This window comes from Streptomyces sp. NPDC060000, assembly GCF_042737375.1.
Taxonomy (GTDB): domain Bacteria; phylum Actinomycetota; class Actinomycetes; order Streptomycetales; family Streptomycetaceae; genus Streptomyces.
Genome location: NZ_JBHWUU010000067.1, coordinates 1 through 56369 on the forward strand (window position 1 = coordinate 1; position 56369 = coordinate 56369).

53 protein-coding genes and 8 pseudogenes (1 of these 61 running past the window's edge) are annotated in these 56369 nt (G+C 69.3%); 28 read left to right on the forward strand and 33 right to left on the reverse strand.

Annotated elements, in window-relative coordinates; translation table 11 throughout:
• Positions 1–93: 93 nt before the first annotated feature.
• From ACFWBB_RS30160 to ACFWBB_RS30190, 7 genes and pseudogenes are all read left to right on the forward strand, one after another.
• Positions 94–267: pseudogene (locus tag ACFWBB_RS30160) on the forward strand (PP2C family protein-serine/threonine phosphatase); the annotation flags it as partial.
• A 39-nt stretch (positions 268–306) separates the two neighbouring features.
• Entirely contained in the window at positions 307–1194 is an 888-nt protein-coding gene (locus ACFWBB_RS30165; RefSeq protein WP_385278698.1) for a helix-turn-helix transcriptional regulator, read from the forward strand.
• A 237-nt stretch (positions 1195–1431) separates the two neighbouring features.
• A pseudogene (locus tag ACFWBB_RS30170) lies at positions 1432–1677 on the forward strand (ISAzo13 family transposase); the annotation flags it as partial.
• 76 nt (positions 1678–1753) lie between these two features.
• Entirely contained in the window at positions 1754–2659 is a 906-nt protein-coding gene (locus tag ACFWBB_RS30175) for a helix-turn-helix transcriptional regulator (protein ID WP_385278607.1), read from the forward strand.
• A 362-nt stretch (positions 2660–3021) separates the two neighbouring features.
• Positions 3022–3774 (forward strand): enoyl-CoA hydratase/isomerase family protein, encoded by a 753-nt coding sequence (locus tag ACFWBB_RS30180; RefSeq protein ID WP_385278609.1) that lies wholly within the window; start codon positions 3022–3024, stop codon positions 3772–3774.
• 760 nt (positions 3775–4534) lie between these two features.
• Positions 4535–4738, forward strand: coding sequence for a hypothetical protein (locus tag ACFWBB_RS30185; protein ID WP_385278611.1), 204 nt, complete (start codon positions 4535–4537; stop codon positions 4736–4738).
• Complete coding sequence (locus tag ACFWBB_RS30190) at positions 4735–5217, forward strand: hypothetical protein (RefSeq protein WP_385278613.1); 483 nt, start codon at positions 4735–4737, stop codon at positions 5215–5217. The genes ACFWBB_RS30185 and ACFWBB_RS30190 overlap by 4 nt, the downstream gene beginning before the upstream one ends.
• A 101-nt stretch (positions 5218–5318) precedes the next feature.
• Here the strand turns inward: ACFWBB_RS30190 and ACFWBB_RS30195 are convergent, their stop codons facing one another.
• The 3 genes from ACFWBB_RS30195 to ACFWBB_RS30205 all read right to left on the reverse strand — a co-directional run bounded on the left by ACFWBB_RS30195 (position 5319) and on the right by ACFWBB_RS30205 (position 8105).
• Positions 5319–5747 carry an ester cyclase gene (locus ACFWBB_RS30195; protein WP_385278615.1) on the reverse strand — a complete coding sequence of 143 codons (429 nt, stop codon included), beginning with the start codon at positions 5745–5747 and terminating at the stop codon, positions 5319–5321.
• Positions 5748–5900: 153 nt separating this feature from the next.
• Entirely contained in the window at positions 5901–6965 is a 1065-nt protein-coding gene (locus ACFWBB_RS30200) for an alkene reductase (RefSeq protein WP_385278617.1), read from the reverse strand.
• Between the two features lie 348 nt (positions 6966–7313).
• Positions 7314–8105: an SDR family NAD(P)-dependent oxidoreductase gene (locus ACFWBB_RS30205; protein ID WP_385278619.1), complete on the reverse strand. Its 792-nt coding sequence runs from the start codon at positions 8103–8105 to the stop codon at positions 7314–7316.
• Positions 8106–8365: 260 nt separating this feature from the next.
• Between ACFWBB_RS30205 and ACFWBB_RS30210 the strand changes: the two genes are divergently transcribed.
• The 4 genes from ACFWBB_RS30210 (at position 8366) to ACFWBB_RS30225 (ending at position 10624) form a co-directional block, all read left to right on the forward strand.
• Positions 8366–8983: a TetR/AcrR family transcriptional regulator gene (locus ACFWBB_RS30210; RefSeq protein WP_385278621.1), complete on the forward strand. Its 618-nt coding sequence runs from the start codon at positions 8366–8368 to the stop codon at positions 8981–8983.
• 130 nt (positions 8984–9113) lie between these two features.
• The gene (locus ACFWBB_RS30215; protein WP_385278623.1) at positions 9114–9386 is read left to right on the forward strand and encodes a hypothetical protein; all 273 of its coding nucleotides are present in this window, start codon (positions 9114–9116) and stop codon (positions 9384–9386) included.
• A gap of 83 nt (positions 9387–9469) precedes the next feature.
• Positions 9470–9694, forward strand: a complete 225-nt coding sequence (locus tag ACFWBB_RS30220; protein WP_385278625.1) for a hypothetical protein — start codon at positions 9470–9472, stop codon at positions 9692–9694.
• A 435-nt stretch (positions 9695–10129) separates the two neighbouring features.
• Positions 10130–10624: a lamin tail domain-containing protein gene (locus ACFWBB_RS30225; protein ID WP_385278700.1), complete on the forward strand. Its 495-nt coding sequence runs from the start codon at positions 10130–10132 to the stop codon at positions 10622–10624.
• Here the strand turns inward: ACFWBB_RS30225 and ACFWBB_RS30230 are convergent.
• The 7 genes and pseudogenes from ACFWBB_RS30230 to ACFWBB_RS30260 form a co-directional block, all read right to left on the reverse strand.
• Complete coding sequence (locus ACFWBB_RS30230; RefSeq protein ID WP_385278627.1) at positions 10603–11694, reverse strand: zinc-dependent alcohol dehydrogenase family protein; 1092 nt, start codon at positions 11692–11694, stop codon at positions 10603–10605. The genes ACFWBB_RS30225 and ACFWBB_RS30230 overlap by 22 nt on opposite strands.
• A gap of 139 nt (positions 11695–11833) precedes the next feature.
• Positions 11834–12217, reverse strand: a pseudogene (locus ACFWBB_RS30235) (cupin domain-containing protein); the annotation flags it as partial.
• A 56-nt stretch (positions 12218–12273) separates the two neighbouring features.
• Positions 12274–12603, reverse strand: coding sequence for a carboxymuconolactone decarboxylase family protein (locus ACFWBB_RS30240; RefSeq protein WP_385278629.1), 330 nt, complete (start codon positions 12601–12603; stop codon positions 12274–12276).
• A 201-nt stretch (positions 12604–12804) separates the two neighbouring features.
• Positions 12805–13347, reverse strand: a complete 543-nt coding sequence (locus ACFWBB_RS30245; protein ID WP_385278631.1) for an NAD(P)H-dependent oxidoreductase — start codon at positions 13345–13347, stop codon at positions 12805–12807.
• A gap of 142 nt (positions 13348–13489) precedes the next feature.
• A complete protein-coding gene (locus ACFWBB_RS30250) occupies positions 13490–14470 on the reverse strand; it encodes an aldo/keto reductase (RefSeq protein ID WP_385278633.1) in 981 nt (326 codons plus the stop codon).
• Between the two features lie 237 nt (positions 14471–14707).
• A pseudogene (locus tag ACFWBB_RS30255) lies at positions 14708–15160 on the reverse strand (nitroreductase family deazaflavin-dependent oxidoreductase); the annotation flags it as partial.
• 68 nt (positions 15161–15228) lie between these two features.
• Positions 15229–16074, reverse strand: coding sequence for an SDR family oxidoreductase (locus ACFWBB_RS30260; protein ID WP_385278635.1), 846 nt, complete (start codon positions 16072–16074; stop codon positions 15229–15231).
• A 246-nt stretch (positions 16075–16320) separates the two neighbouring features.
• Between ACFWBB_RS30260 and ACFWBB_RS30265 the strand changes: the two genes are divergently transcribed.
• On the forward strand, positions 16321–17280 hold the full coding sequence (locus ACFWBB_RS30265) for a helix-turn-helix domain-containing protein (RefSeq protein WP_385278638.1): 960 nt from the start codon (positions 16321–16323) through the stop codon (positions 17278–17280).
• 1151 nt (positions 17281–18431) lie between these two features.
• On the opposite strand, the gene ACFWBB_RS30270 is transcribed toward ACFWBB_RS30265, so the two are convergent.
• The gene (locus tag ACFWBB_RS30270; RefSeq protein WP_385278640.1) at positions 18432–18815 is read right to left on the reverse strand and encodes an STAS domain-containing protein; all 384 of its coding nucleotides are present in this window, start codon (positions 18813–18815) and stop codon (positions 18432–18434) included.
• A gap of 144 nt (positions 18816–18959) precedes the next feature.
• On the opposite strand from ACFWBB_RS30270, the pseudogene ACFWBB_RS30275 reads away from it, so the two are divergent.
• The 3 genes and pseudogenes from ACFWBB_RS30275 to ACFWBB_RS30285 all read left to right on the forward strand — a co-directional run.
• Positions 18960–19433, forward strand: a pseudogene (locus ACFWBB_RS30275) (ATP-binding protein); the annotation flags it as partial.
• A gap of 189 nt (positions 19434–19622) precedes the next feature.
• The gene (locus tag ACFWBB_RS30280) at positions 19623–19973 is read left to right on the forward strand and encodes an STAS domain-containing protein (protein ID WP_385278642.1); all 351 of its coding nucleotides are present in this window, start codon (positions 19623–19625) and stop codon (positions 19971–19973) included.
• Positions 19973–20905: an anti-sigma factor RsbA family regulatory protein gene (locus ACFWBB_RS30285; protein WP_385278644.1), complete on the forward strand. Its 933-nt coding sequence runs from the start codon at positions 19973–19975 to the stop codon at positions 20903–20905. The genes ACFWBB_RS30280 and ACFWBB_RS30285 overlap by 1 nt, the downstream gene beginning before the upstream one ends.
• 16 nt (positions 20906–20921) lie before the next feature.
• Here the strand turns inward: ACFWBB_RS30285 and ACFWBB_RS30290 are convergent, their stop codons facing one another.
• The 4 genes from ACFWBB_RS30290 to ACFWBB_RS30305 all read right to left on the reverse strand — a co-directional run bounded on the left by ACFWBB_RS30290 (position 20922) and on the right by ACFWBB_RS30305 (position 23870).
• Positions 20922–22631 (reverse strand): SpoIIE family protein phosphatase, encoded by a 1710-nt coding sequence (locus ACFWBB_RS30290; RefSeq protein ID WP_385278646.1) that lies wholly within the window; start codon positions 22629–22631, stop codon positions 20922–20924.
• Positions 22628–23182, reverse strand: coding sequence for a methanogen output domain 1-containing protein (locus ACFWBB_RS30295; protein ID WP_385278648.1), 555 nt, complete (start codon positions 23180–23182; stop codon positions 22628–22630). Before ACFWBB_RS30295 ends, ACFWBB_RS30290 begins: the two co-directional genes overlap by 4 nt.
• A 332-nt stretch (positions 23183–23514) precedes the next feature.
• Positions 23515–23712, reverse strand: a complete 198-nt coding sequence (locus ACFWBB_RS30300; RefSeq protein WP_385278650.1) for an STAS domain-containing protein — start codon at positions 23710–23712, stop codon at positions 23515–23517.
• Positions 23691–23870: a hypothetical protein gene (locus tag ACFWBB_RS30305; RefSeq protein WP_385278652.1), complete on the reverse strand. Its 180-nt coding sequence runs from the start codon at positions 23868–23870 to the stop codon at positions 23691–23693. The genes ACFWBB_RS30300 and ACFWBB_RS30305 overlap by 22 nt, the downstream gene beginning before the upstream one ends.
• Before the next feature lie 154 nt (positions 23871–24024).
• On the opposite strand from ACFWBB_RS30305, the gene ACFWBB_RS30310 reads away from it, so the two are divergent.
• On the forward strand, positions 24025–24498 hold the full coding sequence (locus ACFWBB_RS30310; RefSeq protein ID WP_385278654.1) for an ATP-binding protein: 474 nt from the start codon (positions 24025–24027) through the stop codon (positions 24496–24498).
• Between the two features lie 361 nt (positions 24499–24859).
• Here ACFWBB_RS30310 and ACFWBB_RS30315 read toward each other — a convergent pair whose 3' ends face one another.
• The gene (locus tag ACFWBB_RS30315) at positions 24860–25060 is read right to left on the reverse strand and encodes an STAS domain-containing protein (protein WP_385278656.1); all 201 of its coding nucleotides are present in this window, start codon (positions 25058–25060) and stop codon (positions 24860–24862) included.
• Between the two features lie 23 nt (positions 25061–25083).
• Between ACFWBB_RS30315 and ACFWBB_RS30320 the strand changes: the two are divergent.
• Positions 25084–25233 (forward strand): annotated as a pseudogene (locus tag ACFWBB_RS30320) (ATP-binding protein); the annotation flags it as partial.
• A 164-nt stretch (positions 25234–25397) separates the two neighbouring features.
• On the opposite strand, the gene ACFWBB_RS30325 reads toward ACFWBB_RS30320, so the two are convergent.
• Complete coding sequence (locus tag ACFWBB_RS30325) at positions 25398–25583, reverse strand: DUF6233 domain-containing protein (RefSeq protein ID WP_385278702.1); 186 nt, start codon at positions 25581–25583, stop codon at positions 25398–25400.
• Positions 25584–25601: 18 nt separating this feature from the next.
• Positions 25602–26147, reverse strand: coding sequence for a hypothetical protein (locus ACFWBB_RS30330; RefSeq protein WP_385278658.1), 546 nt, complete (start codon positions 26145–26147; stop codon positions 25602–25604).
• A 120-nt stretch (positions 26148–26267) separates the two neighbouring features.
• Between ACFWBB_RS30330 and ACFWBB_RS30335 the strand changes: the two genes are divergently transcribed.
• Positions 26268–27158: an IS5 family transposase gene (locus ACFWBB_RS30335; RefSeq protein WP_385278660.1), complete on the forward strand. Its 891-nt coding sequence runs from the start codon at positions 26268–26270 to the stop codon at positions 27156–27158.
• On the opposite strand, the gene ACFWBB_RS30340 is transcribed toward ACFWBB_RS30335, so the two are convergent.
• From ACFWBB_RS30340 to ACFWBB_RS30355, 4 genes and pseudogenes are all read right to left on the reverse strand, one after another.
• Complete coding sequence (locus ACFWBB_RS30340; protein ID WP_385278662.1) at positions 27142–27684, reverse strand: GNAT family N-acetyltransferase; 543 nt, start codon at positions 27682–27684, stop codon at positions 27142–27144. The genes ACFWBB_RS30335 and ACFWBB_RS30340 overlap by 17 nt on opposite strands.
• Positions 27685–27929: 245 nt before the next feature.
• Positions 27930–28262, reverse strand: a complete 333-nt coding sequence (locus ACFWBB_RS30345) for an STAS domain-containing protein (protein WP_385278664.1) — start codon at positions 28260–28262, stop codon at positions 27930–27932.
• A gap of 66 nt (positions 28263–28328) precedes the next feature.
• Positions 28329–29230 (reverse strand): annotated as a pseudogene (locus tag ACFWBB_RS30350) (Ku protein).
• A gap of 69 nt (positions 29231–29299) precedes the next feature.
• Positions 29300–29626 carry a hypothetical protein gene (locus ACFWBB_RS30355; RefSeq protein ID WP_385278666.1) on the reverse strand — a complete coding sequence of 109 codons (327 nt, stop codon included), beginning with the start codon at positions 29624–29626 and terminating at the stop codon, positions 29300–29302.
• A 474-nt stretch (positions 29627–30100) separates the two neighbouring features.
• Between ACFWBB_RS30355 and ACFWBB_RS30360 the strand changes: the two genes are divergently transcribed.
• Positions 30101–30547 carry a hypothetical protein gene (locus tag ACFWBB_RS30360; protein WP_385278668.1) on the forward strand — a complete coding sequence of 149 codons (447 nt, stop codon included), beginning with the start codon at positions 30101–30103 and terminating at the stop codon, positions 30545–30547.
• Between the two features lie 265 nt (positions 30548–30812).
• On the opposite strand, the gene ACFWBB_RS30365 is transcribed toward ACFWBB_RS30360, so the two are convergent.
• Together ACFWBB_RS30365 and ACFWBB_RS30370 are read right to left on the reverse strand one after the other, a co-directional pair.
• A complete protein-coding gene (locus ACFWBB_RS30365) occupies positions 30813–30959 on the reverse strand; it encodes a hypothetical protein (protein ID WP_385278670.1) in 147 nt (48 codons plus the stop codon).
• Between the two features lie 679 nt (positions 30960–31638).
• Complete coding sequence (locus tag ACFWBB_RS30370) at positions 31639–31791, reverse strand: hypothetical protein (protein WP_385278672.1); 153 nt, start codon at positions 31789–31791, stop codon at positions 31639–31641.
• A 420-nt stretch (positions 31792–32211) separates the two neighbouring features.
• Here ACFWBB_RS30370 and ACFWBB_RS30375 point away from each other — a divergent pair, with 420 nt between their 5' ends.
• The 4 genes from ACFWBB_RS30375 to ACFWBB_RS30390 all read left to right on the forward strand — a co-directional run bounded on the left by ACFWBB_RS30375 (position 32212) and on the right by ACFWBB_RS30390 (position 37084).
• On the forward strand, positions 32212–33438 hold the full coding sequence (locus ACFWBB_RS30375; RefSeq protein WP_385278674.1) for an AAA family ATPase: 1227 nt from the start codon (positions 32212–32214) through the stop codon (positions 33436–33438).
• A 168-nt stretch (positions 33439–33606) separates the two neighbouring features.
• Positions 33607–35220, forward strand: a complete 1614-nt coding sequence (locus ACFWBB_RS30380) for a Mu transposase C-terminal domain-containing protein (protein WP_385278704.1) — start codon at positions 33607–33609, stop codon at positions 35218–35220.
• Positions 35217–35960 (forward strand): AAA family ATPase, encoded by a 744-nt coding sequence (locus ACFWBB_RS30385; RefSeq protein ID WP_385278676.1) that lies wholly within the window; start codon positions 35217–35219, stop codon positions 35958–35960. Before ACFWBB_RS30380 ends, ACFWBB_RS30385 begins: the two co-directional genes overlap by 4 nt.
• An 11-nt stretch (positions 35961–35971) precedes the next feature.
• Positions 35972–37084 carry a hypothetical protein gene (locus tag ACFWBB_RS30390; protein WP_385278678.1) on the forward strand — a complete coding sequence of 371 codons (1113 nt, stop codon included), beginning with the start codon at positions 35972–35974 and terminating at the stop codon, positions 37082–37084.
• 32 nt (positions 37085–37116) lie between these two features.
• On the opposite strand, the gene tpg (ACFWBB_RS30395) is transcribed toward ACFWBB_RS30390, so the two are convergent.
• On the reverse strand, positions 37117–37674 hold the full coding sequence (gene tpg / locus ACFWBB_RS30395; protein WP_385278680.1) for a telomere-protecting terminal protein Tpg: 558 nt from the start codon (positions 37672–37674) through the stop codon (positions 37117–37119).
• A gap of 398 nt (positions 37675–38072) precedes the next feature.
• On the opposite strand from tpg (ACFWBB_RS30395), the gene ACFWBB_RS30400 reads away from it, so the two are divergent.
• The 3 genes from ACFWBB_RS30400 (at position 38073) to ACFWBB_RS30410 (ending at position 41465) form a co-directional block, all read left to right on the forward strand.
• Positions 38073–38549: a hypothetical protein gene (locus tag ACFWBB_RS30400; protein WP_385278682.1), complete on the forward strand. Its 477-nt coding sequence runs from the start codon at positions 38073–38075 to the stop codon at positions 38547–38549.
• Between the two features lie 166 nt (positions 38550–38715).
• Entirely contained in the window at positions 38716–40365 is a 1650-nt protein-coding gene (locus ACFWBB_RS30405; protein ID WP_385278706.1) for a hypothetical protein, read from the forward strand.
• 152 nt (positions 40366–40517) lie between these two features.
• On the forward strand, positions 40518–41465 hold the full coding sequence (locus tag ACFWBB_RS30410; RefSeq protein WP_385278708.1) for a DUF4238 domain-containing protein: 948 nt from the start codon (positions 40518–40520) through the stop codon (positions 41463–41465).
• A 107-nt stretch (positions 41466–41572) separates the two neighbouring features.
• On the opposite strand, the pseudogene ACFWBB_RS30415 reads toward ACFWBB_RS30410, so the two are convergent.
• The 6 genes and pseudogenes from ACFWBB_RS30415 to ACFWBB_RS30440 form a co-directional block, all read right to left on the reverse strand.
• Positions 41573–41899: pseudogene (locus tag ACFWBB_RS30415) on the reverse strand (helicase associated domain-containing protein); the annotation flags it as partial.
• 258 nt (positions 41900–42157) lie between these two features.
• A complete protein-coding gene (locus ACFWBB_RS30420) occupies positions 42158–43120 on the reverse strand; it encodes a TniQ family protein (RefSeq protein WP_385278684.1) in 963 nt (320 codons plus the stop codon).
• Positions 43117–44088 (reverse strand): TniB family NTP-binding protein, encoded by a 972-nt coding sequence (locus tag ACFWBB_RS30425; RefSeq protein ID WP_385278710.1) that lies wholly within the window; start codon positions 44086–44088, stop codon positions 43117–43119. The genes ACFWBB_RS30420 and ACFWBB_RS30425 overlap by 4 nt, the downstream gene beginning before the upstream one ends.
• 120 nt (positions 44089–44208) lie before the next feature.
• Positions 44209–46470: a transposase gene (locus ACFWBB_RS30430; RefSeq protein ID WP_385278712.1), complete on the reverse strand. Its 2262-nt coding sequence runs from the start codon at positions 46468–46470 to the stop codon at positions 44209–44211.
• Positions 46471–46475: 5 nt separating this feature from the next.
• Positions 46476–47279: a TnsA-like heteromeric transposase endonuclease subunit gene (locus ACFWBB_RS30435; protein ID WP_385278686.1), complete on the reverse strand. Its 804-nt coding sequence runs from the start codon at positions 47277–47279 to the stop codon at positions 46476–46478.
• A gap of 121 nt (positions 47280–47400) precedes the next feature.
• Positions 47401–49755, reverse strand: coding sequence for a Helicase associated domain protein (locus ACFWBB_RS30440; protein WP_385278688.1), 2355 nt, complete (start codon positions 49753–49755; stop codon positions 47401–47403).
• 220 nt (positions 49756–49975) lie between these two features.
• Here ACFWBB_RS30440 and tap point away from each other — a divergent pair, with 220 nt between their 5' ends.
• Positions 49976–52195, forward strand: coding sequence for a telomere-associated protein Tap (gene tap / locus ACFWBB_RS30445; RefSeq protein WP_385278690.1), 2220 nt, complete (start codon positions 49976–49978; stop codon positions 52193–52195).
• 12 nt (positions 52196–52207) lie between these two features.
• Positions 52208–52765, forward strand: a complete 558-nt coding sequence (tpg, locus tag ACFWBB_RS30450; RefSeq protein WP_385278692.1) for a telomere-protecting terminal protein Tpg — start codon at positions 52208–52210, stop codon at positions 52763–52765.
• Between the two features lie 43 nt (positions 52766–52808).
• On the opposite strand, the gene ACFWBB_RS30455 is transcribed toward tpg (ACFWBB_RS30450), so the two are convergent.
• Positions 52809–55784 (reverse strand): Helicase associated domain protein, encoded by a 2976-nt coding sequence (locus ACFWBB_RS30455; protein ID WP_385278694.1) that lies wholly within the window; start codon positions 55782–55784, stop codon positions 52809–52811.
• Positions 55781–56369, reverse strand: the end of a protein-coding gene (locus tag ACFWBB_RS30460; RefSeq protein ID WP_385278696.1) for a hypothetical protein. The gene runs 677 nt beyond the window's last position; only the last 589 of its 1266 coding nucleotides appear in the window; its start codon lies beyond the right edge, outside the window — the gene reads right to left on this strand; it ends in the stop codon at positions 55781–55783. Before ACFWBB_RS30460 ends, ACFWBB_RS30455 begins: the two co-directional genes overlap by 4 nt.

Genomic DNA, 56369 nt, shown 5'->3' on the forward strand with positions numbered 1-56369 from the left:
TCCACCCTCCAGCGCACCCTGCTGCCGCCGGCACTGCCGGTGGTACCGGGCCTGGAACTGGCCTGCCACTACGCCACCGCCTCCCCAAGGGACGTGGGAGGCGACTTCTACGACGTTTTCCCTCTGGACGGCAAGAGGTGGGCGTTTTTCCTCGGAGACGTGTGCGGCAAGGGCCCCGAAGCCGCCGCCGTGACCTCCCTGACCCGCTACACCCTGCGTGCCGCCGCCCTGATCGACCCGGACCCCGACAAAGTCCTCACCTCGCTGAACACGGCGCTGCTCCTCGACCCGGCGTGCCTGGACGGCGTGAGTACCGAGAGCGACATCCGCGAGTTCCTGGCCTCCCGCCGCGCAAGGATCACCCCCCAGCAGGCGGGCCTGCCCGCCTACGGCGGCAACCGGCGCGTGCCGGGCCTGCGCCGCGAAGAAGTCGCCATGCTCGCCGGCGTCAGCGTCGACTACTACGTCCGCCTGGAACGCGGGAACCTCGCGGGTGCCTCGGAGGAAGTCCTCGACGCCCTCGCGAACGCCCTCCAGCTCGACGACGCCGAACGCGCCCACCTCCACGACCTGGCCCGCGCCGCCGCCAAACGCCCCACCCGGCGCAAACGTGCCCGCGGCCCCCTGCCCGACAGCGTCCTGCGCGTCCTGCACTCCATGACCGACTCCCCGGCCTTCATCCGCAACGGCCGCCTGGACATCCTCGCCGCCAACCACCTCGGCCGCGCCCTGTACTCCCCGCTCTTCCCCGACCCCACCACCGCGACGGCCAACATCGCCCGCTTCCAGTTCCTCGACCCGGCCGGCCGCGACTTCTTTCCCGACCGGGACCAGTCGGTCAACACCACCGTCGCCCTGCTGCGCACCGAGGCCGGCCGCGCTCCGCACGACAGCGAGCTGACCGGACTCATCGGTGAACTCGTCACCCGCAGCGAGGAATTCCGCACCGCCTGGGCCAGGCACAACGTGCGCCTGCACCACACCGGCCGCAAGTCCTTCCGCCACCCCGCCGTCGGCGTTCTCACCCTCGACTTCGACGCCATGGAACTGCCGGCCCAGCCCGGCCTGACCCTCACCGCCTACAGCGCCGCCCCCGGCACACCCGAGCACGACGCCCTGCAGCTCCTTGCCACCTGGGCCGCCACCGAAATCACCGAGCACACCAGTCCCCCCGCCAGCCACCAGGACCGGTGAGCGCCGGGGCCGGGTTCCCTGCTCCTTTGAGCGGACCCCACGAGCCGATCACCACAGGAGCCGCCAGCCGGTCCGCACGATCGGTCGGCTCCGTTCAGCGCGGCGAACACCACATCCGGCCTCTCGGAGACGAAGTTGAAGTCGTCGATCCAGGGCACGCCGCTGGAGACCACCTGAGTCGATGCCGGGTCTACGTCCTTAGCGGGGCAGACGAGCTGACCGAACGCGCCGAGGATGATGGTTGAGCCGGACGTACGGGGTGACCCGAGGCCGCCGCTCGGGTGGACGGTGAAGTCCACCGCACCCTTGCACAAGAGTTGGCCTGGGCCGGGCACCGCGTCAGCGCCGACACCGACCTGCTGCGGGCGGAAGGCTCTCAGCCTGCAGGCCAACACCAAGACCATTGTGGGCAATTAGCATCCGGACCGCGACGCCCGGTTCCGCTATCTCAACGAGCAGGCCCGGGGACACCGGGAGCCAGGCAGGGGCTGATGAGCCTGGGTCCAGCTGGGCCACTCTGGGCCCCGCAGCTGCCCCGCAGCCCGTGAATACTAGAGGAATGGAGCAGAACGCCAAGCTGGGAGATTTCCTCCGTACCTGCCGGGCACGACTGAGCCCCGGCGAAGCGGGTGTGAATCCGGACGGTGGCGCCCGCAGAGTGCCAGGCCTGCGCCGCAAGGAGGTCGCGCGACTGTCCGGCGTGAGCGTGGACTATTACACCCGTCTCGAACAGGGCCGCCACCCCAAAGTCTCCGAGGCGGTACTGGACGCTGTCGCCCGCGCCTTGCGCCTGGACGACGATGAACGCGGTCACCTCTTCGACATCGCCCGGCCCCGCACCACCCGTGCCGGCAGTCCGCTGACACATGTGCAGCGTGTACGCCCAGAAGTCCTGGAGATGCTGGACCTCTTCAACGGTGTCGCACCAGCCTTCGTCGCCAACCACCGGCAAGACGTGCTGGCCGCCAACCAACTGAGCCGTGCGCTGGTCACCGACTGGGATGTGCTGCCGTATCGGGAGCGCAACTTCGCCCGTTACGTTCTCTTCGACCCTGCCGCTCGCGAGCTGTTCCTGAACTGGGACCAGGTCGCGAGGAGCGTCGTGGCCAAACTGCGTCTGGAAGCCGGACGCCATCCCGACGACGCCCTTCTCACCGAGTTGATAGGCAAGGCCCTCGTCAAGGTTCCGGAGTTCAGCGCATTGTGGGCCAGCCACACAGTGGCCCAGTGTTCCCACGGTACGCAGCGCCTCCGCCACCCCGTGGTCGGCGAGCTCACCCTGCATCACGAGTCCTTGTCCCTTCCCGGCGACCCGGACCAGACCGTGTACGTGTATACCGTCAAACCCGGTTCCGCTTCCGCACAGGCCCTCGGCCTCCTTGCCAGTTGGAGCGCGCCTGACGCCGCCCCGCGCGAAGACGCGTCACGCGACCTCCGGTTCGGCAGCGCGACGCTCCCGGAATGACCGGAGCACTCGAGGCCCGCCTGATCCAGGACAGGCCTACGGCTTCTCCCGCTCGTCCTTGTCCCTTCCCTCGAAGTTCGCGCCTTTCGAGCGGGTCCAGGACCGGGTGCGGTACCGGCGCCCTCCCGCCGGCAGGATCCTGCGGACGTGACTGCGGCTGACCTCGTCGCCCACTCGGGCCGGGACTCGGCGGCCACTGCGCCAAGGCGCTACTCCAGCGGTCCAGACCCCTGGGCAGGCCAGTCATCCGTCCTTCTGCACGGTTTTTCCAGAGAGGTGATCAAGTTGCTGAAGTAATGCCCCCATATATTTCATTTCCTTAAATATTTCCTATGCTCATCTTTCAGAGAGGTTCCGAAGATATGAGCCACTGGTCTGTGGAACACCACGGCGGGGTCGCCAAGCTGACCTTCACCCGCCCGCCCCACAACTACATCGACTTCGCCTCCATAGCCGACCTCGGTGACGTCCTCGAGCAACTTGCCCAGCAGACCGACCAGGTCAAGGTCGTCATGCTGACCGGTGGCGTCGATGACATCTTCGTAGGCGGCGGCGACGTCTCGGACCTCCAACGCGCAGGCCGAGGCGAAATACCCGACGGCATGCCCTCCTGGCTGCGCCTGACCCGCCTGCTGCGTGACATACCGCAGCCGACCGTCGCCGCCATCGGCGGGCGGGCGACCGGCGGGGGCAACGAACTCGCACTGGCCTGTCAGATGCGGATCGGGTCCGAGAAGGCGTGGCTCGGCCAGCCCGAGGTCACGCTCGGCATCACCCCCGGCGGTGGCGGCTCGCAGCGGCTGCCGCGCCTGATCGGCCCGGGCGCCGCAGCCGACGCCATCCTGCGCGGCAAGATCTTCACCGCCGATGAAGCACTTCGCCTCGGCTGGCTCAACGCCGTGCTGCCCGCTGACGGTTTCGTCGACGCCGCTGTCGCGTGGTGCCAGGAGATGGCCGACCTGCCGTCGATCGCGCTGTTCGCCTCTAAGCGGGTCTTCGTCCGGGGACTCGAACTCCCGCTGGAAGAAGGAATCGACTACGAGATCAAAGAGTTCCTCGACGTTGTGGGAACCAGCCCCGAGTTCGACGAGTTCATCCGTCAAGACGAGCAGTAACTCAGCCGTCGACAAGAAGCGTCAGGCTGCCGCCCTGACGGCAGTTGCGGTGGCAGCCGTGAGCGCACTCCTGTGAGACACCCCAGGCGGTCCGTGATGACGATCGCGGACCGCTCCGTGCCATGCATGGCGGGGCGACGAGGCCACCTTGGTCCAGCTGGACGATCTGCCGGAGCATGCCTTCAAGGCGCTCCCACAAGGCACGCCCTCTCCCTACTCCCCAAGCCCGTGCCTCCGGGTAGGGCTACGGCTCCTCCCGCCAGCCGTCCCGCCAACTCGTTCAGTGCGGCGGGGTCAATCTGCTCCTCCTCGTCCCGCAGGACCATGAGCCGCTTCGATGGCAGTGACAAGCCCGTGCACCTGATCGCGGTGGAGCACGCCTTCCCCCAAGGCCCCGCGATGCCGCGACCTCGGGCCGGGGAGCCGGCCGGGGCGTTACGAGACCCAAGCCGGAGGCCGCAGGGATGACCAACCAGATCGCAGACGATCTGCCCCTCGACTGGAATGCCCTGTCCTGCGCCAGCGACAGCAGCTCGCGGTCTGGACCGCCGAACCAGGCACCCCTCCCGCTCAGCCCTGCGCCACCTCACCTCCTGGGCCGCGACCACCTATCGCTCCACAACCGATCGGTAGGACGTGACTGCCACAGTTTCCGCGGCAGTGCGGACAACGGACAGCCGCAATCCCTGTCCATAACTGCGTCTACAACCCTGACCGTGCCCTGTGCCGCACGCCCTCCGGTCCCGCCAAGGCACCGGTCATGGCCGACTGCCAGCCGATGGCCTGTCGCAACGCCGCCCTCACCGCCGCCAACCGGCAGGCCCTGGAAGGGCATATCGCCGCCTTGGACACCACCCTCGCCGACGGCGACCGCCTCGCTCCCTACGTACGCCACCGCCTCCAGGAACAACGCCGCGAGACGGCCTCTTTCCTCATCCACCACACCCCGGAGCCCACGCTGTGAAACGCGCTCTGCCCGGCGCCGACACCGTCAAGGCCGCCATCGACACGGTTCTCGACCAGGCCGCCGCCACCGGACGGCGCCCCACCGTCAGCGCCGTCGAGCGGCACCTCGGCATCCCGCACGCCACCTTCCACCGCCACTACAGCGACCTGATCGACACCCACTTCCGCCCCCGCATCCCGGAGACCGCCCCGCCCGCGCTCGGCGAGACGACCAGCGAGCGGACGGAGACGAACCTGCACAGGCTGCGGCAGGAGAACACCGACCTGCGACGCACCCTTGCCCTGTATGAAGAGGCCATCCGGCAGCTCACCCTCGAAAACGCGGCTCTGCGCCAGGGCGCCACTGCCCGTCCGCGCCCGGCCAGGCCCCGTACAGAGTTGAGGTGCGTCCGTTCGGTGCCGTCCAACGCGCGGACACGGCGTACTTTCGCCGGACTACCGCGTCGACGAGCTCCTCAGCCTGTACACGCGCAGTAGTCCGTTCCGGGGCTGCACGAGGGAGACGAAGCGGAACTACATCACGGACGTCTGCCTGTTCCTCAACTTCCTGTGGCTGCGCGGGAGGGTCTGGACTCAGCTCAGGACTGCAATTGGGCGAAGAGCGTCGCCAGGTCGATGAGGCCCCAGTGGTCGGTGAGTTTCCCGTCGGCCACCTTGAACATGCGGACCTCCAGCACCTTGATCGACCGGCCGGTGGCGGGAGTGCCGTTGAAGGGCCCGGTGTTCGTGCCGGTGAGGATGAAGCTGATCGCGAACCAATCGTCCTCGGCGACGACACGGACCGGCGTGGCGGCGAAGTCGGGGACCGCGTCGAGGAACGACGCCAGCACCGCGCGGGTCTCCTCGAGGCCGGTGGCGGTGCCGTCGGCGGCGTGGTTGCGGAAGTCCGGCGCGTACAGGGCGAACAGGGCGTCGAGGTCACGCAGGTTGACGAGCTTGACGTACTCATCGGCGAGCCGGTGCAAGTCGGCGGTGGACGCTTGGGTTTCGGCGTTCGAGGAGGACATGTGCTTCTCCAATGTGGATGGACGGAGCGGCTCCGCCCCGGTGATGGACTGTGGAATCGGGTCGAACTGGCGGGTTGGGCGAGCAGGGTCTGGCGATGGCGCCGGGCAGCGGCTGCTTCTTCTCGCGGAGGCGAAGCGCCCGGCCGGGGTTCGTCAGGCGGTGTGGGTGGGGTAGTCGGTGTAGCCGGCCTCGCCGCCGCCGTAGACGGTGGCGAAATCGGGGGTGTTCAGCGGCGCGCCGGTGCGTACACGCTCGACCAGGTCGGGGTTGGCGAGGGCCATGGTGCCGACGGTGATGACGTCGGCGATGCCGTCTTCGATGTCCTTGCCGCGGGTGGCGATGTCGGTGCCGGCCCGGTTGAGGAGGAGGGTGGTCGGCCACAGCTTGCGGAGGGTGTGCAGGAGTTCGTCGTCGCCACCGTGGTTTCCAATGTGCAGGTAGGCGAGGTCGAGGGGGGCGAGGGCGCGGACGAGGGCGGGGTACAGGTCGTGGGTGTCGTTCTCGGCGATGTCGTTGAACGGGTTGCCGGGGGAGATCCGCAGGCCGGTGCGGCTGGCGCCGATCTCGTCGGCCACGGCGGTGGCGATCTCGACGGCGAAGCGGATGCGGTTGTCGATGGAGCCGCCGTAGCGGTCGGTGCGCTGGTTGGTGTTGTCGGCGAGGAACTGGTGCACGAGGTAGCCGTTGGCGCCGTGGATCTCGACGCCGTCGGCGCCGGCCGCGATGGCGGCAGCGGCGGCGCGCCGGAAGTCGTCGACCGTGGTGGCGACCTCCCCGGTGGACAGCTCGCGCGGTACCGGCATCTCCTGGAGCCCGGTGGCGGTGAACATCTCGCCCGCCGGCTGGACCGGCGAGGGTGCGACCGGCTGCCGGTGGTGGGGGGTGTTGTCGGGGTGGGACATCCGTCCGGCGTGCATGAGCTGGATGATGATGCGTCCGTCGGCCTTGTGTACGGCGTCGGTGACCTTGCGCCAGCCGGCGATGTGCTCCTCGGAGTAGATGCCGGGGGTGAGCAGGTAGCCCTGTCCGTCGGCGTTGGGCTGGGTTCCCTCGGTGATGATGAGGGCGTGTGAGGCCCGCTGGACGTAGTACTCGGCGTTCAACTCGGTCGGCACGCCGCCCGGCGTGGACCGGTTGCGCGTCATGGGGGCCATCGCAAGCCGGTGCGGCAGGGAGATCTCACCGACGGTCGTTGGGTTCCACAGGGCGTTCGACATGGATGTTTCCTCGAATGAAGGGTGAGAGAGATGCGGTGCGGGTTGGCGGAAGTACCGCGTACGCGGTGATCGGCCCGATCGGCCTGATGGGCCCGGGTCCCTCCACCTTGGAAGGCAACTGCGCGGAGGGGCGGTCGACGGGGCGGACGGGCTTGCCGCGCACATGACCGCCGCCGCTGCGGTGCCGGTCCCTGGCTGTTCGGGTGGGCGAGGGGAAGGTGGCGAGTGCGTCGGTCTTTCCCCCATGCCGCATGACGCATCGGTCGTGTGGGCGGCAGCGGCAGCGGCAGCGGCTGTGCCGTTGTGACAAAGGGACTCCCGCACGGGAGTCGGGAGTCGGAGCGGTGGTCAGCCGCAGTAGCGGTCGGCCGGGACCCGCAGTGACAGGTTCGGGACGAGCGTCTGACGTGCCTTCTCGAACGACTCCCAGTCGCTGATGTCCGGCAGCGACAGGATGGTGATGGGTTCCCCGGCGTCGAGGCCGGCGAGCGCCGCGTCGACGGCGTCGTCCACGTTCATGACGATCTCGTCGGGGAACGTCGCAAGGTCGACACCGGAGCCGTCCCAGAGATCCGTGCGGACAGCGCCCGGCAGCACGGCCTGCACCACGACGGGGCTTTCAGCGAGTTCCTGCTGCAGGGCCTGGGTGAACGTCAGCACGTAGCTCTTGGTGCCGCTGTAGACGGCGCTGACGGGCAGGATGTTGAGAGCCATGGCAGAGGAGATGTTCACGACCGTGCCGCGCCCGCGGGCCGTCAGCCCCGGCAGGACCGCGATGGTCAGCCTGGTCAGCGCTGTCACATTGAGGCTGATCAGCGCCTCGTAGGCCGCCGCGTCGGAGCCTGCCAGCGGCGTGAGCAGCGCACCGCCGGCATTGTTGATCAGCACCTCGATGCTTTCGTCGGTCCGAAGGCGCTCCTCGACCACGGAGATCTGCGCCGCATCGGTGAGGTCGGCGGCGACGACGTCCACCGCACGGCCGGTGCGGCTGCGGATGTCCGACGCCAGGGTCTCCAGCCGCGCGGCGTTGCGGGCCACCAGGATCAGGTCGTAACCCCGGTGGGCGAGTCGCTGCGCATAGGCGGCACCCAGGCCGGCGGACGCGCCGGTGACGACGGCGGTCTTGATCTGCGTGGTCATGGGGGATCTCATTTCTGGTCTCGCGGATGAGTGGGCCAGTGCGTCGGCCCGCTTTAGATTACGATAACTATCTAACGACGTTCGGTCAATGGCCCGCGACGCCGTCGATCGCCGCCCGCGACCGGAGCCCGGAGCGGGCGCACGAGTTCCTCGTCGTGCGGTGGCGGGGAGAGGGGTGTGGAACAAGGGCGCCACTGCCGGCGGCCCGACACTTCGCGTACGATAGATACACTCAATTATCTAACGTGAGCAGGTGGCTGATGAGTCGCGTTTCGCAGGCGCAGGCGCTCGAGAACCGCAGGCGCGCGGTCGCCGCGGCCTCCCAGCTCTTCCGGGAGCGCGGCGTGAACGGCATCAGCGTCGCCGATCTGATGAAGTCCATCGGGCTGACCACGGGCGGCTTCTACAAGCAGTTCCCCTCCAAGGAGGCCCTGGTGGCCGAGGCGGCTCAAGCCGCTTTCGGGGACCTCGACGTACTCCTGGCAGGGTTCGACACGACCCACGGCGATCACGACACCGCGCGCGGCGCCCTCGTCGACTTCTACCTGTCGGCCGAGCACCGTGACCAGCCCGGCACCGGGTGTCCCACCGCGGGATTCGCGGGGGACATGGCTCGCGAGCCCACAGCCGGAGAGTTGCGCGAAACGTACGCGGCCGGAGTCCAGGAATTCGCCGCATGGATGTCCACCGACGCCGACGACGGCCTTCCCATCGTGGCCACCCTGGTCGGCGCCATCCTGCTTGCCCGGGCCACGGCGGGCACAGAGCTGTCGGAGAAGATCCTGGAATCGACCCACGATGCCCTGACCGCACCGCACGGGCCTCGGCCTGGAATCCTGGGGACAGGGGCTGAGCGACGGGGACTCGACGTCACGTAGGTAGGCAATCCGGATCCCAGCAGTTCGCGGTAGCGGTAGCCCTCCGGCCATGTCGGAATGGGCAGCAACAGCCGGATGACCTGCCATTTACGGAGGACCCCGCCAGGCGACTGTCCTGCGGGGATACGGCGTGGACTCTGTCGGCCTGCTCGCCGAACTGCCGCCGGCCACCGTGCAGCGCATCCTCGGAGGCCGCGCCGGACGCCTCGCCGCCGATCGCGCCCGCGGCATCGACCCCCGCCCCGTCACCCCACGATCTCTCCCCACCTCCAGCAGCGTCAGCCACACCTTCCCCCGACAGACCCTGGACGGAGCCGAAGTCCGCGCGGCACTCCTCGAGCTGGTCGGCCAGCTCGGACTGCTGCTGCGCCGGCGCGGGCAGGTGGCCCGCGGCCTGGCCTGACGCTGAAGTTCGCCGGCGGCCCCTCCTGGGAGAAGACGCGCCGCCTGCCGGAGGCGTCCGCGCACGACGACGACCTCAGGACCGTGGCGTACCGGCTCATCGATGCCGCGGGCCTCCAGCGAGGGCGCCTCACCGGACTCGTTCTCCGGGGCGAGGACCTGGTCGGGGCCGACCAGGTCGCCCAGCAGATCAGCCTCGACAAAACGCGCGAGGACCGACTGGTCGCCGAAGAGGTCAGCGACCGCATCCGCGACAAGTTCGGGCCCGGAGCGATCGGCCCCGCCGCCACGCGCCTGCGGGTCTCCTGAACGTCCGACCCCGCCGCGCGGAGACGGTTTTCCTGAGGGGCGGCAGGTATGGATGGACGTCATGATCGCTTGTGCTGACCAGGATGGCGAGGCGGCGAACGCGGTGGGCTGTTACTCACTTTCGGGTGACGGCCCGTGCGGTGTCGGGGTGGCATGGTGTGGCGGCTGCGGGGGCGGGGCCAACTCCTGCACGGGGGCGGGATCGTGCTGGGGCGTCAACATGGGGTGCAGTGGCATACGTGGATGAGGCAGTCGAGAGTCACAGAAATATGGGCAAGCAGTAACGCAGTCCATGTTTTCTACCCAACTCCTGCGTGTGGTGGGCAGGGTGTGGGTGTGCGGCCAGTTCGGCCGTCACCCGCACACCGCACCGACTCCCACGGCGGCCGGAAGGCCGCTTGTGGGGGAGCGGTGCCTGTACTTCTGGGGGACTTCTTGTCCGCTTCTGCTTCTGTCACCGCCCGTCGTCTGGCCGCAGCCGCGCTCGCGGCCGGCGCTCTGGTCTCGGTGGCGGTGCTGCCGGCGTCCGCTGCCGACCACGCCCGCCCGCAGCGCCCGAAGGTGGAGATCTCGGCGGTCCAGTACGACTCCCCGGGACGCGACGACCGCTCCAACCGGTCGCTGAACAAGGAGTGGGTGGACGTCACCAACACCACCCGGCACACGGTCAACCTCGACGGCTGGACCCTCGAGGACGCCTCCGGCCACACCTATACGTTCGACCACTACCGCCTGGACGGCCGCGCCACGGTCCGTATCCACACCGGTGAGGGCCGCGACACCGACACCGACCTCTACCAGGACCGCCGCAACTACGTGTGGAACAACGACCGTGACACCGCCACCCTGCGCAACGACCACGGCCGCTTCATCGACGACGAGTCCTGGGGCCGCGACCGCGACCATCGTCACGGTGACGCCCGCCGCTGACACCACACACCAGGAGCAGGCGGCTGACCATGCCACCCGCCCGCACACCTGAGACGACGGCGCGCCCGGCCCGCAACGGCCCGGCGCGCCGTCGGCGCCTTGATGGCGCGGCGCTCGTCCATGGCCTGGTAGCCCTCGGCGACCTGCGACAGCGGGAGCTGGAGGTCGAAGACCTTGCCCGGGTTGATGCGGCCGGACAGGACCCGGTCGATCAGGTCGGGCAGGAACTGCCTGACGGGGGCCGGGCCGCCGCGCAGGCCGACGTGGGAGTGGAACAGCTCGGTGCCGCCGATCTGCACGTCGTGGGGCACGCCGACGAAGCCGACGTTGCCGCCGGGGCGGGTGGCGTGCAGGGCCTGCTGCATGGACTGGGCGCTGCCGACGCACTCCAGTACGCGGTCCGCGCCGATCCCGCCGGTCAGTTCCTTGATCCGGGCCACGCCCTCATCGCCGCGCTCGGCGACGATGTCGGTGGCGCCGAACTCGCGGGCCAGGTGCTGCCGCGATGCGTGGCGGGACATGGCGATGATCCGCTCCGCCCCGAGTTCCCTGGCGGCGATGACCGCGCACAGGCCCACCGCGCCATCGCCCACCACGGCCACCGTGTCACCGGCCTGGACCTGGGCGGCCACGGCGGCGTACCAGCCGGTGCCCATGACGTCGGAGCACGCCAGCAGGCTGGCGATGTGCTCCTCGGCGGGCAGGTCGGGGGTGGCGACCAGGGTGCCGTCGGCCAGCGGGATGCGGATCTTCTCGGCCTGGCAGCCGCCCGCGCCGACGAACTCGCGGTGCAGGCAGTTGGTCTGGTAGCCGTTGCGGCAGTTCGGACAGGTGTTGTCCGAGGCGAAGAACGAGCCCACGACGAACTGGCCCGGCTTGATGCGAGCGACCTCGGCGCCGACTTCCTCCACGATGCCGACGTACTCGTGCCCGAACGGCACTGGCTCCTCGACCGGGTTGATGCCGCGGTAGCTCCACAGGTCCGAGCCACACACGCAGGTGGCGACCGTGCGGATGACCGCGTCGGTCGGCTTCAGGATCTGCGGGTCGTCACGCTCCTCGAAGCGCACGTCGCCGGGGGCGTAGAGACTGCTCCGCGCATAGTGAGGCTGCCTTTCTGTGCTGTGCACAAGGTGGCTCCGTGTCCCGGCCCAGGCAAGAGCCGGCCGAGGAATCGAGGGGCTCGGGGTCAGGGGGTGCGGGGCTGCGGCGCGGGCCGGCGTACTCGGCGTCGGTGACGTGCTTGAGCCAGTCGACCTCGTCGGTCTCCCACAAGGCGATGTGGACCATGAAGTGGTCGGGCGCGGCACCGTGCCAATGCTCCTCGCCCGGCGGGGTCCAGACCATGTCGCCGGGGTGGGCTTCGAGGATGCCGCCACCCCGGGACTGGATCAGGGCAATGCCCTCGACGATGTAGAGGGTCTGCCCCAGGCCGTGGGAGTGCCAGGCGGTACGGGCACCGGGGGCGAAACGGACCGCGTTCGCACGGGCCCGGGAAGGCTCCTCGCCTCGGTAGATCACATCGGCCCAGGCATCGCCGGTGAACATATTCTCCGGCAGCTTCAGCGTCGGCTGCTTGCTCAAAAGCTCCATGGTCGTTCCTCGTCTCGTGCGCGTGGAGTGGGAGGGGCGGGGTGCCGGGCCGGCGGTCAGGCCGCAAAATCACCGCGTTCCTCGGCGATCTTCTTGAGCTGGGTGACCGCACTCATGGCGGTGGGCCATCCGGAGTAGAACGCCAGGTGGGTGATCGCCTCCGACAGCTCCTCCACACTCAGCCCGTTGTCCATGGCCAGACCGAGGTGGTAGCCGAGCTGCTCACCCCGGTAGAGGGATACCAGCGCGCTGACGGTCACCAGGCTCCGGTCCCGCGGGGAAAGCCCGGGGCGCTGCCAGACATCGTCGAACAGGACCTCGTTGCTGACCTCGACCAGCTTCGGTGCGATGGCGGCCAGTTCCTGGGGAGCGGACATCGTCGGCATCGGGTGACTCCTTGATCAATCGCGAAGAACCGGTCAGCGCCACTGTGTGGCGCGGGCCGCCTGCGTGCGACCGCCCGACGCGTACCCCGGCCGGACCAGCACGGCGTAAGCGGCCCCGGTATCGAGGAAACCGGAGACCTGGTGTGCCCCATCACCACCGCGGCACCTGGAGGGCAAGGGGGCGCAGTGGTGATGGTGTGGTCAGGCGGTGAAGGAGGTGAGCAGTTCGTTGTACTGCTTGGCGGCGGTGGCCAGGTCTTCGTCGGAGAGGCCGAAGGCGGTGCCGTACACCTTGAACATCGGCTGCTGAGAGTCGAGCTGGCACAGGCGCAGGGTTGCCTCCCAGCTGTTGAGGAGGGTCTCGATGGTGGCCTTGTTGGCGCCTTCGGGGGTGTAGTGGTCGGCGGGGACGCCGGTGGTGACGGCGACGACTGCCTTCTTGCCGGCCAGTTGCGAGGGCGAGCCGTCGATGGTGAAGGCCCAGCCGAGGGTGAGGACCGTGTCCTGCCAGTGCTTGAACAGAGGGGTGGTGTTGTACCAGAACACCGGATGCTGGAAGACGATCACATCGTGCTCGGCCAGCAGCGCCTGCTCGGCGTCGACGTCGATCTGGAAGTCGGGGTAGGTGGCGTAGAGGTCGTGCACGGTGACATGGGGCAGGTCGCGGACGGCGTCCACGAGCGCCGCGTTGGCCTTCGACTGCGACAAGTCCGGATGGCCTACGACAAGGAGAACCTTGGACATGATGAGGAACCTTTTCAGTGGTCAGTGAACTGCGTGAATAGATGCAGGTTGGTCAGGTGTGACGGGTCGGGAACTTCGCGGGGGCGTCAGCCCTTCGCGAAGTCCGGGGCGCGGCCCGAGCCGGGCGCCGCCGCGTCAGCGGTCAGCGGTCGATGCTGGCCATGTTGGCCTCGTCGTGGCGTTCGCCCGCGGCCGGTGTGAGGGTGTTGAGGCGGTCGAGCTGAGCGGCGCTGAGTTCGACGGCGTCGGCGGCGGTGTTCTCCTCGACGCGCGTAACCCGCCGGGTGCCGGGGATGGGGGCGATGTCGTCGCCGCGGGTCAGCAGCCACGCCAGCGCGGTCTGGGCCGGGGTGGCGCCGATCTCGGCGCCGATGGCCCGTACTTCGTCGACGATGGCCAGGTTGCGCTGGAAGTTCTCGCCGGTGAAGCGCGGGTTGGTCTTGCGCCAGTCGTCGTCGGTGAAGTCGTCGACGGTGCGGATCTGCCCGGTCAGCAGGCCGTGGCCGAGCGGCGAGTAGGGAACGAAGCCGATACCCAGCTCCCGCAGCAGCGGGAGGATCTCGGCCTCGACGTCGCGGGTCCACAGCGAGTACTCGGTCTGCAGCGCGGACACCGGATGCACGGCGTGCGCCCGCCGGATCGTCTCGGGACCGGCCTCGGAGAGGCCGATGTGGCGCACCTTGCCCTCGGCGACCAGCTCGGCCAGCGCACCGACCGTCTCCTCGATGGGCGTGTTCGGGTCGACGCGGTGCTGGTAGTAGAGGTCAATGTGGTCGGTACCGAGCCGCAGCAGCGAGCCCTCGACCGCGGTCCTCACGTTGCCGGGGCTGCTGTCGATGACGCCGGGACCGCCGCCGGCGTGGGAGACGAGACCGAACTTCGTCGCCACAACGACGTCGTCGCGCCGGCCCTTGATGGCCTTGCCGACGAGTTCCTCGCTGTGGAAGGGCCCGTAGATCTCGGCGGTGTCGATGTGGGTGACACCGAGCTCCAGCGCCCGGTGGATGGTGCGGATCGACTCGGCATCATCCAGCCCTCCGCCCGTCGTGTAGACGCCTGCCATGGTCATGGCTCCCAGGCCGATGCGGGAGACATCGAGCCCGCCGAGGGAAATGTGCTTCATCAGGTACTCCTTGTTGTCGTGGCCGTCGGGCCAGGCAGGTGGTCATGGCCTATGAGGGCCATGACCACGCCGCTGGCCAGCGGACCGCTTAAGGGGGACTTCGGACGCCGAAGTTGGTAAGCGACCGGGCGCGCAATGGACGTTGAGAGGGATTCGAGCTGGCCGCTGCTCGCCGGGGATCGACTGGGGAGATCCGTAGGCTGGATCGGCCGGGCTACCAGTGCTCCTGGGCTGCCAGAGGACGGGGATCTCACGGTCTGTGTTCTTCTGGTACTCGGCGTAGTCGGGGAATGCCTTGACGGCTCGGGCCCACCACACGGCCTTCTCGTCCCCGGTCACCTCGCGGGCCAGCATGTCCTGGCGCACCGGGCCGTCCTGAAGCTCGACCCGGGGGTCGGCCACCGCGTTGTGGTACCAGACCGGGTGCTTGGGGGCTCCAGCCATGGAGGCGACCACGGCGTAGACGCCGTCGTGCTCCACCCGCATGACCGGGGTCTTGCGGATCTTGCCGCTCTTCGCGCCCAGGGTGGTCAGGATGAGGACGGGCAGGTCCCGCAGTCTCTCGTCTTCTTCCCGTGCGACCAGGACACTCAGCGTCGTTCCCTGCGTACCGCCGGAGCTCTCGTACAGCTCCACCTGGTCACGCACAAACTGCGCCTTGCTCGGCTCGTACTCGCCTTTGAGGGGCATGCTGACTCTCTCCGTGCTGTCGAAAACGCACCCGGCAGCGGTCCTCCGTCCCGGGCGGGGCGTGATGGTCAGGCGTGGGCATCGTCGTAGGCCAGAGCGCCGCCCAGTTCGTGGGAGGCTTCGGCCTGGGCGAGGAGTTCCTTCGCCTTGGCCTCGGCGGCCTCGATGGCGTCCGCACCGGCGACGAACCGCTGCAGCGGCTTGTCCTGGCCGACGATGGTGAGCAGGGCGCGGGCGAGCTTGGCGGGGTCGCCGGGCTGCTTGCCGTTCATGCTCTTCATGCCCTCGATCCGGGGGGCGGTGCGCGGGGCGTAGTCGTCGATGGACAGCTCGGGCCAGTTGGTGGAGCCGTCCACGAGGAGTTCGGTGCGGAAGTAGCCCGGCTCCACGACGGTGGTGTGGATGTTGTAGGGCTCGACGTCGTAGCGCAGGGACTCCATCCACCCCTCTTCCGCGAACTTGGAGGCGGCGTAGGCGGAGGTGAACTCCATGCCGACCAGCCCGGCGGTCGAGGTGATGGTGATGACGTGGCCGGCACGCTGCTTGCGCAGGACGGGCAGGACGGCGCGGGTGACGTTCATCGGGCCGAAGAGGTTGGTCTCGAACTGCCGGCGCATCTGCGCGGGCGAGATCTCCTCGAAGTAGCCGGTGAAGAGGTTCCCGGCGTTGTTGATCAGGACGTCGATCCGGCCGAAGCGGTCGACGGCGACCTGCGCGGCGGCCTCGGCGTCCTCCAGGCTGGTGACGTCGAGCCTGGTGACCAGCAGATTGTCCTGGGGTCCACCGAGGGTCTTCTCGACCTCTTCGGGGCGGCGGCCGGTGGCGATGACCTGGTGGCCGGCGGCGAGGGCCTCGCGGGCGATGTCCGTGCCGAGACCGCGTCCGGCACCGGTGACGAGAATGACCTTGCTCATGGGGGAGTTCCTTTCAGACGCCGTGGTCCGGCACCTGGTGTGTGCGGGGGATGCGAGCGGCACCGACAGCGCCACCGCGGGACCTTGAGACCGGTCGCGCAAGCACCGCCCTGTCCGGGCCGTTCACACCGCCGTGGGCGGTGCACCACCAACAAAACCGCTTGTCACGCGCGTGTGGGAGTCCCTCTTGAGGGGGTCACTGACAGGGACCCCCAACCCGGCCGGAGCACTCGTAGAGTGAAACGCATGGCAGGCAGAAACGACCCACAAGGCACCAACCGCGACATCCGCGATGATTTCCGCGCGGAGATCCGGGAATTCCTCGGCACGCGACGGGCCCGGGTCACCCCCGAACAAGCCGGACTGCCCCTCTACGGCGGAGAACGCCGACGGGTCACCGGACTGCGCCGCGAGGAAGTCGCCCTCCTCGCGGGCATCTCCAGCGAGTACTACACCCGCCTGGAGCGCGGCAACGCCACCGGCGTCTCCGAGAGCGTCATCGAAGGCATCGCCCAGGCACTCCAGCTCGACGAGGCCGAACGCATCCACCTGCTCGACCTCCTGCGCGGCGCCGGCACGACCCGCCCGCCACGCCGCCGCCCGGCGCAGCAACGCGTGCGGCCCACGGTGCAGCGCGTCCTCGACTCCATGGCCGGCACACCCGCGTTCATCCTCAGCGGACGCGGAGACATCCTGGCCGCCAACCACCTCGGGCGCGCACTGTTCTCCCCCGTCTACGCCGACCCCGCACGGCCGCCGAACAACGCCCGATTCGTCTTCCTCATCCCGCACGCGACCGAATTCTTCCGCCACTGGGACGAAGTCGCCAACGACACGGTCGCCATGCTGCGCGCCGAAGCTGGCCGCGACCTCTACGACCGGCGGCTGACGGACCTGATCGGGGAACTGTCCACCCGCAGCGAGGAATTCCGGCGCCGCTGGGCCGCCCACAACGTCCGCATGCACACCACTGGCGTGAAACTCCTCCACCACCCGGTCGTCGGCGACCTCGACCTGCCCTTCGAAACCTTCCCGCTCCCCGACGGCCCCAGCCAGTTCCTCCTCACCTACACCGCCGAACCCCACTCGCCCTCGCAAGACGCCCTGAACCTGCTGGCCAGCTGGGCCGCGACCAACGACGACATCGAGCGGCACGCGCCGGATAGCGACTCCCAGCCCGCCGACTCGGCCGAGACACCCGACTGACCGACGAGCGGCGCGAGTCGATCTGCGGCAACTTTTGCGGAGCAGCGGCAGCATCCGCTACCGATGTCGAGGCCAGGACAGCGCAGCCGTCTACGCGTGGCTCTGTCGTGAGTCCACCACGAGATACGCAGCCAGCTACGCGAGACCGCTGGGGTGACGCTGCACTCCAGCTCGCGGCACCGTGGACAAACGGACAACTGCCAACCCCCGCCATAACTTCGGCTCGGCCGCCCAGCCCGGCCGCAGATCGGGCCCGGGCACGGGAGTAGTCAGCATCGGCTCCGGCAGCGTCCACGTCACACCGCATGCCTTCCACTCGGCCGGTACGCCACCTGGGTGGCTGCGACCAACGGCGGTCGGCCTGGTGGGCGCACCCGACCCCGGAGTCCCGCTACGGAAACCCGATCGCCATGCTGATCCGGGGTCCGGCGTCGGGCAGCTGCGCCATGACCTTGACTGCGAATTCCTCCACCACCACGCGACGACATCCCGTCACGCCCGTGTGATCGATTCGGGCAGCAGCGTACGGAGGAACCGCCGATCGCGTTCCGGCTGGTGGATAACCCGGATCGACGAACTCCAGCGCCTGGTCCTCGCCGCCGTCAACCCGTACGTCGACCGTGAGTCTCGCTGAGGCACGCTGGGCCGGTCGAGCAGGCCGGCGAGCGTGCCGCTTGGCGCCTGGGCGCCGACCCCTAACCACCTGGTGATGGCGGTGAGGGTTTCTTGGCACGGCGGTGACGTTGGCGGTGCGGAACCGGGGCACATGAATCCGGACGGTCCATGCGGGTGTCCGGCAGGAGGAGCCAGTGGCCGGTCATGAGGTCTATGCCGTCAGCGCATTGTCGGTGGTGGGCGCGATATTGGTCGCGCGATGGTGCTTGGCGGGCCGAAGTGGCAGGCCGCGCACTGCTGCCGTATCTCGCCCTGCTTCGCGCCGGACGGCGCTGAGGGAGGTCCGGCGCAGGGGATCCACCGTGGCCCGAGCCGAGCAGCACCTGCCGACGGACGGGCGACGTGCTCAGGGGGCGGTGCAGGAGGCCGAAGACCTCGTGCACGCCTACTGGCGCCAGCTCAGTCCCCTTTACCTGTCCAGGCGCGATCACCATCAGCTCTGAGCTAGGCAGCGCATGGCCGGTACGGGGGATGGGTCAGTTGCTGAGGGCTTGGCGGAGGGTGTCGCGGCAGTCGATGACGGCGTCGACGCCGACGATCTGCAGGGTGCGCATCACAGCTTCGGTGGGTGCGGCCAGGCGTTTCCAGCCGCCGGCCTCGGTGAGGCTGTGGTGGGCGGCGATGAAGATGTTGATGCCGGTGGAGTCCATGAAGGTGACCCGGCTGAGATCGACCACGATGCGGGGGCGGGGAGTTCCGGAGGCGTCCAGGGCCTGGCGGAGCGTCTGGCCGGTGTCGCGGTCGATCTCTCCCGCCAGGGTCAGCACACGGATGCCGTGGGTGGCGGTGGTGACGACCGACAACTGGCCTGGCTGCACAGCTGGTTCGGTGTCCGCGTCCGCCATCTCTCCCTCAGCCATGTCGGTGATCCTGGCACACCAAGAGCTTCACCTGCAGTGCTGCTCTGCACACCGGGTAATGCCTTCGCGACTAGGGCGTAAAGCGTGTACCAAGCATGCGTGGGTACGCGCGAGGTGTGAACGGAGTAGCAGAAGCAAGCCGCGATGGAACCAGCCCGGGTGGGTGACGACAGCGCGGTACCGGATGAGCTGGCCATACACACCACGGTGGTCCTGGAAGGCGACGGCACGTGCATCGCCCGCGCCCGCCATCTCGCCGCCGGCTTCCTCACGCGCGTCCAGGCCGAGCACGGCCTGCCGGTCTCGCAGCGTGCCATGGACCTCACACAGCTGGTGGTCAGCGAGCTGGTCACCAATGCCCACAAGTACGCGCCGGGCCCGGTGCTGATGGACCTGCGCATCCTCGGCGACGCGGTCGAGGTGGTGGTGTGGGACGGCGATCCGGTACTGCCGGTGGCCCGGTCCGCAGACGCGGGACGGGTCGGCCAGCACGGTCTGGAGATCGTCATGGCCGTGGCCCACGGCTTCGAAGCGCAGCGGGAACCAGTCGGCAAGCGCATCACCGCCCGCGTCGCCCTCCTGGACGACCCCGGCGGCGCCATCGCCGGACGCCGACCCCTGTATACGACGCAGACCACCCCCCGTTCGGGCTTCGCGATCCCAGAGCCGAAACCTTCGATGAACGTTGCTCTCCCACTAGCAGAATCCGGCGTGGTTGCGCCTGGATACACTGCCCCGTTGGGGGGAGCTTTTCCTCTGCCCGTGCCGGGACGGTCGGCAGGCGGCTTGATGTGAAGGAGTCCGAGCGTGGATGCCCCACATGTGGCGGGCGGGGCCGCCCCGGTGCCCGGGAGGGCCGCGTTGGAGGTGAGCCCGTTGCCCGGTCGTTCCGGGATACGTGCCCGCGGTGAGATCAGCGTCCTCACTCGGCCGTCTTGGGAGCAGGCCCTGTCCGAGCTGGCCCGGCGGCACGCGGGCGTGTCGTACGTGGAGTTGTCGGACGTGGCGTTCGTCGACGTGGCCGGGGTGAGCGCGCTGGCGGTCACCGCCATGAACCTGCCCGACGGGAGATTTGTGGTCGAGAATCCCCCGCCGCAGCTGCCGCGGGTTTTGGAGATGTTCTGGCCGGGCCTGGACCGGATCGAGGTGGCTCTGTGATGAGCACGGGGACCACCCATGAGGCGTTCGTGCACCCTGCCCTTTTCTACCGCACCGAGCAGGAGTACACGCAGCGGACGGTGGCCTTCCTGCGCGAGGGCCTGACCAGCGGCGAGCCGATGGCCGTGGCGGTGCCCGGCCCCAATCTGGAGCTGATCAAGGCAGGTCTGGGCGGGGACGCCGAGGGCATCCTGTTCCTGGACATGACCGAGGCCGGCCGCAACCCGGGGCGGATCATCCCCAGGGTGCTGCGCGGATTCGCCGACGCCCACCCGAAGGGACGTGTGCGGATCATCGGCGAGCCGATCTGGGCGGGGCGCAGCGCGGTGGAGTACCCGGCGTGCGCGCAGCACGAGGCGCTGATCAACGCCGCGTTCGAGGGCCGTGCGGTGACGATCCTGTGCCCCTACGACGAGGTGCGGCTGGAGCCGGAGGTGATCGCTGATGCGAAGGCCACCCACCCGACCGTCATCAGCGGGGATGGACGTGAGTCGGTCAGCGACGCCTACGACTGGCAGGCGGTCGTCGATCGGTACAACCAGGTGCTTGCGCCTGCACCGGACGCCGCGGCCTTCGCCTACGGTGGTGAGGACCTTCCGGCGGTCCGCCAGTTCGCTCTCGCTCACGCGATGCGGCTGGGCCTGGCCGGGGAGCGGCTGATGGATGTGGAGCTGGCGGTTGCGGAACTGACGACCAACAGCGTGGTCCACGGCGGAGGCCGCGGGACACTCGCGGTCTGGGCCGAGCAGGGGCAGCTGGTGTGTGAGGTCCGCGATGCGGGCCGGCTGGCCGACCCGCTGGCCGGCCGCCGACCGCCGGAGCGCGGCCAGCTGGGCGGCCGGGGTCTGATGCTGGTCCACTACGTGGCCGACCTGGTGCGCGTGCACACCGGCGACGACGGCACGACCGTGCGCTTCTACCTCAGCTTGTGACAGCGCGGGTGGGCGGTCACCTGTCCGGGGGGCCGCCCGCCCCGCTTCTGTTTTTCACGCCGCAACCATCTACGATTCCGGGCGGCGCCGGGGGCTGGCCAGGGTGCCTGTTTTCAGGTGTCGGGTCGCTCGGTTGGCACGGTGGGCTGGGCGGGTCACAGCGGGGTGGGTTTGGCCGGGCGAGGAGCAGGGCGCGGTCGTCGGGGTAGTCGGCTCCTGGCTGGTGGTTTAGGAACAGCTCGCACAGGTCGTGCACGTTCATGCCTGCGCCGCGGAGGGCTGTCTGGGTGAGGCGGTCCAGGCCGGTGTCCAAGGATTCCCGGCGGCGTTCGATGAGGCCGTCGGTGTAGAGCAGGACTGACTCGCCTTCGGCGAGGGTGGTTTCGCCCTGGCGGTAGCGGGCGCCGGGGACGGGTCCGATCGGCGGGGAGATCGGGCCGTCGAGGTAGCGGCTGGAGCCGTCGGGGTGTACCACGAGTGGTGGGGGGTGTCCGGCTTTGACGTAGGTCAGGGTGCGGGTGGTGCGGTGGTAGAGCAGGTAGGCGGCGGTGGCCATCTGGCCGCGGTGGTACAGGTGCAGGTACTCGTTCAGCTCGGTGAGGACCTCCTGGGGGCGGGTGCCGCAGCGTAGGACGATGCCGCGCAGGGCGGCGATGACCTGTGCCATGACGGCCGCCTGGGGCAGGCCGTGGCCGGCGACGTCACCGACGGACAGGCCGATGTGGTCCTCGTCGAGGTTGTAGAGGTCGTACCAGTCACCGCCGACCATGACCATGTCACTGCCGGGCGCGTAGCAGGTTGCCACGTCCAGACCTGCCACGTGGGGGAGTTGAGGCAGGAGGCTGAGCTGGAGACGTTCGGCCACGCGGTGTTCGTGTTCGTACAGGCCGGCGCGGCGCACCGCCTGGGCGATCTGCTGGCCCACCGCGGTCAGGTGCTCCGGATCCGGCACACCGCCTGCCCCGGGATGCACGGTCAGGGTGCCCAGGACGGCGTCGTCGGCTTCCAGCGCGATCCGCAGCGTTCCTGCAGGCGCGGCGCGTACGCTGTCATGAGGGCGGTCGAGGTCTTGCCAGGAGGATTCCTTCAGGAGGTGCAGCTGCTCACCCGGTTCCAGCGCGGGTACCAGCCGTTGGGAATGCAGCTCCAGGCTCACGGCATCGACGTCCAGCACCTGTGGAGCGGTGGACGTCACGGCCGCGGCGACCTGGGCCAGGGTCGCGGACGAGGCCAGTGCCGCGGTCAGCTGGTACAGGCGTTGCACTCGGGCGCGGGCAGCCTGCTCGGCGAGCAGCAGTTCCTCGCGCTGGGTTTCCGCGGTACGCCGGATGGCGATTTCCCGATTCAGTGCGGTGACCTGCTGGCTGAGGACAGCGAACCGGTCGGCTTGGTCGAGACGGCGAAGGCTTAACTGCACCACCGGTTCCGGCCCTTGCCACCAGGTGGCGCGTACACCGTGGCAGCGGAAACGCACCGGGCTGCCGTCATCGTCCTTCAGGACAAGCGCGCCCGGCAGCGGATTGCCGCTGCGCAGCCAGTTGTGCAGATGCCGCCGCAAGGCACTGGCGTCGTCCCGGTTGAGGGCATACAGACTTACGCCCACGCACAACTGGGGGATCGAGGCGCGGGCGGCCGGATTGGCTGCCAGGATCGTGCCGTCTCCCGCGCACAGGATGACGGGATCAGGCAGGGTTTTGACGACGGCCTCGAACAGGCCAAGACTCACGCAGGTACCGTACCGGCGCCCGGGCCGCTGAGGGGCAGCTGCGCATCGCCGAAGTACTCGCGCCCGCTCTGCGGGCCGGCACCGGGGACCAGGTGCACGACCACGCGGCAGCCGGCATCACCGCGGGCGATGGTCTCCTGCAGCTCGACGCTGGCGTAACCGAGATTGCGAGCGGCGATCGTCCCGAAGACGTTCGAGGTCATCATGCACATCGACTCACGGCCCAGTACCTTCTCCGCGAACGGACAGGCCCTGTTGCCCAGCACGATCTTCGTGTCGTCCTGCTCGATGACGTAGAAGTCGCCCTTGATCCGCCGCTTGAGATCCACCAGGGCCTCCGCGACCTGCTCCGGGGAGAGCTGGTCCACCCCGAGCGCCTTGAGGTACATCTCATCGATCTCGGTTCCCACCGCCTGGCCCACCAGACTGATGTAGCCGGATGCCTCCTCCAGACCGATCACCGACTCCAATGACGTCGCCAACTCCCGCACCAGCGTCCGCAGAAACACATCACGGTCCAGGCTGATCTGCACATCCACCGGGTGGCCCATAACGCCGTCCCTCCTCATCGGTCTCGAAACCGCGCGAGCGCCCGGCACATCACCAAGCCCAGACTGTGCGAATCACAGCACTGTGAACTTCCACCCTCCCACGACCGGGTCCAGACGCGGCCCGACGGGTTCCGTGGCTGACGCTGGAGCGGGTGGCTCTGCTCATGAGAAACCCGTGACCAAAGCCAAGCGGGCCGCTGACGTGCGCCCCCGTGCTGCCGCTGCGATGGGCGCTGGCGCGGGCGTTGAAATGGGGTCGGCGGGTCAGGTGCCGATCCTGCGGTGCGGCGGTGCTCGCATGCAGGCCGCTCTGGACCGGCCCGGGCAGTGCTTCAGGTGTTGAGGGCCTGCTCGACGGTGGGATGACACGGAATGAAGGCGTCGCCGACCACTCGCAGGACATACAGGACGGACTCCTGGGCACCGGCGATACGCATCCACCCTTGCGAGTCCCTCACCTGCCGGTGGGCGGCGATGAAGGCGTTGATGCCACTGGAGTCCATGAAGGTCACACCGCTGAGGTCCACCACGATCCGCTGCGGCGCCCCCGCGCCGTCTTCGGACAGCAGGGACTCGCTTCCTTGACGTCGTGGTCGATCTCGCCCCGCACGGTCACAATGCGGATGCCGTCGACCACTTTGCGCTCGATGGAGAGCCGGTCGGGCAGGTCGGCCTTCTGATCGTCCACCGGCTCCTCAACTCTGCTAGAGCATGCCCCGTGCGAGGACGATTCTGCCCCACCGCCATAGTGGGGATGCACCCGCTGCCGGACAGCAGTCCCTGTGGCATGCATGATGTTCTCGCGGGTACTGGCCTGCGCGAAGGGGGGAGTGAGGCGACACGTGGGATCTCATGCCGACGGTGAGGGCTCTACCCGATCGCACGATGAGTACGTGATACGCGCTGGCTACGCCCTAGACGGAGAGGACGGCTGCATCTCCGACGCCCGTCACCGCGCCCTCGCCTTCCTCGACCAGGCCCGCACCAACCATCACCTGCCGGTGTCCGAGCGCGCGAGGGACCTCACCCAGCTGGTCGTGAGCGAGCTGGTCACCAACGCCCTCAAATACGCTCCGGGACCCATCCTGATGGAACTGCGCGTCCATGCCCACGCAGTGGACGTCGTCGTGTGGGACAGCGACCCCGTCGTGCCTGCTGCCCGGGCCACCGATCCGGACAGGATCGGCCAGCACGGGCTGGAGATCGTCAAGGCCGTCACCGAGAACCTGCTCATCGAACTGGAACCGGTCGGCAAGCGCGTCACGGCCCGCATCGCCCTGTCCGACACACCCCGCAGCACCACCACCGGCCGCTGAACAGGTCTGCAACAGCGCCTGCTCCGCAGCCCCCTCCAGCCCGAGGTCGGCCAGCGCGTCTGGTGCGGGTGGCACCCGGATACAGACTGGGAGACGGGAAGGGGCCGCCTCCCTCAGCTGGACGCCGGGCTCGCCCGCCCATGTGGGAACCGGCGCAGAGGTAGCGGGCCCGCCGTCCGCAGCCTCGCGTCAGGACGCGTGGACGTCCCGGAGCTCCCGTACAGCGCGCTCGCGGTGGTGCTCGGCGGGGGATCGCCTCGTACAGGTCCAAGGCGGGCGGCGGACCAGACCGGTGCGGGTAGTTGGTACGCACCGCTGTCAGGGCGTCGAGAGCACGCCGCAGCCTCGGGCAGCGCGGTGATCAGGAGTTCAGGGCTTGCTCGACCGTGGGGTGGCAGGCGATGACGGTGTCCAGGCCGACGAGGTGGACAACCCGCATCACGGGCTCCTGGACGGCGGCCAGGCGCAGCCACCCACCGGTGGCGCTGACCCGGCGATGGGCGTCGAAGAAGACGTTGATGCCGGTGGAGTCCAGGAAGGTCACGTTGCTGAGGTCCGCCACGATACGAGGCTCCTGGCCGTCGTCCCAGCCTGCCGGCGGCCCGGGCCGCGGACCCCGCCCCCATCGGCCAGCACGGGCTGGAGATCGTCAAGGCAGTTACCCAGGAGCTCGACATCCAGCAGCAGTCGACCGGCAAGCGGATCTCCGCCCGCATCGCCCTGACCGCCAGGTGATTGCCATGTTCCCGCTCCAGCTCCCCAATCCCGACCACACCACCGCGTAGACGTACCGCAGACCCGACCACGGCGGAAGGCCGACCACGGCAGGTCAGCGCGCCGACGAACACCGCCGTTGCGGTGGTGGGCAGCTGCTCCTCGGGTGCCTGGTGCCGGTGGTGCTAGTCGATGATGTGCAGCTGGGTGTCGGGCTGGTAGTGGGTGCAGGTGTGCAGTCCTTCGGTCAGGAGGCGGCGGGCCTCGTCGCGGCTGACGGGGCGGCGGCGCGAGCCGATCATGTGGCAGGTGCCGATGCCGACTTCGACGATCCACTCGGGCGGCCGCGGCCGAGATTTGAAGTGGCTCAGTCGCGCTGAGGAGCGACGTCAGTCAGCGGCGCGTGGTGTGGGGGTGTAGGGCTCGATCTCGCGCCATGGTGGCGGTCCTCCCAGCTGCCGGTCGATGGGCTGCTGGGAGCCGTCGAGGGAGCTGCGGGCCGCGTTGACGAAGGCAAGCTGTCCGGATGCGAGTTCTGCCATGATCCGCTGAAGGTTGTCACGGATCTTCGGGCCGCGGTCCGCGACCAGGAGCGCGAAGCGGCCGATGGCATCGGCCAGGTCGCCGGCGGCATTCGCGACGTCGGGGGTGGCGACCAGGCTGAGTGAGGTCAACGCGGCGTTGAACGATGGCCAGTTGGCGTTGTTGGGCCGGTCGTCGAGGTATGCCTCACGCAGCTCGATCTCGACCGCGGTGAACTCCTGGAGGAAGGCGCCGTAGGCCGCTGTCTGGGTATCGCGCAGCCATTGCTGGTTCTGGCTGCGGCGGCCGACGAAGCCGCCCACCACGATGCCGATGATGGTTGCGACGGCACCAACGCTCGTGGACACCAGAACATCCCAGGGGGCGGCCAAACCGGTTTCCTCCTTCAGCATGGTGGCTGTGATGTGTGGTCAGCGTGGCAGATGACTGGTCCATTCTTGATCACGAGGTCTGCTTTGCGGGACTAGGGCGTGTATCGAAAGTGGATCTTGAACGTGAGATGATCTTGGTTTGTGACACGTGGAGATCTGACGGATGCGCAATGGGCGGTGCTGGAACCGCTGTTGCCGAAGGGCAAGAAGCCCGGACGGCCGCCCACGTGGGCCAGGCGGCAGCTGATCGACGGCATACGGTTTCGGGTCCGCACCGGCATCCCCTGGCGGGACCTGCCAGCCGAGTACGGGCCGTGGGGCCGGGCGTACGACCTGTTCCGCCGGTGGCAGCGGGATGGCACCTGGCATCGGATCTTCACCGCGCTGCAGGCCCGGGCCGACGCGAAAGAGCTGATCACCTGGGACATCAACGTCGACTCCACGGTGTGCCGGGCCCACCAGCACGCCGCCGGGGCGAGGAAAAGGGGGAGCTGCAGAAGGAGGGAGCTGCAGAAGGAGCCGCCCGGCGGCGTCGCCGTCGAGCCGGACGACCACGGGCTCGGGCGCTCGCGCGGTGGCCTGACCACCAAGCTGCACCTGGCCGTCGAACAGGGCCAAAAGCCCATGTCCATCGTGATCACAGCCGGACAGCGCGGGGATTCCCCGCAGTTCGAGCCTGTCCTGAACAAGGTTCGTGTCCCGCGTCTCGGGCCGGGCAGGCCGCGTACCCGGCCAGGTCGGGTGCGCGCCGACAAGGCGTACGCCTCCCGGAAGAACCGCGCTTACCTACGGCGGCGCGGGATCCTCTGCACCATCCCGGACAAGGCCGACCAGGCCCGCAACCGCAAGAAACGCGGTTCGCGCGGTGGCCGGCCGCCGAAGTTCGACCCGCAGGACTACAAGGCTCGGCACGCGGTCGAGTGCGGTATCAATCGCCTCAAGAGGCACCGGGCCGTGGCCACGAGGTACGACAAACTCGCGGTCCGCTACGAGGCCACTGTCCTCGTTGCCGCCATCAACGAGTGGTTGTGACGTACTGGTCCGACGACAACTCGAACACCCGTACTCGCCGACCCCCGGTGGGATTGACCGTCTCACGAACCGGATGCATCCCCAGTTTGGTCATGATTCGTTCGGAGGCGTCGTTGCCCACTTGAGTGATGCTGACGATCCGCTCCAGCCCTCGCTCTTCGAACCCGAACCGTACAGCGGCCGCAGCGGCCTCGGTGGCCAAGCCCTGCCCCCAGTGGGCACGTCCCAGCCGCCAGCCGACCTCAACCGCCGGCAGTACCTCCGGCAAGAAGTTGGGCACCGAAAGGCCGGTGAATCCGGCCAGCTCGCCAGTGGACCGCATCTCCACGGCGAACAGGCCGAAGCCCTGTGACTCCCACTCGCTCTCCCATGCCTGGACCCGGCCACGAGTCTGCTGTTCGTCAAGGACGCTGCCGTCACGGATCCACCGCATGACCGCGGGGTCGGCATTGACGGCAGCCATGGGCGCAACGTCTTCCTCGCGCCAGCGACGCAGGATCAAACGGGGAGTCTCAAGCGTGACCATCCAATCATTCTGGATCACAAATGGGCTCTCCTCCATCCTCACCAGGCACTTTCGATACACGCCTAGGTGTACGGGCTTGCTTGCCGGTTCGACAGGGGGCGCGTCAGCGAGCCACTCCGGCCACGTCGGAATGCGGGTCTGGCCTGCCGTGGTCAGGGCGGCCGCGGGCGCGGGCAGGCGCGTGGTGGGTGAGCCGGGAGGCGGGTCCGTGGAGAGGCGTGCCGCGTGTTCGGGGCGCTGCTGGGTCAGGGAAGGGCGTCCTGGATGTTGTCGCGGGTGTCGAGCACGGTGTCGGTGCCGGTGATCTCGAAGAGGTGCCGTAGCTGGCGGGTCGGGCCTGCGACGCGCAGTGAGGTCATGTGGTGGATGCGCAGCAGCAGGTTCAGGAAGGTCGAGTCGGCGAAGGTGACACCGGAGACGTCGACGACCAGGCAGGTGTGCTTGCGTGCGGCGGTGTCGAGTGCTTCCTCGAGCGGGGCGATGGTGTTGGTGTCGTAGTCGCCGTGCGCCACGACGACCCATGCCCCTTCCCGCTCGTACTGCACTGTCGTGCCTCTGCCGTCGGGTCCGTGGCTCATGTCGAGATCATGCCCCTCGCTGCCGACGAGGAGGGAGAGCGCCGTGACATGTGGCCGGGGGAGGATTCACGCGCTGCGGCGTGGCTTCCTCGAGGTTGCCTTCTTCGCCGTGGTCTTCTTGGTCGGCTGCTTCTTCGCGGCCGTCTTCTTCTTCGGCTTCGGCAGTTCGTGGATGTCGGCGTCTTCGCCGCGGGAGGCCTTCGCCTTGGACACGGACTCCTCGAGCGCGGCCATCAGGTCGAGGACCCGGCCCGGCGTCTCCGGCTCGGGTGCCTCGGGGAGCGGTTTCTCTTCCCGCTTGGCTTCGATGATCTTCTCCATGGCCTCGGTGTAGGTGTCTTTGAAGTCGTCGCCCTCGAGGTCGTCGCGGGACTTCGACTCCATCAGGGCGAGCGCGCCCTTGATCTCCTCCTCGGACACGTCCACCGGCGGCGGTAGCAGCTCCGAGGGGTCGCGGATCTCGTCGGGCCAGTGCATCGCGTGCAGGACGATGGCGTCGCCGCGGACCCGGAGCATGCCGAGCCGTTCACGCCCGGACCACGCGTACTTCGCGATGGCCACCTTCGACGAGCGGGCCAGGGCCTCGCGGAGCAGCTTGTAGGGCTTGGCGGCGACCTGGCCGCCGGGGAGAGGTAGTAGCCCTCGCCGATCCGGATCGGGTCGATGTCGTCGGCGGCGACGAAGGCGTCGATCTCGATGGCCTTCGCTGTCGGCAGCGGCAGGTCGCGCAGTTCGGCGTCGCTGATGGCGACGACCTGGTCCTTGGCGTATTCGTAGCCCTTGCCGATCTCGGTGTTGGCCACCTCGCGGTCCTCGAGCTCGCAGATCTTGCGGGTGCGGATCCGGCCCATGTCGTCCAGGTGGTACTGGTGGAAGCGGATCGAGTGGTTCTCGGTGGCGGACTGGACGTGGATCGGGACGGTGACCAGGCCGAAGCTGATGGCGCCGGACCAGATGGTTCGGGGCATGGCACACCTCCGCGACAGGCCCCGAGCAGTTTGAGCCTACGAGGGGTGCGCGCTGCCCGCACCAGCTGGTCATGGCGGGGGAGTCGGGGGTTCGGCCGGCTGCTGTGTCTGCGCCGCGGGATCAGTGGGAGGGGTGGTGGCCTGCCGGATGCGGGCGATGTGGTCCAGGCCCGTCGTGTAGTCCGCGGCTTGGAGGGCCTTGTCGAGGAGGGCGTCTTCGTGGCGTCGTCGCATGGCTTCTGTGCGGGCGGCGGTGCAGGTGGTGACGAGGGTGGTGATGGCGGCGGCGGTGGTCGGGAGCAGGAGCGGGGCCACGAGCCACCAGGGGGCGCCTGTGAGGGCCGAGGCTCCGGCGGCGAGGCCGGAGAGAAGGCTGGGCAGTGTCGGGGCGTTCATGGTCGGCTCCTGGCGGGGTGCGGTGAGCAGGGCATGGGTGTGTCACCGCTGGTGGTGGCGGGGGCGGGGGACAGCACGGGATGCGGCAGCGGCTGTGGCAGGCATGGTGGCGGGGGCGGCGGTTAGCCGCGCAACCCCGCTCGGTGGGCAGCACTTTCGCCTGCTGTGCAGGCGTATTCGATAGCTGCGAGCTGCAGCTTCCTGGCCGTGCGAGATCTTGAATCCGTGTTCTGTGACGGATAAGGGAGTCGGTGACCTGCCGGCGGGGCCGGCGTCGAAAGCCGGCGCGGCGACGGCGGCGCGTCAAGCCCCTTCACGGTGGATCTGGTGAGTCGACTGCCCGCCGGTTCCTGAAGGCGGTGTGCATCCTGCACCGGGGCCGGCTTAGCTCCGCAACCTCGCCCGTCCGGCTGGGGCGGGCGGTGCCTGGTGTGTCGCTTGGCAAGAAAATCGAACACACGATCTAATACCAGTATGGACGGCACCGACTTCCCCGACGACCTGCTGCAGACGCAGCGCGCCTGGAACGCGACCTACCGCGCGCTCGCCGCGCCCCGGCCCCGCAACGTCTCGGCGCTGCGCCGCCGTCTGCTCCGGCTGTCCGCTCCGGCTGTCCGTGCGTCTGTGGTGGCACCCGTACTGGACGCAGGGGCAGGCCGGCCGGGAGGAGCTGCGCCGCCAGGACCGCGTTCTGGAGCAGCAGCGGTGAACCGGCGGCCGCAGCATCTGACGGCGCGGGAGGAGGAGATCCTGCGCGCGATCCGCCACTCCGTCCAGGACCGCGGCGAGGCGCTGTCGGTGCGGGAGCTGGCGCGCGAGCTCGGGCTGCGCAGCCCGGCGCCGGTGGCCTATCACCTGGAGGAGCGCGGGGCGCTGGTCCGTGACGGGCGCAGCTGGCAGAGCTGCCGCTTGACCGGCTGACGGGAAGGGCGCGCGGGGCGCGAGGCGGTAAGTGTTGCGCTTACGCACCTTTGGGGCGGAACGACGACAGGGCGGGTACCGCAGTACTCGCCCTGTCGATGCCCGGGCGCGCGCCACCGACAGCCGTTAGTCGAACGGCCGCGTGGCCTCCTGCGGAGAGCCGTGAGGCGCGGCGGGCCCTGTCGTCCACGGGGACGGCAGGGCCCTGCGAAGGGAATTCGCCAGGGGGAGCGCGTCCTGCCGGCTGCTTCCCTGGCGTACTGCCTCACAGCTTGAGGAACAGCATCACGAGCCCGGCCACGGCTACGGCGACGGTCAGGGCCGGGATCACTGCCGGGTACGTCACGGCGATCAGGCCGGCGAGCGCCGCTGCGATGACGACGAGGGCGACGTTGCTGCGGTCGGTAGGCATTGGTCCTCCTGGTGTCGGAAAAAAAGTCCTCCCGTCCCGGACAGGACGGGGCAGTCGTGACGGTGGCGGAGCGACGGGCTAGGTCTGCAAGTCCTGCGGCGCAGGGCATTTACGGCATGACAAAGCCCTCACCGAGACGGCGAGGGCGGGTTGTCGGTGCCACCGATCAGAGCTGCGGGATCTGCACGCCGTGGAGTCACGGCCTACCCCGTGGTTATGGGGCGGAGAGAGCCATTTGTGAGGGTCGACCAGCAGATTGGTTCCGATCGTGTCCCTCGGATTCCCGAGAGGGGGCTGGAAGCATGGCCGCCGGCACCCCTGGCGACGCTCGCTCTATTACGGATCTGGCGAGTCGATTGCCCGGATGAACCGAACGGAGCCGGCGGTTGCAGTCGGGTGGCTGCGCAATCGGCCCGGTCGCCGATTGCGCAGGACCGGGCGGTGGGCGCCGGCCGTGCTCAGCCGGCTGTCCTGCGCAACCGGCTGGGCGGTGGTCGGGGTGCCCGGGTCCGGGTGTCTGCGCAATGTCTGCGCAATGCGCTGACCTGCGGTGGTCGGGCTTGTGGTCGGGGTCCTGGCCCACCGTGGTCGGGTCTGTGGTCGGGGGCATTGCGCAGACCTCGGGAGCGATTGCGCAGACCACGAAGCGCTGCGCAATCGCCTGCTGCTGCGCACCCGTCTACGGCTCCAGCTGATCCATCCAGCTGACCCGGCGTTCCGGGTCCCGTACGGGGCGCCACACGGCCGCGGCGGGGCCGTGCTGGAGGAGGTCGGTCATGGGTGCGGCGAGCACGGTCACCTCCCGCAGGAAGAGCGCCACCCCGAGGTCCACGTCGGCCGCGTGCAGTGCACGGACACGGTTGTCGATGCCGGCGGGGCCGGTGCCGTCCAGGACGAACAGCAGCCGCGGGAAGAGCGGATAGTGCCGCCGCCATTCCTCCTGTGCGATGTGCCGGTTTGGTGTCAGTGGGTGGACGTCAGTGACGGTATGTCAGGCCAGTGTGTTGTCGCTGGTCGGGTGTTGAGCGGGGGCGTGGTCACTGACACGGGGCGGTACCTGGGGTGGGCGTGGCTGTCATGGGGCGGTACACCTCGCTCCGCTCCACTGTCTTGAGAACGGCACTTCTGATCCTTCCGAGGGCTGCGCGGCGGCACGGTGGTCGGTGTCGGTTTTGCGCGGGCGGAAGGGTGTGGGGTGGGGGAGCCGGGCGCGTGGGTTGAGGTCACGGCGGGGTTGAGGGTGTCTAGGCCGGTGCTGGTGGCGCGGTTGCTGGAGCTCGAGGCGGCCGGGGCGTTGACGACGGCGCATGTGCGTGCGGGCGCCCGGGTCGGCGGGGTGAATGTGCGCACGGTGTGGCGCTGGTTGGAGGCTGCGCGGACGGAGGGCCGTGTGGAGCGTAGGCCGCGGGCCCGGCTGGAGTTGTCCGACCAGGCGTGGGAGGTGCTGGCGCAGGCGGGCGGGAACGTTGCGGCGCTGTACCGGCATCTGAAGGCGGCCGGGGGCGAGGTGCCCTCGCTGGCGTCGTTGCACCGGGTGGTGCGCCGGGACTTGGAGGCCGGCAGGGTCCTGCCGGACCGCGCGGTGGTGCGGCGGGAGCGGGATGAGCAGCGAACGCGGCAGGCACTGGCTGACCTCGCCCTGGTCGGACCGCGTGAGGGAGGCGCGGCGAAAGTGGCTGCGCGCCGGCTGCCGCGTCTCGTACCAGAGGCGACCGGGAGCTTGCCGGTGGGGGAGAACGGTGCGCTGGCAGGTGTGGCGTTGCCGGCGGGCGCGCAGCTGGTGCGGACGTCGTCGGTGCGGTCGGTGACCGAGGCGGTTGGGCAGGCGATGGCTACGGAGGGCGCGGTGTGTGTGTTCGGCGACCCGGGCCGGGGCAAGACCGCCGCTGTGCGGATGGCGCTTGGCGAAGTGCCCCCGGGCTGGAAGGTGACGTGGGTGCCGGTACCGGTGCGCCCGTCGGTGGCCGGCATGAGGCGTGCGGTGTTCGACGCTCTGGCGCTGGCGGGCCGTTTCCCGCACACGTCGGCGCTGGCCGACGCCGCGGTCACGGGGGCCTTGAGTGAGGCGCGGGTGCTGGTGGTCGATGAGGCACAGCGCCTGCCCGTGCCGTGCCTGGAGTACCTGCAGAGCCTGTGGGATCACCCCGGCACCCGGATCACGCTGGTGCTGTGCGGGGCGGGCAGTGAGCGGGCGCTGTCCCGGCTGCCGCAGCTGGCGTCGCGTATCGGCGCGTGGCAGGAGGTTCCACGCTTGGCCGGAGCGGAAGTGGCGACCGTGGTGGCCGGCTTCCATCCGCTGTGGCGCACCGTACCGGCGTCGGAGCTGACGTGGATCGACCGGTCGTGCGCGCACGGCACGTTCCGCACGTGGGCCGCTTTGACTGCGCACCTGCAGAACGCGCTGCTCACCACCGCTGACGCATCCGTCGACCGGGCTTTGCTGGGGCGGCTGTTCCAGCGGGTCGCGCCGCCACTGTGAACGGAGCGCTCCTGCAAGAGACGGGGGAGGGCGGTCGCATGCTCCCGGCCACCGGCAAGCACACGACGTCCCACCCGCGTGAGGGGAGCTGACATGAAGGACGGCGACGCCATCCGCCCAGACGGCGGACTGCCTGCGGCGTCGAGGACGGCGCTGCGCGGTCCGGCCGTGCGGCGGCTGCTCGCCCTGCGGGCAGGGAAGAAGCTGACAGCAGTCCATGTACGGGTGGCCGCGGACGCGCTGGGGGTGTCGGAGCGCACGGTGTGGCGCTGGCTGGCCGCCGCTCAGAGCGATGAGACCGCAGCCGCCTACCCCGGCGCACGCTCCCGGGCCGATGCGAGGTTCACGATCACGCCCGAGGTCCGTGGACTGTTGGCGCTGTGGAAGGGGAACGTGCGGGCGGTTCATCGAGAGTTGGTCCTGCGTGCCGCTCGGCAGTCTCGGCCCGCAGACGCGCCGTCGCTGACGACGCTGCACCGGGCGATCCGCCGTGATCTGACGCCGGGGGAGCGGGCCGGACTTGCGGGAGGGGAGCGGGCGGCACGCAAGCACGATGTGTTCCTGGCCCGGCCGCGGGGCTGGCGCAACCAGGTGTGGGAGACCGACCACATGCAGGCCCCGGTGCTGGTCGCTGTCGATGGCAAGGCCCGCAGGCCGTGGATCACCTGGTTCACCGACTGCTCGACGAACGCGATCACCGGCGTCGCGGTCACGCCGGGGGATCCGTCGCGGGAGTCGGTGCTGGCCGCGCTGCGCTCCGCGGTCCTGCGTGAGGAACCTTACGGCCCGTTCGGCGGCGTGCCCGAGAAGGTACGGGTGGACCGTGGCAAGGACTTCCTGTCCCGGACGGTGACCGCAGCGTTCGATCTCCTCGACGTCACGGTAGAGGACCTGCCCGCCTACACCCCTCACCTCAAGGGCACCGTGGAGGGCCTGAACCGGGCGGTGGAGAGCATGTTCCTGACCGCGCTGCCCGGCTACGCCCGCCAGCCGCGCCCCGGCAAACGCTCCTCCCGTCCGAAGGACGAAGTGTTGCTGGGCTTCGAGGACTTCACCACCCAGCTTCTGGCCTGGACGCTCTGGTGGAACACCGAGCACCGCCCGGCGCCGTTGCGGGGCAAGACCCCGCTTCAGGCGTGGCAGGACGATCCCACCCCGCTGCGGGACGTGCCCGCCGCGGATCTGTGGACGTTCACCCTGGAGGACGCCGGCACCCGCACGCTGACCACCCGCGGCATCCGCTTCCGCAGACGCGACTATGTGGGGCCGTGGATGACCGGCCAGGCCGGGATCCAGGTCCGTATCCGCTTCATGCCCCACCACGACCACCGCATCGAGGTCTACCACGCCGCCACCGGCCGCTACCTGGGCCCCGCGGACCTGGCCGACCAGGCCACCGACGAACAGATCAGCGCCGTACGAAGGGCGCGGTCCGCTCGCGCACGCCGTCTGAAGAAGGACCTGGAGGCATCCCAGCGCGAGCGCTACGCCGCCGCCACCCAGCCTGAGGCACCTCAGCGGCTCGGCGCACTGACCACCGCGCAGGCCGAGGCCGAGCTCGCCCAGACCGCCGACACCGACCTCGCGCAGCTCGCGATGCCGGACCTCATCCCGCACGCCGCGCCCCCGGCCGACTGGCGCACCCCGGCTTCCCTGGCCGCGCTGACCACACCAGGCCCGCCCGTCCGGTACCCGTACGGCCGTGACGGCGCTTTCGCCCCGGACGGCCGCGACGGGCGGGCCGCACCTTCCACCACCGATGAAGACGGAGACGCCTCGTGACCGCGGCCACCTACCAGTACGTCGACCTGCCCGACGCCTCCGTGGTCACCACCCGCGCGCTGCTGGCGGCGCGGGAGAACATCACCGACACCGTCGCTGCCCGCGCGATGATGTGCATCCATGGCGGCGCCGGCTTCGGCAAGACCCTCGCCGTCAACACCTGCCTGCGCGCACTCGAACCCGGCGAGGACGTCCGAAAGATCACCTTCCGGGCCCGGCCCACCGCCCGCGCGGTGCGCTACGAACTGTTCACCGCGCTCGACCTGGCCGGTGAACCACCGCGCCACCCCAGCGAGTTCGACCGTCTGCTGAAGACGGCCCTGGCCGAACGCCCCCGTACCTTCCTCGTCGACGAGGCCCAGTGGCTCAACGGGGAGGCGTTCGAATACTTCCGCTACCTGTGGGACGAGCCCTCCACCCAGCTCGCGATCATTTTCGTCGGCGGCGCGGGCTGCCACACCGTGCTGCGCCGCGAACCGATGCTGTCCTCCCGTGTCTTCATCTGGCAGCAGTTCACCCGACTCACACCCGACGAGGTCCTCGATGTGATCCCGCTTTTCCACCCGGTCTGGGCCGACGCCGACCCCGAGGACATCACGTTCGCCGACAGCCACGCCGCACACGGCAACTTCCGCGCCTGGGCCCAGCTGACCGCCCACACCCGCACCGCCCTGGCACGCACCGGCCGCCCCCGCGTCGACCAAGAGCTGCTGCGCTGGGCCTTCAGCCGCCTCGCCTGACCGCACCGTCCATGCCTCCCGCCCCGCCGCTGCCGTCCGTCACCGTGGTTCTCGACCGTCACGACGACACGCTGCACACGCACACCGCTCTGGCCGCACACCATCCGCCGTCCGGCCGGATCACCCTGCACCCCGGCCCGGGCACCACCAGCGAAACCGGCCTCGCCCACGACCTTCTCGTCGCCCTGGGTAAACCGCCCCTGCTCCCGGGCCGCTTTCCCGGCGGCCGCCAGCCCGCCTGGGAAGCCGCCACGGCCTGGATGACCGCCCTGCCCGTCACCCGGCTGACCGTCCTGCGCGCTCATCGCCTCACCGCCCGCCGCACGATGCGCCTTCTGCAGCTACAGGCCTGCACCGGTATCCACCTGACCCTGGTCTGCCACCGCCCTCACCTTCCCGCCGCTCTGCACCAGGCTCTGCGGACGGCCGACTACTCCGTCACCGCCGACATCGAGGCTGCCCGCCGCCACTACTACGGCACGCCTATCGCCGAACCCCCGCCCCCAGACGAGCCCGCCGCGCCAGCCAGCCGGTGGCTCACCCTGCCGGCACTTGACCGCCTCGTCTCCTACGACAGCCCCCGCCCCTGCGCCGACCCGTGCACGCCACCGCCGATCGCCTGGCGGCACCGGCCACCGCCCGTGCCTCTCACCGCGCCCACCGCCCAGCGAGTCGCCCAACGGCTGCACACGGCGACCGCACACCCTCGCCTGGCCGCGGCCCTCACCGCTGCTCTGTTCACCGGCGCCTCCCTTCAACAACTTGTCACCGCACGCCCCCGCGACTACGACGACGCCGCAGCCACACTCGCCCTGCACGACCGAGCCCGCTACACCGACGGCTGCGCCGCCTACCCCGTACCGTCCTGGGCGGGCGTCTTCCTGCGGGCCGCGGCCTGCTTCACCCGGCTCCTCTCCGGCGAGGACCAGGAGCTGCTCGCCGCGCCAGGTGACCGCGGGCACCTGCTACACATGGCAGAGACGGCCAGACTGCGCCCGCCCCAGCCGCCCACAGCCCGCCGCAAAGGCCCGGTCGGGCGTGTGGAGTGGGACTGGCGCGAGCGGCAGGAAGCAGAGAGGTACGAAGCGATACCGGCCAGGCGCGCCAGGCCGTCGCAACGCTGACCACCCTGCAGTGCTCGCTCGATGGGCCAGGCTCAGCCGATCGAGAAGTCGGCGAACTCGACGTCACTGAAAGCCACGTGCAGGCCGTGGGCCCGGCGGCCCCACTCGCGAAAGTAGGCGTGTCCCAGCGCACGGGCGAGTATCACCGTCTGCTGCTGCTCGCCTGCGCCGGCATCCCGGGCGGCGAACAGCTCCCGGGCTACCTCCCCCGGCAGGTCCTGGGTGATCCACCGCACCCGCGGATCGTCCGAGGACCCCGCAGGAGCCGCGAACCCGAATCGCGCGCGGGTATGGAAGACGAAGCCATCCGCCTCTGCCTGGGCACGCCGACGGGCCCGGACCCGGGGCTGCCATCGAGCCAGAACCGCTTCCTCGATCGCACGGACCTGCAGCGGACCCGGCGGACGACGTGCCTCGGCTCTCTTTGACACCCACCGCTGCACAGTGCGCTGCGAGACCCCCAGAACCGTGGCCACCTTCCGGGTGGAACCCCGGTTCCTCGCCAGCAGAAATCGCAGGCGGGCCTCAGTGCTTGAGGGAATGGGCCGGGTGCGTAACGCGCGCTCCAGTCCCTGCTCGATCTGTCCCAAGTCCGCCTCCCCAAGCGGCCAGTCGGCAGGGCCGGCACCCCGCAGTTCGTAGCGTCAGTTCTCCCGCATCGCCCGCCCCCGCCTGCCGGTTTCTGCATTCTCAGGACAGCGCCGGCTGACGCAGGCTACGAGCCCGTTAGGGGCACCGGCGACAAGCTGGCGGCGCGCGTCAGGACGGACGTCGCCAGCGCCCCGGTGCTGTCCTTCTGTACCGAGTCCTACCAAGGGGGTGAGGCGGGAGAGTCCTGCTGGATGGAGGCCTGTATCGCCTGGGCGCCGCACCCATCCAGGCCCAGTCGGCCGCCGTGCTGTGGCCACGGTCACATGACTCACTGTTGTGCGAGAGCCACTCGCGGAGGACGGTGGTGACCGGCGCGGGGCCGACAAGAAGGACCACCATGAGATCGAGCACTGATCGGGTCGCAGAACTCTTCGGCACCGACGAAGTCCGAAGCCTCCTCGCCACCAACCTCCCCGGCTACGAGTCCTATGCCTTTTCTGAGCTGGCCCGCGCAGCACGCGACCGGCTCGCCAACACCCCGGCCCACAGCGTCGGCATTCTCGCGCGGGAACTGCGTCGCGCCGGCTTGGCCATCCATCACGCCCGCGACACCTGCCAGCACGCAGGAGAAGACGCAGCTCAGCTCGTCACGTTTACCCGGACTGGCTGCGACTGGTGGGCGAGCACGGTGGACCACGACGGACCTGGGCTTGTCCAAGCCCACCTCATCGATCCCTGCGAACAGCTCCTCTGCGCCGGCAACACTGATGAACGCGGCGACGGCTACGCGGCGCTGCGCGGACTTGCCACCCGGCTCGGATCCCACAGCGGCTTCACGTCTCGCTGGACGCTGCACATCGACGACGGTGCGTAGCGTGAACGTCCACGAAGGAAGAGCAAGGACATGGGCGGGCGGGACGACATCCGGGCCGCTCGCCAGCTGTCGCACCGCTGCGAGTGGCAGCCCACGCTGAGATACCGTTCGGACGAAAACCGTGCGCCGGGCCGGCCTCCCCTTTTCTACACTCGTGGTCGTGGCGATGATCTACAGCAGCGGAAGCTCCGACGACCTTCCTGAAGAAGCGATGCCGGACGGCTATCTGGCTCCGCTCACCGCCACGCCCACCGAGTGGGTCACGGTCCTTGGAAGGCCTGCTCAAGAACGTTTTGACTGGAGGATCAGCAGCTACCTGACCCGTCCTGAGGCACGGGAACATGCCCTGCAGGAGTACACCTGGAATCAGGCAGCGATCGGCGCCGCTGGGATCAGCACCTTCTACCCGGAGCAGCGCACGGTCTTCGAAGAAGGACTGCGAGACGAAGAGGAGCACGCGGAGTTCTTCGTACAGCGCCGAACCCATCACGGGCTCGCCGAACCGACACTGGAGTTCACCCCCTCGTTCCTGTGGTACTTCGACGCCATACCCAGGAGCGACGGTTCCTGGTACTACCTCGACGACGCCGGCCGTGACCACGAACTGGTGCGTACTCGCCGCACTAACACCGAGCTGCGCATTGACGTCGCGGCTCTGCCCCTACGTCGATACCTAGCCGTGCGCAGCCGCCTGCTGGTGATCCAGCACGACCGGATCACCCGACTCGATTACGTCCCCGACCCGGCGATCGACGGAGTCGACCGCTCCGAGGTGCGGCACTTCGCCTTCCATAGCGGGGACATCCACTCAGTAGATCGTCCGGGTTTCGTACGGCTGGTCGGGAAGCAGATCGTGCTACCGATTGACGCGGCACCCGTTGACCTGGCCCGCCCGCACCCCTCCGAACGACGCTTCCCGGAATTTACGGTCGCTGTCGACCCCGACACCGGGGAGCGCATCATCTCCACGTGTGACCCGGACAAGCTGAGCGACTACTTCACCGACCGCGGCACCCCGCACTACCTGACCCGGGTCTACTTCCGGCGTGAGGTCCTCAACCGGTACACCTCCCAGCCGTCCCGCTACCGCATCGAGCACGGCCGGCTCAGTTGCCTGGGACTGTGGGCAATCTCCATCGGTACCAACCCTGACGGCCTCATCGAGGTCTACCTCGGAGACCTCGGACGCGACTTGCCGGCCGAAGAACGCGATCACTGGCTCAGCTTCAACGTCCCTCCCAACGGGGGCATTGACAAGGGCCGTTTCGAACGCGACATCCTCGGCCGGTGGACCGATGGGCCACCCGACCCGCTACGCCGACTGTTCGCCGCACGGGAGCACTTCAGCACCGCCCTGGCCGCGCTTCTGGGACAAACGGTCTACAAGCCATGGCATCCCGCCGACCAGATCGCCTTCGAGGGCCTGCACATGCCCACCAGCAGCGAGCAGCACGAAGCCGACACCCTCATACTCCTGCTCGCCAAGGGCATCATCGACTACCTGGACGTCAAGGCGCTCCGGCGTCTTCCCGGAGTGACCGACTCCAAGGCGCAAAGCATCAACTGCCTCGAAGCCTGGGTCTCCTCCAGCGGCGCAGACAGCGACACGCTCATCCGCCCGCTGCGCGTCCTGCAAGGCTTGCGCTCCACCGGTCCCGCCCATCTGCGCGGCAAGGACTGGCATGCCACGCTGACACGCGCCAGCCTGGACGGACTGAGACCAGATGAACAATTCGTGCAGGTACTCACGATGACCGGCGACGCCCTCAACGCGCTCGCCCAGCATGCCGAGTCACAGCACCAGGCCAGCCAGTAGACAGTCCGCGCTGCCCCGCAGAAATCCGCCGACACTCCCTGCTTGGGTCCGTGTATGACTGGCACAGACAGCCATACAGGGGAGGGCAGCCGGTGGGTAAGGCGTCGTCGGGAAAACGCGCGGCCAAGGCAGGCGGAACCAGAGATCACACAGTGCCGCAGATGTATCTGAGGCACTTCGCTCAGCACGTGAAACGCCGCAAGTACGAGCTGAAGGTGCGTCGGCTGGACAAGGTCGACGAGCCGTTTCTGGTGACGCCTACAAGCATCGGTGCCGAGACCGGCTACTACTGGGGCATCAGCAGTACCGGCGTACCTCACCACGCTGCCGAGGAGTTGTTCACTCACCTCGAAGGCCGCGCCGAGACGGTGCTGAAGGTTCTACTAGACGACCCTCACTGGGCTCTCACGTTGAACTGGCCGTTGGACCCAGCTCAGCGCCATGCTCTCGCATGGTGGATGGCTGCCCAGATACTGCGCACCACCCGGCAGCGCAAGCGCCTCACCCACCGGCAAGCAGAGGCACCAGACCTCGCCGGGCTCCCCTTGGAGGTGCAGAAGCTTGCTGAAAACAACCCCCACCTGCGCTACATCGTGGAGCACATCGTCACGCTGGCGCTCACCCTGGAAGCCCGGCCGTGGGCGCTCGGCTTCAGCGACATGTGCCTACTGACCAGCGACACTCCAGTCGTCATCTGGAACCGCCCGGACGATGAAGACCAGGTACGTGCCGCCGCATTGAGCGACATCATGCTCCCGCTTGATCCGCATCGCTTCCTGTTCCTGCCCGGTCCCTCCGCCCAAGAGACCGATCCGCATAAGCGCGTAGACCACTTGATGCACGCCGAAGGCATGATCGGCATGGCGCTCGTACAGGTGGCCTACGACGTAGCCGACCAGTTCATCGTCCACCATCCGCAGCACGATCCTTGGAGGAGGCACTGGAAGCCGACCGGCCCCAGACAGCCGATGCCGTGGGAGGGGCAAACCCACTCCCCTCCTGAGTACATCCTCCATTACGACGTCTTCCCACCCCATCAGAACATCGAGCGGCGCTGGACCATCGAGCACCCACCACCCCTCTCCTCACCAGCCGCATGAGGCGGCCTGGGAGACGCTGAGCAAGGGACGCTCAAGGTCAACCGAGATGAGGCCCGAGAGCCTGTCCCAGGCCTCGCCAGATCCGGCTCGAGGGCTGAGCGACGGTATTACGCCCACCCCACGCCCAGGCCACGCAGCGCGTTCCGCTGGTCCTGTGTGAGTTTGTCCCGCCTCGTTTTGGTGTTCGAGACCCACACACCCAGCTTCACGACCACCGGCTCCGCCTCGCCGTCGACCGCGATCTCTTCACTGTGGCCCCTTGGCACCGGCCGGTGGGCGCCTTCCCGTTCCACCCACTGCGCGAGGGCTGCCAGGCCGCGCTGGAACGCCTGCTGCGCCTTGCCCTGGCTCTTCGTCGCACCCTTGGCGGCCGGGGCGGGAGACGTCGTCTCAGCGGGCGTGATGCCCAGCTGGGACAGCCGCTCCTGCTGCTGTGACGGGTCGTTGGGTCTGCGGTGGTCGGGTTGTTATGGCTTGCTGTTTTGTGTTTCTGGTGGGGATTTGGGTGTGTGGTGTGGGCGTCAGGGGGTGGTGTCAGGGGTGGGGTGGTGGGGTGTTCGGTTTGGTTGTTCGGGGTGTTGGTCTGGGGTTTTGTAGTCGTGTGGGATTGATCTTGGTTTTGTTGTGGGTGTGGTGGCACGCAGTTGGGTGGCTGCGGGGCTGTGTTCGTGTGGGGTGTTCGTTGTTGCTGGTCAGGGGCGTGTGTGGGTGAGGTAGGCGCCCAGTGGGTCGTGGGCGGTGGGGGTTAGGGTGTCGAGTCCGAGCCGGCGGGCGATCGCGGTGAGAGCGTCGTGGGCCGGGTTCGGCGGTCGCTTGCGGGGGAGCGTGGCCAGGGTGCGGGCGAGGGCGACGGTTTCGGGGTAGATCACCAGATCACGGGCCAGGAGTGCGGGGGAGGCGCTGCTGGTTGGGGAAAGGTGGGGGTTGGCTGCGGTGAGCAGGTTGAGGCGGCTCTGCCAGCGGTCGGCCAGGTGTTGCTGGTGGTCGTACCAGCGGGTGGTGATCGCGCGTGCTGTCATCCAGGCGCTTGCAGCACGGGGGTGACGTTTCAGGCGTTGGTGGGCGTAGCAGGCTGCGGTGAGTTCGGGCGCGATCTCGGTGCGGAGGGGTGTGGTGAGTCGGGGGTCGGGTGCGGCTTGCTGGTGACGTGGGCAGACCAGCCGGTGCCAGGGTCGGTGGATCCACGCGGTGTCCGGGGCGCTGGGGCGGCGGTGGCGAACGCACATGGTGCAGGCGGCTACAGCCTGCTGCTGCCTTTCCAGGGGCTTCCAGCGTGCGGTGGCCGGGCCGGCACTCGCGGTGCAGTTTGGGGGCAGGCCAGGCAGTGCGCGGGTGAGGGAGTCCAGGCGGATGCGGGCTGCGTCCGCCGCGAGGCAGGCCGCGGTGGGAGACAGACTCAGTTCGGCTGTGGGGTAGACGCCGTGTCCGTGGACCGTGATGCCGATGCCGTCGAGGAGTTGGGGCACCGTCAATCGGTAGGCGTGGGCGAGGTGTTCCAGGTAGGAGGCGGCCGCTTCGCCTGGCAGCGGCCGTACCCGGAGCACGCCCGGCGCGACGGAAAGGCTCTGCGTAACCCGCGCGCCTGCGACGGACGCGCCGTAGGGTGCGGCGCCGGTCACGGCCGCCAGGCCGTCCGTGAGTTCCGTCTGGGTCACCGGACGGTGGTTCGGGTGCGGGGCCGGTAGTGCTGTTCGGCGAGGTGGTCCAGGCGGATGTGGTCGAGGGTGGTTTTGGTGATGCGTTCGGTGCCCTCGAGCAGGGCGGTGATGGCTGCTTGGCGGATGAGGCGGGTGAGGGATCCGATCTGTCCGGCGGTGCGCTGGTGAAGGTAGGGCGCCAGCTTCACGAGGCTCCCGGCCTGGTGGTGGCGCAGGTCGAGTGCGTTCTCCAGTGCGCGGATCAGATCGTGAAAGGGCTCGTGTTCGCCCAGGCGTGCGGGAAAGCTGTCGCAGTCGATGAGAGCGGCGCGTGCGGCGAGTTGCGCCCCGCGCACCCCGGCGAACAGCGGGGTGGCGGCCACGTCGATGCCCGCGTACACGAAGGTCGCGCCGATGCGTTCGGTGAGGTCTTTGAGCAGGTCGGCGCTCTGGGCGCCGGTGGTGGTGCGGGGGTTGAGCCGGTGGATCTCGTCGATCATCACCAGTTTTACGCCGGCCGTTGTGTAGGTGTGGCAGACGCTGTTGACGATCTGGGCCTGGGACATGCGGGCGGTCACCGGGATGCCGAGGTAGCGGGCGAATTCGAGGGCGAGGGTTTTGGCGCTGGCGGCGGGAGGGACCAGCACGTAGGCGACCGGGGCCTGCCCGGCCACTGCCATGTCGCCGTGGCGGTGGGTGTGGGCCAGGTGGCAGGCCCGCCCGACCTGGAGCAGCGCGGTGGTTTTCCCCGCCCCGGCCGGACCGGTGACGATCAGGGACGGGCGTGCGGTGACCTGCTGGTGGCGGCCCAGGATCATCATGGTGCGTACTTGCTTGGCGAGCGTGTCGATGGCCGGAGTGCGCACGGTGACGAACCGCGAGTGATAGCTGAGACGTTCGGCCAGACTGCGGGCAGGCTCTCCGGGCAGGGGAGGAGCAGCTACCGGGGTGGTGGCGAACCGGGCGAATCCGTCCCACACGGTCACCGCTCCCGGCTGTCCGTCGCTGTTCGAGACGTCCTTGGCGCTCACCTGGGACTCCGCCGGTCGATGTGCCGTGGCGGCGGGACCGTCCATCGGTGCCTTCTTCCCTCGTCGGTGGGCCGCTCACCACTGATCGGCCTCCGCTTCGGCGTCCCACAGTCCGTATCCGCCGGTACCGGCACCGGTTGACGACGCACCCGCGCCCGCCTCTTCCGGCTGGTCCCTGCTGGGCCCGGCAGGCGGGGCGGTGGCGGCGAGACCGTCCAGGCTCTCGCCCCACTGGTCATCCGGCACCAGCCCTGTCCACGGCGCTTGCGCCAGCTCTGCCCCAGCGGGCACAGCACCCTGGCTGGTCCTCGCTGCAGCCCCGGGCTCCCCGGGTTCGGCGTCACCGGGCCGTCGTGGTGCCGGCAGCCCGGCTCCCAGCCCGGGGAGTACGTCCGCAGCCCCGGGCGCGGTGATGGGAGGCTTGCGGCCTCTGCGTTTCGGTGCCATCCCGGCTGAGCTGCGGGTGCGGCGAAGCAGCTGGTCGAGGGCCTCGGCCAGATCCGCCTCATGCTGCTCACGGTCCGCTCGTTGTGCGGCTTCGCTTCGAATGTGGCGCCACACCTGTTCGCCGAAGGGCCGGTGGACGTGGTCGCGGTGGATCCAGGGGATCTCGTGGAGCCGTCCGTCGCTCAGACGGACCCAGATCTGGCGGGCATCGTGGGGGTTGTGGTGGACCTCCCACTTGCCGTCCCTGGCGAGGGCATCGGAGCACTGGCCGCGGTGGGGATCGAGGACGCCATGGTCGTAGGTGCGGTAGTCGATGCGGATGCCGCGTTCGGTGATGGGCTGCCAGCGCACGGGCAGCAGCTCGAGGTAGTCCGCCCCACTCAAAGGCACGGGAACATACCCGCATACGGCGATCAACGCAGCCCACATCTGGTTCGGCGTGAGTGCCGTCTTGGGCAGCACCGGGTGGCGCAGCCCCTCGTGAGGTCGGTTCTGCCACCCGCACACGATCCACTCATCCAGGAAGTCCTGCAGCTGAGGGATAGTCCACTGCGCCTCAGCCGCTGTGTCCCGGCCACGGCGCACCACGCTGGATCCGGTGTGGCCGGCCACGTGCTGGCAGAACAGATCGTTGATCGACCCGAAGGTCCGTTCCACCACGCCCTTGGCCTGCGGCCGCCGCGGCGGAGCCGGCTGCACGCTCACGCCGAGCGTCTCGCACGCCGCAACGAAGCTCTCCGAAATATAAATCTTCCCCCGGTCGACAACGATCGTCTCCGGCACGATCACCGGCCGGGCGGCCGCACCTTCAAGCCGCTGGTCCAACGACAGCATCCGCTCATAGGGCACCTCGGCCCGTGACAGCTGCAACGCAACGGGCCACGTCGGCCGGGCCGGACGGGGAACAGCCATCTCCGCCAACAGCAGTGCCGCGTCCACGGCCTTGGTGCCGTGCGGACGCAGCACCGCGGCAAGGATCGACCGTGAGGCGACATCCACGGCGATACTGAGCTCAGGCCGTCCGAGGCTGCCGTCCTCCAGGACGGCCATGATGTCCAGGCGGGTGGTGTCGATCTGCACCTGCTCGCCGGGCCGCAGCACCACCAGCGACGACGAAGCGCGGGCGGATGCGGTAGCGGTGCGCGCGGCCCCTCCCGGACGGTCGGCCGGGTCGGCCAGCACGCTCACCAGCCGGTAGAACGAAGACCGTGACGGGAGCTCCACCACCCCATGCCCGTACGTCTCCTCCAGGATCTGCCCGACCAGGACCTGCAGCCCCTTCACCGTCCCCTTCGAACGGCCCCGCTGGCGACGCAGCGCCTCTAACACCGCTGATACGACCCGCTCGTCGGCGTAACCCGTCGGACGACGGCCACGCACCGGTACCGCCCGTTTGTCGACGAGCCCCCACAAGCCCTGCTTGCGAAACACGAGCCGCATGCGCTGCACCGTCGTGGGCGCCACCGCCCCGAAGCCGAGCGTCGTCATCTCCCGTGCTTTGGCTGCCTCCCGCTGCGCCAGTGTCCACCGCCCGATGTCGTACTCCTCGCGCATCCGGTCGCCCTCACGGCTGCCCTCAGGATGCGGCCACCCGGTCTCCACCTCCCGGATGTGGGGGAGCCATGCCAAGGCGCGCTGCTGGGCCGCCAGTGGAACGGTCTCGAACAGCCCCCATTGCGGTACTGCGTCCGGTGCCCGCGCGCCCACCACTTCGAAGCCCGGATCGGCGAACAACCGCCCCAGTAGCAGGCTCGTTTCGGCGCCGTCCTCCTGCAGCAGGTAGACCCGCGGCCCTTGCAGGGCGGCGACCTGCCAGGTCTGTCCCCGGTAGATGACGTGCGCGCCGACCTCCACCGCCGGCCGTCGGCTCTTGCCGTGTGTGCCGCCCACTGCGCTCACCCGTTCTCCCGATCGCCGCCGACGTCGCTCAGCCGCTTTTCGACACCCGCACCACGTTCTGCGTCAGCGCAGATCAGCGTCCGCTCGTGCAGCGGTTCATCAAGAGGCGTCCTCAGATGTCCGCACCACAGCGCGTGATAGGCGGCCGGCAGTACCTGCAAGGAATCGCCCACCGCAGCTGCGCCGTCGGCCAGCGGGCGGGGCTCGGCGAACGCTTCGGCCAGCGCGGCTCGAAGCCTGGGCGTGCCCTGGTACCGGGGGTGGCGGTAGCCGGCCAGCCACCGCAGATTTGCCGCCACCACCGCTGGGGGCGGCTCAAGGCGCCGGTATGACCAGCCCACGCGTGCGCACGCCGCCTCCAGGACCACCCGCGCCCGCTGCGCCCTGTCTCCGCCGGCGGCCGGGCTGGCGGGGCAGTCGGCGAGCAGACCGGTGCCGTCCGCGTACCGGGCGAAGAGCTGGGGCACCCACGAACGCACCCGCCCGTCGGCATCCCGCCACAGCAGCCGTACCGGGCGGGCGGACAGGCCGGTTACGTCCGGGTCCCGGTCCAGGATCACCAGTTGGGTGCGCATCGCTGCCGAACCGTGCACCACGTGCCGTCCGGTGGTCGCCGACCACCACCAGCCAGGCCCCCACCGGCGGCCCGGCACGACCGGAAACGCGGATACGGGCGCCAGGTCCTCGAACTGCACCGCGGCTGCCTGATCCCATGGCAGCTGCGTCACTTGCCCGGCAGCAGTGGCGAACGCGGCCTCGATTCCCGCGCTCTCGCCCCCTGCAGCAGCCTGCTGCACCATCCTGCGGTGCTCGTTCCCCTTCACATTCAACAGCCAAGTGCATGGGGGGCTGTTGGTCGCCGTGATCCGATTCCGTCACCCGAACGGGTGAGCGCTGCGATGCGAGCACCTGTAACCGTGGTCAGACCGGGAAGACCTTCAGTTCCTGCAGGAGCCGCCGCTGGCCGGGCAACAGGGCGTGGGGTTGAGCGAGCTGCTCGCTGACCCAGGAGCGCAGCTTGGGCGGTGGTTCGAGGCCGGCGGTGAGCAGGAGACGCAGACGGTGGTAATCGCGCTGCCAGGCGAACGGCCACGGAGGGAACCACCACGGATCGAGAGCGGCCAGTGCCTGCATGCCCGGCCAGAGGCTCGGCGTGCGGCGCGCGTGTGCCCCGGCCTCTCCGCGCTTGCCGGCGAGCCACCTGCCCAGTGGGAACCCGTCGTGATGGACAGGGTGCGGCAGCGCGAGGTGGCCGTGGACGCTGGCGTAGTCCTTGGCGTGGGCCAGGCCCACTGCGAAGTCGATCCGGACGCCGGTGGGACGGTACTGCGCGGTCTGCGTCGTCTGTGCGGCCCCGGCTGTGATGCCGATCTGGCGCAGGAGGCCCTGTTGGTGGGGATGGAGCTCTTCGAACAGGGCGCACTGCGCGTACAGCCACGATGCGGCAGACGCCCCCACCCCGGCGAAGCCATCCCCCGGCACCAACGGCTGAGCGCTGCCGCACTGCTTGCGGACCTCGTGGTAGGCGCGCTGCCACGCCATGGGCCACGGCGGGTTCCACCACGGATCGATAGCGGACAGCGCACGGCTCCGGTCGGTCTCCTTCTCCGCAATGCGGGCCCGGCTGCGTTGGCTCATCAGCCATTGCCCAAGAGGGAAACCGTCCTGCTGCGTGCTCTTCGACGTGGCGAGGTGGCCGTGGACGGCGGCATAGGCGCGCGCGTGTTCCAGGTCAGCAGCGAAGGCCTGGGCGAGGTTCCTGCGGCGAGGGCGTGCTGAGCGGGCGTGTGCGGGCCAGATTCCGAGGTCTGCGAGCAGGCGCTGCTGGCCCACATGCAGTTCGTCGAACCGGGAACACTGCTCATGGAGCCACTCGCCCAAGGCGAGACTGGTGCCGGGAAATCCTGCCGGGGCATCGACGGGGCCATGCATGCGAACGTGCGCCAGGGCGCGGTCGTACGTCCGTCGCCAGGAGACCGGCCAGGGACCATTCCACCAGGGATCGATGCGCTGCAATGCCTGTTCCCGCTCGATGGGGAGCGCCGCTGCTCCGGTTCTCTGATTGGCCAGCCACGTTCCCAGTGCGAATCCCTCGTGACGGCCGTACTTGGGAACGGCGAGGTTCCCGTGACGCGCCGCGTAGGAACGGGCGTGTGCCAAGCCGACCTGATACGCCTGCTCTGCACGAGACGGCCTTCCTGCCGCTGGAGCGCTGCCGAAGGGCTGCTGGAGGCGCAGCTCCCGCACCTGTGCCGCAAGCCCACGCGGCCGGTGCGCGACCGGAACCGCCCAAACGTCTTCCTCGGGCACTGTTCCGCGCCCCTGCCGCACACACGCCCGCACCCAGGCGAACAAGGCTCCTGCGCTGGAGGAGGCGAGCTGCTTCGCTAGCCACGGGCGGTCCAGACGGTGGGCCAGCTCGGTCAGCAGACGGGGCACCTCGGCCAGCGTGTGCGGCAGCTGACCGCGCGTGTCCTCCACGATGCGTTGCCGCCACAACCGGTCACAAAGAACCGCCGTTACCGCGACAGCCTCGGGATACGTCACCATGTCCCGGGCGAGCACCGGTATCTCACTCTCGGGGAGATCGGCACGGACACGGCCAAGACGCGCCGGCCAGAGCACCTCGCCCCGCCAGCGCGCATCCCACCACGAGGCAACGACCGCCTGAGCCACGGCAAAAGCGTTCTCGCACGAGCCCCTACGACGCAGCAGCCGCAGAAGGCGCTGGTGCGCACGGATCACCTCCGGTACCCCGGCGAGGCTCACCTGGCCTTCGACCAGCGTGACTCTGTCCAGCGCCAGTGAGTCGAGGGACCAGCACTGGTGCCTGATGCAGATCCTTGAACGCAGGTCGGAGTACAGACGGGCAGAACACAGGGCGCCTGTCCGGGTCGCCGTACACAGTCGGCATCCCAGCATGACGGCAGGAACCGTGCTGCCGGAGGCGAAGCGCACGCCGGGCAGGTCACCGCTCGCCTTCGCATCATGGCGCACATCCCAGGAAGGCAAGGCCCAGGCCAGATGCGACTCTGGCACCTGGCACAGGGAGGCCAGTCCGTGCCGTACCGCAGGCGCGAGGAACACCTCGCTGGAGAGACAGCTCTTTCCCCAGACGCCGCGCACGCCGGGGCCCGCCACAGCAGACAGCAAACCCGTCACAGTGAGGGCGTAGCGAGCGGCCAGCCGGTTCACAAACGACAGCGTCGTTTCACCTGCCAGCGGGGCCAGCCGAACGACACCGGCTGTCGGCCACGAGGAGAACAGATCCGTCACCCGCCATTTCTCAGCTCACCAGCACACGCGACCGGACACAGACTTCCCAAGCAACAACGCACCATCCGACCTTGCCGACACGCTCGGGATCGCCCCGAACCCCCGCTACGCCCAACCCGTCGCTAGCTGCGAGATCAACGCTATGGGCGCTATCCGTACGGCAAACGTACGCTATCTGTACGGTTTATGGGCTAGAGTGTGGTGGCTCAGGAGGTGTTCGATGTCCGAGTTGTTCGATCGGATCGATGCGCTGGTCGCGTCCCGATCTGTGCTGCCGCCGCCGGCGGAGCGTAAGCGGCTGCGCCAGGCACACGGCCTGACGCTGGACGAAGTGGCCGCAGCCCTGGACGTTCGGCGGGCAACCGTCAGTGGCTGGGAGTCCGGCAAGACCGAGCCTCGCCCGCCGGAGCGCGACGCCTACGCCCGGCTGCTGGACCAGCTCGCGGAGCTCTACCCTGCGCCTTCAGCGTCGGAGGAGACGGACGCCCCGGCGGTGCCGGCCACGGTCACCGCCTCGCCGACCCCGGCGGATGCGGCTGTCGAGGCTGCGGACATGACTGCAGTCGAGAACACCCAGACCAGCCCCGCCCCCGTCGCCGCTGCCCCGGCGGCCGCGACGCGTCCGGCGCGCACCACCAGGCCGTCGTCGACGTCGAGCCGTCCGGGCGCGAGGAAGGGGGCCCCCGCCGCGATTCCTACGGATGGCACGGATCCGCGGTTTGAGAATGGTCCGCTGGCGGTCGTCGACGTCGAAGACGGCCAGGCATACGCATACTGCGTCGGCGGTCTGGTCCTGGACGTGCCCGCCAAGTCGATCCCGTCCCTGGTGGACTGGACGCTCAAGGAGGCGAAGCTCGGGGCGCCGAGGCTGTCGGGTCCGGGCAAGGATGCCGACCCGCTGTTGGTGCTCACCGAGGCGGCACTTAAGCGTTTCGGCCTGCCGGTCGCCCTCACCGAGGAGGAGCGGCATGCCGGGCGGATCCCGGAGGGCCACAAGGTCATCAAGCAGCTGGTCCGTGCGGAGTGGAAGCTCACGAAGCGCGGGTTCGGGCCGTGGGCGCGGATCTACCGCCCGGCGCAGGGTTCGGAGCGGGCCTGCGTGCAGCTGTGCATCCCGTCGTGGAACGCGCTGGACACCCGACACTGGGGCGAGGCCGGACAGCTCCCGCCCGCGGAACTCGCCCGCGTCCTGGGCGTGTACGCGTCGAGGGTGATGACGCCGCGGGGATCGACCGCGGTGACCGGCCTGGAGCTGATGACCGCGCTGCACCCGCCGACCCGCGCCTCCGAGCCCGACGCCGACGGCCGACGGCACTCCGAGCACAACCCCGGCTCGCTGGGGAAGGACCCGGTGGACTGTGCGCCGTGCGAGGCCCCCGACGGGCACCCGCTCCTGGCGGATCTGCCGCGGTTCCACGTGCGGGGACCTGCGGAGAAGTTGTTCGAGGAGGCGTTCGACTGGGCGCGGTCGATGACGGATGCTGAATGCACGCTGCGGCACCTGGTGGGCATCGACGTGAACATGGCCTTCGCTGCCGGCGCCAACGGCCTGGTCGTTGGCCTCGGCGCACCGACACGCGTCAAGACACCAGAGTTCGACGCGAAGCTGCCCGGCTCGTGGCTGGTCGACCTGTCGCACGTCGACCTGTCGAGGGTGAAGCTCGGCAAGGACAAGTGGGCGGACCTGGACGGCAGTCTGCTGCCCAGCCCGTTCACGCCGAAGGGCGAGCGCCCCGAGGGCCCGGCCTGGTACGCGACGCCGACCGTGGCGTACGCGGTGGAGCTCGGCTACGACGTCACGCCGCTCGAGGCGTACGTCCGCTACGAGAACGGCCGATACCTGGACGGCTGGTACAACCGGCTGCGCGACGCCTTCCTCGCCACGATGGCCGACCTCGGTGTCGACGCCGACCTGCCGCCGGCCGACTTCCTCGCCGCGATGGACGGCTACAAGGAGCGTGACCCGGAGCTGGCGATCGTCGTCTCTGCGGTCAAGGCGACGGTGAAGGGCGGCCTGGGCAAGCTGCGCGAGCGGCCGCGCGGTGAGGGTTGGAAGCCCGGGCAGCCGTGGCGGGCGCTGTCCCGTCCGACGTGGCGGCCGGACATCCGGGCGGCGGTCATCTCCCGGACCCGGATCAACCTGCACCGCAAGATCGTCAAGCATGCGGCGTTCACCGGCCAGTACCCGGTCGCGGTCCTGTCCGACTGCGTCGTCTACGCCGCCAACGGCACCTCGCCGCTGGACTTCCTGCCCTACAAGGACGGCAAGCCGCTTCCGGGCGGCTTCAAGCTCGGCATCAACCCGGGCCTGGTCAAGCACGAGGGCACCCAGAGCGTCCTGTGGGGTGAGGAGGTCCGTGAGCGGTTCAACGCCCCGGAGCTCAACCTCGCCCGCTACATCAAGGACGGCACCGTCACCGACGTCGACAACGGAGAGTAGGAGAGGGCGAGGATGAGCCTGTTCGGGGACGGCCTGGACGCCGCGGTGCAGAAGGCGTTCACCCGCCCGGCGCCCAAGAACGCGGGCCCGCAGATGCGGTACCTGGTCAAGCAGCTGGGCGGCACCAAGGCGGTCGCCCAGATGCTGCGGATCTCCCAGCGCACCGTCGAGCGGTATGTGAAGGATCAGATCAAGAAGCCGCGTCCGGACCTCGCCGCGCGCCTGGAGCGCGAGGTGAAGGCGCGCTGGCAGCCGCAAATCCGGGCCAAGGCCAAGGAGCGGGCGGCGACGACCGGCGGCATCGTCATCGACACCCGCGCCCGGCTCGGCTACTCCGCGCCGATCGGGTCGACGGACCAGGACCGCATCCGGCACCTGACCGTCGCCCTGCCCCCGCAGTACGCCGCCCGCCTCTTCGACGCCCAAGAGCAGGGCGCCACCGAGCAGCGCCTGAAGGAGCTCGCTGCTGAGGCACTCAAGGAGGTCTACTTCCAGGACGGCGGCCGCCGTGCCGGCTCCCTGGAGGAGGTCCGCTTCACGGACATCGAGCACCTCGAGTTCGACCTGTAGATCTCGAACATCCGCGAGCCCCGTCGAGAGCATCATGCTGTGGTCAGAGCCGGTCGGCCGCGCGGAACTCGATGTCCACGACAGCGGAGGCGATTTCGTCCTTGCGCCACTTCTCGGGGGAGTTGTGGTTCACCAGGCCGCCCGCGTAGGCCATGCGCAGCAGTTGTGCCTTGGTGTGGTTGCGCATCAGCTCGTTCATGCGCTGCGCCCGCGCCCGGCCCCGTGCTGCCTGGGTCTCGCGCTCTTCCCGCGTCACTGTGTCGCCCTGGCCGTGGTCTTCCTGCGCCTGTGCGTCCGACGGCGCGGGCCGGACGGAACCGTCGTCCATGCTGCCGGACGGGGCAGGCACCGCTGCGGCCTTCGCCCAGGGCACACCCAAGGCGGCGAGGGCGGCCTGCTGCTCGCAAGTGAGCTTGTCCCACCTCGCGCGGGTGTTCGAGACCCATACGCCCAGCTTGACGGTCACGGGCTCCGTCTCGCCGTCGACCGCGATCTCCTCAGCGTGGCCGCGCGGCGTCGGCCGGTCCGGGCCTTCCCGTTCCACCCACTGCGCGAGGGCCGTAAGTCCGCGCTGGAACGCCTGCTGCGCCTTGCCCGGCTTCGTCGCGCGGGTGGCCGCCGGGGCCGGAGATGGCGGCTGGATGGGCTTCACGCCCAGCTGGGACAGCCGTTCCTGTTGATCGGTGGACAGCTGCGCCCAGGTGCTCGCATCGCGTTGCCGTGCGAGCCATCGTCCGATGTCGTCGCCGTCCATCAGTACGCCGGGTGCGATGTCGGGCAGGTGGCCGTCGGCGTCGACGAGGTCCGCGAGGACGCGGTAGTGCCGCTGCCAGTCGAGCGGCCACGGGCAGTCCCAGTCTGGGTCGATCGCCGCCAGCTGTGCCGCCCGCACCGTCGCGCGCTCGGGGTCTTTCCCGAGGCCGCCCTTCCTGCGGAGATTGGCCACATGCTGCCCGACGGGCACCATCGCGTCGCCCTCGCCCCAGACCTGGTCCTGACGTGGGGCCATGTGCCCGGTGGCGCGCCGGTACGAGCGCAGCGCGGCGAGCTTGTTCTCCCACGCCTCCTCGCCCGGCTCCCACACCATCCCGGCCTCCGGCGCGTCCAGCAGGGTCTTGCGCCGCTCCTCCAGCTCCCCGGCCCGTAGCGCCTTCCGCTGCTGGTGGACCCATCGCCCAAGCGGAAACGCCTTCGTCGCTCCGACTTCGACCTCAACGTCGTAGGGCACGGCGTAGAGCCCGGTGATCTCGTTTTCCGCCCGCCAGCGCAGCAGGGCCTGGTAGCCCTCCAGCCAGACGAGGCTGTCCGGCCGGTAGACGCGGGTGCGCAGGAACGCTGCGATCGTGGCTGCGTCCCGGGGAGTGGAGAAGTGGAGCAGGGCGGATTCGGCGGCGGCCTGGGTGTCGTCGTGCTCCTGGTCCTCGCCGTCGCCCGAGCCGTCGGCGCCGATGATCTGGCCGTTCTCGTCGCGCTGGACGTGGACCTTGCGTTTGCCGCTGGTGAGGGCGCGGGAGGCGAGCTGCTCAACGAGTCGTTCATCATGACTGCGGAGTCCCTGGAGGACCGCTACAAGGGGGCGGAAGCTGGCGGAGGCGACCATGTCAGTCGGGTCCTCGCCGGACTCCAGGAACACCGGCACGATGATGCGGGCGACCTTCGTGCTGCCGTCGCGGTTCAACCTGAGCGCGCGGCCGATGTTCTGCACGATCTCGACCTGGGAGCCGCGGGTGTCGGCGAAGCAGACGGCTTCCACGCCCCGTTCGCCGGTGATGTCGACGCCTTCCCCGAGCACGCGACAGCTCGCGAGGAACGCGCGGTGGACCCGGCGGCCGGCCGCGTCGATGCCGTTGGCGAACTGCCGCAGCACCTCGCGGCGTTCGGCAACGAGGTGGTCGCCGCACAGCCACGCCGACCACACCCGGTCCGGTGGGACGTGGCGGCCAGCCTCCAGCTTGTAGAACTCCGCGTCGATCGACGATGCGGGGAGCCGGTCCGCGGCCGCCAGGTCGTCGTCGGAGGCGTCATTCATGTACAGCTCCGCGGCCGTCTCCGGCATCTTCTCCGCGAACGCCGCCGCCTCCTCCACCTTCTGATGGAAAGTCATCACGGTGCGCAGGTTCCACCTCGCGGCGTGCTCCAGGAGCGCCGTCTGCAACAACGCCAGGCGCCGGCCCCGCTGCGCCTCCTCCGATTCCCCGAGGACCGGGGAGGGGTCGCGGATCTCCAGCACGTCGATCTCGAACCCGGCAAGGATCGCGCGCTCGATCGCCTCGCTCAGCCCAAGCTCAGCCAGCCACGGCCCGTAGGTTTCCGAGTCCTGGCCCATGGTCGCGATCTCCACCTCCTGGCCGTCCGCGCCCTTCTGCGGCCGTGGCGCGGCGAGGATGCGCGGGGTCGCGGTCAGGTACAGCCGGAAGTCGGCGGGGATACGGGCGTTGTCGTGGATCGCCGCCCACGGCCTCCCCAGATCACCTGCGGTTCCGTGCGCCTCATCCACTATGGCGAGCGAAAAACCGTCCATGCGCTGGCCGTACAGGCGCTCTCCGCCCGCCAGAGCTGCCTCCAGCGGCCCGCGAACCTTCCGCTGGCCCATCGGGTCCTCGACATCCTCGCGGTCCACGAGAGAGGCGTACGTGGCGAACACGATGACCGGCCCGTGCCCAGCCCACAGCGCGAGCTGGATCGGGTTGGTGGTGGTGCGCACCCCCAGCTCGTTCAGCACCGGGTCGTTCTCCAGCGAGCACACCGCGACCATGGGGGAGCGGTGCCCCACCGCCCGCCACGCCTGAGCGGTCTGCACGAGCAGATCCAGGGTCGGCACGGTCACGAGGATCCGGCCCTCGGGGAAGCACTCCAACGCGCACGCAGAGGCCATGATCGTTTTGCCGGAGCCGGTCGCTGACACGATCGTGCCACGGGCACCCTGTGGGGGCACAGATGACCTTGCAGGGAATCCGACCCACCTACGAAAGGCCGACTTCTGGGCGACCTGGTGTTTCTTGAGCGGAATCCTGCTCATCGTCCGTCCTTTTCCGCCGTGTCGTACAGCCAGGCGTTCCGAAGCCTTTCCAGCGCGGTTTCCTCCCGGCCTTCCTGCGTCCAGATTCCTTCGAGCCAGAGCGGGGTGCTGTCGATCCTCTCGCACAGCACGAAGCACCCGGGCAGGTCCATGAGAACGATCTCGCCCGCGAACATGCCGCCGGGCTCGTAGCGCTGCCACAGCCGCTCCAGCCGCGCCCTGCGCTCGTGCAGGTACGTCTCCAGGGTCTGCGGGTAGGCGTCCCGCTCCGCCATGCGAACGGTCCGCAAGGCGATGCCCACGACTTCCCGGGCCGACTCCTGGTCCCACTGGTCGGAGCTGGTGCCGGTCACGGCCGCGTAGTGCTGCCCGCAGATGTCCAGGACGCGCTCGACAAGTTCCGTCGGCGCCTCGCCTCCCTCTGCCTCGCGGGCAGAAGGGCGGCCCCCGTCCACCGGCTGCGCATCGGGATGGTCACCGGCGCGGACGGCTGCCCCCAAGTACAGGCCGTAGTGGTCCAAGTAGGCCAGGAGGAACAGGGCCAGGGCGCGGCCGGGGTCACTGGCGTGCTCGATGTAGGGCTGC

What these genes read in the sequence shown, in the direction of transcription:
- ACFWBB_RS30285 (WP_385278644.1), top strand. Translation starts at nt 19,973, where the DNA reads ATGAGCACGGGGACCACCCATGAGGCGTTCGTGCACCCTGCCCTTTTC.
- ACFWBB_RS30180 (WP_385278609.1), top strand. Translation starts at nt 3,022, where the DNA reads ATGAGCCACTGGTCTGTGGAACACCACGGCGGGGTCGCCAAGCTGACC.
- ACFWBB_RS30435 (WP_385278686.1), bottom strand. Translation starts at nt 47,279, where the DNA reads ATGGTGCAGCAGGCTGCTGCAGGGGGCGAGAGCGCGGGAATCGAGGCC.
- tap (WP_385278690.1), top strand. Translation starts at nt 49,976, where the DNA reads ATGTCCGAGTTGTTCGATCGGATCGATGCGCTGGTCGCGTCCCGATCT.
- ACFWBB_RS30210 (WP_385278621.1), top strand. Translation starts at nt 8,366, where the DNA reads ATGAGTCGCGTTTCGCAGGCGCAGGCGCTCGAGAACCGCAGGCGCGCG.
- ACFWBB_RS30260 (WP_385278635.1), bottom strand. Translation starts at nt 16,074, where the DNA reads ATGAGCAAGGTCATTCTCGTCACCGGTGCCGGACGCGGTCTCGGCACG.
- ACFWBB_RS30250 (WP_385278633.1), bottom strand. Translation starts at nt 14,470, where the DNA reads ATGAAGCACATTTCCCTCGGCGGGCTCGATGTCTCCCGCATCGGCCTG.
- ACFWBB_RS30360 (WP_385278668.1), top strand. Translation starts at nt 30,101, where the DNA reads ATGGACGGCACCGACTTCCCCGACGACCTGCTGCAGACGCAGCGCGCC.
- ACFWBB_RS30365 (WP_385278670.1), bottom strand. Translation starts at nt 30,959, where the DNA reads ATGCCTACCGACCGCAGCAACGTCGCCCTCGTCGTCATCGCAGCGGCG.
- ACFWBB_RS30330 (WP_385278658.1), bottom strand. Translation starts at nt 26,147, where the DNA reads ATGCTGAAGGAGGAAACCGGTTTGGCCGCCCCCTGGGATGTTCTGGTG.
- ACFWBB_RS30205 (WP_385278619.1), bottom strand. Translation starts at nt 8,105, where the DNA reads ATGACCACGCAGATCAAGACCGCCGTCGTCACCGGCGCGTCCGCCGGC.
- ACFWBB_RS30200 (WP_385278617.1), bottom strand. Translation starts at nt 6,965, where the DNA reads ATGTCGAACGCCCTGTGGAACCCAACGACCGTCGGTGAGATCTCCCTG.
- ACFWBB_RS30390 (WP_385278678.1), top strand. Translation starts at nt 35,972, where the DNA reads ATGCCTCCCGCCCCGCCGCTGCCGTCCGTCACCGTGGTTCTCGACCGT.
- ACFWBB_RS30175 (WP_385278607.1), top strand. Translation starts at nt 1,754, where the DNA reads ATGGAGCAGAACGCCAAGCTGGGAGATTTCCTCCGTACCTGCCGGGCA.
- ACFWBB_RS30240 (WP_385278629.1), bottom strand. Translation starts at nt 12,603, where the DNA reads ATGCCGACGATGTCCGCTCCCCAGGAACTGGCCGCCATCGCACCGAAG.
- ACFWBB_RS30185 (WP_385278611.1), top strand. Translation starts at nt 4,535, where the DNA reads ATGGCCGACTGCCAGCCGATGGCCTGTCGCAACGCCGCCCTCACCGCC.
- tpg (WP_385278692.1), top strand. Translation starts at nt 52,208, where the DNA reads ATGAGCCTGTTCGGGGACGGCCTGGACGCCGCGGTGCAGAAGGCGTTC.
- ACFWBB_RS30265 (WP_385278638.1), top strand. Translation starts at nt 16,321, where the DNA reads ATGGCAGGCAGAAACGACCCACAAGGCACCAACCGCGACATCCGCGAT.
- ACFWBB_RS30400 (WP_385278682.1), top strand. Translation starts at nt 38,073, where the DNA reads ATGAGATCGAGCACTGATCGGGTCGCAGAACTCTTCGGCACCGACGAA.
- ACFWBB_RS30455 (WP_385278694.1), bottom strand. Translation starts at nt 55,784, where the DNA reads ATGAGCAGGATTCCGCTCAAGAAACACCAGGTCGCCCAGAAGTCGGCC.
- ACFWBB_RS30340 (WP_385278662.1), bottom strand. Translation starts at nt 27,684, where the DNA reads ATGGTCACGCTTGAGACTCCCCGTTTGATCCTGCGTCGCTGGCGCGAG.
- ACFWBB_RS30345 (WP_385278664.1), bottom strand. Translation starts at nt 28,262, where the DNA reads ATGAGCCACGGACCCGACGGCAGAGGCACGACAGTGCAGTACGAGCGG.
- ACFWBB_RS30405 (WP_385278706.1), top strand. Translation starts at nt 38,716, where the DNA reads ATGATCTACAGCAGCGGAAGCTCCGACGACCTTCCTGAAGAAGCGATG.
- ACFWBB_RS30295 (WP_385278648.1), bottom strand. Translation starts at nt 23,182, where the DNA reads ATGGGCCACCCGGTGGATGTGCAGATCAGCCTGGACCGTGATGTGTTT.
- ACFWBB_RS30245 (WP_385278631.1), bottom strand. Translation starts at nt 13,347, where the DNA reads ATGTCCAAGGTTCTCCTTGTCGTAGGCCATCCGGACTTGTCGCAGTCG.
- ACFWBB_RS30195 (WP_385278615.1), bottom strand. Translation starts at nt 5,747, where the DNA reads ATGTCCTCCTCGAACGCCGAAACCCAAGCGTCCACCGCCGACTTGCAC.
- ACFWBB_RS30355 (WP_385278666.1), bottom strand. Translation starts at nt 29,626, where the DNA reads ATGAACGCCCCGACACTGCCCAGCCTTCTCTCCGGCCTCGCCGCCGGA.
- ACFWBB_RS30270 (WP_385278640.1), bottom strand. Translation starts at nt 18,815, where the DNA reads ATGGCTGAGGGAGAGATGGCGGACGCGGACACCGAACCAGCTGTGCAG.